This is a genomic window from Pseudomarimonas salicorniae (assembly GCF_023156535.1).
In the GTDB taxonomy this organism is placed as follows: domain Bacteria; phylum Pseudomonadota; class Gammaproteobacteria; order Xanthomonadales; family Xanthomonadaceae; genus Pseudomarimonas; species Pseudomarimonas salicorniae.
This window is the reverse complement of sequence record NZ_JALNMH010000008.1, coordinates 55482-113152: the sequence shown is the minus strand read 5'-3', so window position 1 is coordinate 113152 and position 57671 is coordinate 55482. Positions and strand designations below refer to the sequence as shown.

Genomic DNA, 57671 nt, shown 5'->3' with positions numbered 1-57671 from the left:
TTGCTCGGCAGACCCTGGACCGCGCTGTTGATGGCGTTGAACGGGCGCAGGTTGCCGCTGGCATCGCGCAGGGCGATGGTCGGGCAGCCGGCGCCGGAGAGGTCGCCGATCAGCAGGGTCTCGCCGCCATCGGCGGTATAGACGCCCGAGCGCGAGGTCGGATTGCGGTAGTAGAAGCCGCCGTCAACGTCGCGCGAGGCGGCATTGCCGAACAGGTAGTACTCGACGTTCTCGCCGAGCAGGCCGAGGTTGGCGACGAACTTGAAGTCGCGGTTGACCTCGGGCGAACCCCAGATCTGCGCCGGGTTGTTGACGAAGGGGTTGCCGCTGGCGGCCACCGCGGCGGCGTCGCCGCGCTGCACGCTGCGCGAGGTCGGGTCGGCTTCCTTCCACTCGGCGGTGAAGGTCGCGTAGCCGTTCTCGGTGAGGTGCGAGCCGATCTGGGCGGCGTACTGCAGGGTGTCGCCATCGCCCTCATAGTGCTCACCCCAGAAGGCCTCGAAGGTGCCGCCTTCGGTGCGCTTCTTCAGGGTGAAATTGATCACGCCGGCAATCGCATCGGAGCCGTACTGGGCCGCGGCGCCATCACGCAGCACTTCGACCTGCTCCAGCGCCAGGGACGGGATGACCGATACATCGGGGCCCTGCGAGCCGTCGGACAGACCGTGGCCGAGGAAGGTGATGACCGCCGAGCGATGGCGGCGCTTGCCATTGACAAGCACCAGGGTGCTGTCCGGCGGCAGGCCGCGCAGGTTGGCCGGGCGGACCAGGGTGGCCGCATCGTCGATCGGGACAATGCTGACCTGGTAGGAGGGCACCAGCACGCGCAGCTGGTCAAGCACATCGGTGGCGCCCTGGTTGCGGAACTCACCGACCGAGATGATGTCGATCGGGACCGCGGAATACTGTTCTGAACGTGGTTGGCCGCGTGAGCCCAGCGCCGACACCACCTCGAGCGTGGTCGCCTCGTCGCGATCCGGCTCCTCGCTGTTCTCGTCCTGGGCCAGCAGTGGCGTGGCAAGCGCCATCGAGGCCATGCCGTAAAGCGCCCAGCGGACGCAGCGGGTCAGCGCCTTCGGCACGCCGGGCGTGCCAGGGTGGATCTTCATTCGTTGTGCTCCCCATTGCATGAGCGCGACAACCGCGGCGTCCCACTGCCGCTCCTTCGTCCCACCTGCCCGTCGCGCGAGGACAGGCGGTCCCGATATTCACAAACGTTTAACTGAAACGCAATCGGTCCGGTGCCTCACCGGCATGCCGCGGAGCCACCGGCCGCGCCCGGGGTCTCGACCCATTGAAGGGCCCGCGCGCCGGAGCGCCTAACGCCGCCGCCCACCGCCACTCAGTCCGCCGAGGATTCCGCGCAGCAGCTGCTTGCCGAGCTGGTTGCCCATGGTCCTCATGGTCGATTTCGCCATCGCCTCCACCGCGCCCTGGCGCCGCGAGGTCCCGAACAGCCACTCATTGACCTTCTTGCCGAATCCGGAGGACTCGCCCGCCGGCTGTGCCGGAGGCGCCTGGCCGGGCGCTGGGTTCGGGGCGGGCGCAGCGGGCACGGCGGCAGCCTCGGCCCGGCGGGCCAGGATCTCGTGCGCCGACTCCCGATTGACCGCCTGGTCGTAGCGCGCGCCCACCGGACTGCGCGAGCGCACGGTGGAACGCTCGGCTTCGGTGATCCCGCCCATCCGGCAGCGCGGTGGGGCCATCAGCACCCGCTGAACCGGCATGGGGATGCCCTTGTCCTGCAGCGTGGAGACCAGCGCCTCACCGACTCCGAGCTGGGTAATCGCCGCGGCGACGTCGAGGGGTGGGTTGGGAACAAAGGTCTCGGCCGCCGTGCGCACGGCTTTCTGGTCGCGAGGCGTGAAGGCGCGCAGCGCATGCTGGATGCGGTTGCCAAGCTGGCCCAGTACCTCGTTCGGCACGTCATCGGGGTTCTGCGAGCAGAAGTACACGCCGACGCCCTTGGAGCGGATCAGCCTCACCACCTGTTCCACACGCTGCTGCAGGGCCGGCGGGCAGTCGTCGAACAGCAGGTGCGCCTCGTCGAAGAAGAACACCAGTTTCGGCTGTTCCAGATCGCCGACCTCGGGCAGGTTCTCGAACAGTTCGGAGAGGAGCCAGAGCAGGAAGCTCGAGTACAGGCGCGGGCTGAGGATCAGCTTGTCCGCGGCGAGCACGTTGATGACGCCCCGTCCGGACATGTCCTGGCGCATCAGGTCGGCCAGCTCGAGCGCCGGTTCGCCGAAGAACTGCTTGCCGCCATCGCCATCAAGGCGCAGCAGGGCGCGCTGGATGGCGCCGATCGAAGGAGTGCTGACCAGTCCGTAGCGCTCCGAGACCATTTTGCGCTCCTCGGCGATGAAACCGAGCAGGGAGCGCAGGTCGTCCAGATCGAGCAGCAGCCAGCCGTTGTCGTCGGCCAGCCGGAAGGCGATCTCAAGTACGCCGCTCTGGGTATCGTTGAGCTCCAGCACCCGGGCCAGCAGGGTCGGACCCATCTCGGTCACGGTGGTGCGCAGCGGGTGGCCCAGCCGGCCGTAGAGATCCCAGAACACCACCGGGCTGGGCTCCGGGCGCCAGTCGGGGATGCCGATCGTATCGAGCCGGGCCTGCAGCTTCTCCGAGTGTTGCCCGGCTGCGGCGAGCCCGGACAGGTCGCCCTTCACATCGGCCAGGAACACCGGCACGCCCAATCGCGAGAACTGCTCGGCCATCACCATCAGGGAGACCGATTTGCCGGTGCCGGTGGCACCTGCAATCAGGCCATGCCGGTTGCCGAAGCGGGTCAGCAGGTGGACCGGAGTGTCGCCTTTGCCGAGCAGCAGGGAATTCATGGTCAGTCCCGTCGGAGCCAGCGCGCAGTCTAGCCCGGCCGAGGCCTCAGGCGGCTCCGCTCAGCCACCACTGCAGCAGGGCGACCCCTGCTGCCGCGCCCAGGCAGAACACCACGCCCCGGTGCAGGGCGAACAGCAGCAGCGCGCCGGTCAGGGTCGGCAACACGGTGGACAGGCGGAAGCTAGCCGGGTCAGGTACAGCCAGCTGCAGCGACGCCCAGTCGATCGTGTCCACCTCGCCGAAGAACAGGTGCAGGGCGAACCACAGCGCCACCTGGGCGATCACGCCGAGCACCGCGGCGGTGATGCCCTGCAGCGCCGCCCGCGCACGGGGCTGGGCGGCCAGCCATTCGACCCGCGGCGCCCCGGCGAGGATCCAGACGAAGCTCGGCAGGAACAGCACCCAAAGGGCGATGCCGCTGGCGGCCAATGCCATCCACAGCGAGGGCGACTCGCCGGCCTGGGCCCCGGCCATGAAGGCCACGAACTGCAGGACGAGGATCAGCGGGCCGGGCGTGGTTTCGGCCAGCCCAAGCCCGTCCATCATCTGCGCCGTGCTCAGCCAGCCGTTGACCTGCACCGCCTGCTCGGTGACGTAGGCGAGTACGGCATAGGCGCCACCGAAGGTGACCACCGCCAGTTCGGAGAAGAGCAGGGCAATGCGGGTCAGCAGATGATCGTCGCCCAGCGTCAGCCACAGCGTCGCCAGGGGAAGCAGCCACAGCAGCAGGGCGATCAGGGCGGGGCGCAGCGAGGCGCGCCCGATGCGGTCGGGATCCGCCTGCGCCTTGCCGGGGCCGCTGGTGTCCACGCCGCGGTGCAGGGCAAGACCGGCCAGCGCCGCAGCGAGCAGCACCAGCGGGAAGGGCAGGGCCCGGGTAGCCACGGCCAGGAAGGCCAGGATCGCTATCAGCGCGCTGCCCGATCCGTTGAGCGCGCGCCGGGCCACCCGCATCAGCGCCTCGATGACGATGGAGATGACCGCGCACTGCACGCCGAACAGGGCGGCCTGGGCCGGGGCCAGGTCCTGCGCCGCGACGTAGGCGAGGCAGATCGCGGCGATCAGCATGGCGCCGGGCAGGAAGAACAGGCTGCCGGCGATGACCGCCTGCCATGGACCGCCGCGCCGCCACCCGATATAGGTCGCCAGCTGCTGCGCCTCGGGGCCGGGCAGCAGCATGCAGAAACTCAGGCCCGAGGCGAAGCCGCGCTCGTCGATCCAGCCCCGCTGTTCGACCAGTTCGCGATGCATCAGCGCGATCTGGCCGGCCGGGCCGCCGAAGGAGAGCAGGCCGATGCGCAGCCAGGTCTTCCAGTCGTCTCGGGTATCGGCGGCCATGCAAGGCTCTCGTCTCGGGCAGCGAATCCTACTCCTCGCCGCGGCGCCTGTTGCATCGCAGCAGGCCAGCGTGCACACTCGCGCCCCATGAACGCCCCCGCGCCCGCCGTCATCAGCTCCGCCCGCCTTGCGGCCGGGATGACCTCGCGTGCCCGCCGACGCTGCCTGCCCGATCTCGCTGGGTAACGGCCGCGCTGCTTCGCGTCCTGACAAAGCCCAGCCGATGCTGGGCTTTTTTCGTTTCAAGCCCGGCAAAGAACCGAGAACGCCCATGAAAACCGCGACCAAGCACTTCCTCAATACCCAGGACTGGAGCCGCAGCGAGCTCGACGCGATGTTGCGTGACGCAGCGGCCTTCAAGCGCCTGCGCACGGGCCAGCAGCTCGCCGGTCGTTCAATCGCCCTGCTCTTCTTCAATCCGTCCATGCGCACCCGCACCAGCTTCGAACTGGGCGCGCACCAGCTGGGTGGCAAGGCCATCGTCCTGCAGCCGGGCAAGGATGCCTGGCCGATCGAGTTCGATTTCGGCACGGTGATGGACGGCGAGGCGGAGGAGCACATCGCCGAGGTCGCCCGAGTGCTCAGCCGCTACGTCGACATGATCGGAGTGCGCGCCTTCCCGAAGTTCGTCGACTGGTCGCTTGACCGCCAGGACCGCGTGCTCGAGGGCTTCGCGAAGTACAGCGAGGTGCCGGTGATCAACATGGAGACGATCACCCATCCCTGCCAGGAGATGGCCCATGTCCTGGCCATGCAGGAGCGCCTCGGCACCCAGGACCTGACCGGCAGGAAGTACGTCCTGACCTGGACCTACCACCCCAAGGCGCTGAATACCGCGGTGGCCAACTCGGCCCTGACCATCGCCACCCGCATGGGTATGGACGTGACCCTGCTCTGTCCCACCGAGGACTACCTGCTCGACGAGCGCTACCTGGATTGGGCCAAGCAGAACGTCAAGGAGAACGGCGGCTCGTTCAGCGTCAGCCACGACATCAAGGCGGCCTACAAGGATGCCGACGTCGTCTACGCCAAGAGCTGGGGCGCGCTGCCTTACTTCGGCAACTGGGAGCAAGAGAAACCGATCCGCGAGCAGTACAAGCACTTCATCGTCGACGAGGAGAAGATGGCGCTGACCCGCAGCGGCCTCTTCAGTCATTGCCTGCCCCTTCGCCGAAACGTCAAGGCCACCGACGCGGTGATGGACTCCGATGGCTGCTTTGCCATCGACGAGGCCGAGAACCGCCTCCATGTCCAGAAGGCGATCATGGCCCGACTCGCCCGCGAACTCGACTCCGCCGGCCGCGATGCGGTGACGGGGAACAGGTTCTAGGGGTCGTGATTGGTGATTCGTGATTGGTGATTCGCAAGAGTCAAGATCGCGAATCCGCACGACGAATCGTCCCGGCCTTGATCCAACCAACAGTTTCAACTCGCTAGATACGGAATCCTCATGTCGCCGCAGTCTGCTTCCACGAATCACGAATCACGAATCACCAATCACCAGGACGTAGTCCTGGCCTTCTCCGGCGGCCTCGACACCAGCTTCTGCGTGCCCTACCTGCAGGAGCAGGGCTATCGTGTGCACACCGTGTTCGCCGACACCGGCGGCGTGGATGCCGAGGAGCGCGCCTACATCGAGCAGCGCGCGGCGGAGCTGGGCGTGGCGAGCCACGTCACCGTGGACGGCGGTCCGGCGATCTGGGATGGCTTCGTCAAGCCCTTCATTTGGGCCGGCGAGGGCTACCAGGGGCAGTACCCGCTGCTGGTCTCGGACCGCTACCTGATCGTCGATGCGGCGCTGTCCCGGGCGGCCGACCTCGGCACCCGGGTGATCGCGCACGGCTGCACCGGCATGGGCAATGACCAGGTGCGCTTCGACCTTGCGATCAAGGCGCGCGGCGACTACACCATCCTGGCGCCGATCCGCGAGATCCAGAAGGAGCACACCCAGACCCGCGCCTACGAACAGGCCTATCTGGAGCAGCGCGGCTTTGGCGTGCGCAGCAAGCAGAAGGCTTACACCATCAATGAGAATCTGCTCGGCGTCACCCTGTCCGGTGGCGAAATCGATCGATGGGAGGCGCCGGGCGAGGGCGCCCGCGGCTGGTGCGCGCCGCGTGCCGAGTGGCCGGCCGAACCGCTGAAGCTGAACATCACGTTCCGCGAGGGCGAGGCGGTGGCAGTGAACGGTGAAGAGATGGCCGGCGCCCAGCTGCTGGCCCGCCTCAACCGGGAACTGGCCCGCTACGGCATCGGCCGCGGCATGTATACCGGCGACACCACGATCGGCCTCAAGGGCCGCATCGTCTACGAGGCGCCCGGCCTGATCACCCTGCTCACCGCGCACCGCGCGCTGGAGGAGGCCGTGCTCAGCAAGCAGCAGAACCGCTTCAAGCCGGATGTCGCCCGCAAGTGGGTCGAGCTGGTCTACGAGGGCTTCTTCAATGATCCGCTGAAGGCCGACCTCGAGGCCTTCCTGGCGAGCTCGCAGCGCTGCGTCAACGGCGAGGTCGACCTGCTCACCGCTGGTGGCCACATCGATGCCGTCGCGGTGCGCTCGCCGCACCTGTTGCACGCCAAGGGCGCGACCTATGCGCAGTCCGCCGACTGGGGCGTCGCCGAGGCCGAGGGCTTCATCCGACTGTTCGGCATGAGCTCGACGCTGTGGGCCGAGATCAACCGCAAGGACGCCTGAGCGCAGGCGCGCGAACGCGTCCAAACGGCAACGGATCGACCTCGCGCATCAAGGGCCGGTTCGCCCCGGCCCGTTGGCCGTAGCTCGAAGCCCCAGCACGAACATATCGTTTCCGCCGCATGAGTCCGCCATGATCGAAAGCACCCTCAAGCACCTCGAAGCCCTGGTCGGATTCGACACCCGCAATCCGCCGCGCAGGATCGGCACCGACGGCATGTTCGACTACCTGCGTGCCCAGCTGCCGGGCTTTCGCTGCGAGGTCACCGACTACGGCGCCGGCGCGGTGACCCTGCTGGCGGTGCGTGGCAACCCGAAGCGGCTGTTCAACGTGCATATGGACACCGTGCCGGACTCGCCGCATTGGAGTGCCGACCCGCACGTGCTGCGCGTCGAGGGCGACCGGGCGATCGGCCTTGGCGCCTGCGACATCAAGGGCGCCGCGGCCTGCCTGCTGGCTGCGGCGGCTGAAACCCGGGGCGACGCCGCCTTCCTGTTCAGTACGGATGAGGAGGCCAATGATGCGCGCTGCATCCAGGGCTTCCTCGCCACCGATCACGGCTTCGAGGCGGCCCTGGTCGCCGAGCCGACCCGCTGCGAGGCGGTGCTGGCCCATCGCGGCATCAGCTCGGTGCTGATGCGCCTGGTCGGGCGGGCAGGGCATGCCTCGGGCGAGGACGCGCTGACCGCCAGCGCGCTGCATGCCGCCGTGCGCTGGGGCGATGCCGCGCTCGACCGGGTGGCCTCCCTGCATAACCAGCGGTTCGGTGGGCTGCGCGGCCTGCGATTCAACATCGGCCGCATCGAGGGCGGCATCAAGGCCAACGTCATCGCGCCCAGCGCCGAACTGCGCTTCGGCTTCCGCCCGCTGCCCTCGATGGACATCGACCAGCTGCACGCCGACTTCCGCGGCCTCGCCGAGCCCGCGCGGCTTGCCAGCTACGAGGAAACCTTCCGCGGTCCCTCGCTGCCCGCCGGCGACGTCAACGCTGCGGAGCAGCGCCGTCTGCAGGCCCGCGACCTCGCCGACGAGCTGGGCCTGCCGATCGGCAACGCCGTGGACTTCTGGACCGAGGCCTCGCTGTTCTCCGCCGCCGGCCTCACCGCCCTGGTCTTCGGACCCGGCGACATCGCCCAGGCGCACACTGCCGACGAGTGGGTGGCGATCGCCGATCTCGCGCGGTATGGCGAAGCGGTGAAGAAGGCAATCGGCGGATGAGCGGCGCGCCGCCAGCCGGCCGCCGGGCAAGGCGCTCAAACGTCCCGCCCCGATCGCGGCAGGGCAGCCCGCGCGCTGCCGCCGTCCTCTTGGACACACCCCGCCAATAGCGCCGGCAGACAACGCCGCGCAGCCGTTCCCCGCATCCAGCTCCCAGCTCCCAGCTCCCAATGAACGAACTCCGCTCCACCATCGTCCGTCTGCTCTCCAACATGGCCAGCGCCAAGGAGATCCAGCAGTACCTGAAGCGCTTCTCCCAGGTCGATGCCGCGCGCTTCGCCGTGGTCAAGGTCGGCGGGGCGATCCTGCGTGACGACATCGAGGCTCTGGTCAGCTCGCTGGCCTTTCTCCAGCAGGTCGGCCTGACTCCGATCGTGGTGCACGGCGCCGGGCCGCAGCTCGATGAGGAGATGGCCGCCGCGGGGATCACCAAGCAAACCCGCGATGGCCTGCGGATCACCACGCCCGAGGTGCTGGCGGTGGTCCGCCGCGTCTCCCAGCAGGAGAACCTCAAGCTGGTCGAGGCCCTGCATTCGGCAGGCGTGCGGGCCGTGTCGATGACCTCGAACGTGTTCGAGGCCGACTTCCTCGGGCGGAAGAAGTACGGGCTTGTGGGGAAGGTGACCCGGGTCGAGACCTCGGGCATCGAGGCGGCAATACGCGGTCAGTCGATTCCGGTCATCGCCTCGCTCGGCGAGACCATCGGCGGGCAGATTCTCAACGTCAACGCCGACTGGGCCGCCAACGAGCTGGTCAAGACCCTGCAGCCGTACAAGATCATCTTCCTCACCGGCACCGGCGGACTGCTCGATGGCGAGGGCCGGATCATCGACTCGATCAACCTCAGCACCGAGTACCAGCAGCTGCTCGAGCAGCCCTGGCTGCATTCGGGCATGCGGGTGAAGATCGAGCAGATCCATGACCTGCTGATGCAGCTGCCGCCGTCCTCCTCGGTGTCGATCACCCGGCCCGATGATCTCGCCAAGGAACTGTTCACCCATCGCGGTTCCGGCACCCTGGTGCGCCGCGGCGAGCGCATCCGCTGCGTCAAGGGCTGGGGCAGGCTGGATCGCGAGCGGCTTACCCACCTTATCGAGTCGGGCTTCGGCCGCAAGCTGACCCCGGACTACTTCGAGAAGACACGGCCCTGGCGGGTCTATGTTTCCGAGCACTACCGCGCCGCGCTGATCCTCACCCGCGAGAACGGCATCGCCCACCTCGACAAGTTCGCGGTGATGGACGATGCCCAGGGCGAGGGCCTCGGACGCGCTGCGTGGCAGGTCATGCGCAGCGAGAATCCGCAGCTGTTCTGGCGCTCGCGCCGCGGCAACGGCATCAACGATTTCTATTTCGCCGAGAGCGACGGCTGCATCAAGGGCGAGCGCTGGCACGTGTTCTGGTATGGGCTCGAGAAGTTCGAGGACGTGCGCTACGCGGTCGAGCACTGCCGGGCGCGGCCGGCCACGCTGAAGGGATGAGGCGCACGATGCCTTCGCGCCCCCCCTCCTGTAGGAGCCAGCTGGCTGGCGATTCGTCGTTCGACGAAGCGTGGATCGCCAGCAAGCTGGCTCCTACAGCATCGCCTTGCTCATCACTCATCGTTTCGTTGATGCCATCGCCATGAACGCTCCCCTTCGAATCGGCCTGCTCGGCGCCCGCGGCTTCGTCGGTGCCGAACTGCTCAAGCTCGTTGCCCGGCATCCGTGCCTTGAACTCGGCTTCGTGTCGTCGCGTGAATGGGCCGGCCAACCGCTGTCGGCCCAGCTGCCCGAGGTCGACCTGCGCGGGCGCTTCGAGAATCTCGACCCCAAGGCCGCGGCCGGAGCGGGCGTCGATATCGTGGTCCTCGCCATGCCCAATGGCGCCGCGGCGCCCTTCGTAGCCGAGATCGATGCGAAGGCGCCCGGCACGCTCGTGGTCGACCTGTCGGCCGACTACCGCTTCGACGACGGCTGGTACTACGGCCTGCCCGAGCTGACCCGCGGCCGCTACGCCGGGCAGCGACGGATCAGCAACCCCGGCTGCTATGCGACCGCGATGCAGCTGCTGGTCGGGCCCTGGGTGGGCGAGCTGGACGGGCCGGTGCAGTGTTTCGGGGTCAGCGGCTATTCCGGGGCCGGCACCACGCCGTCCGACAAGAACAATCCGGACACCCTGCGCGACAACCTGATTCCCTACACCCTGGTGAACCACATCCACGAGCGGGAAGTCAGCCGCCAGCTGGGTCATCCGGTCGAGTTCATGCCGCACGTGGCGCCGCACTTCCGCGGGCTGACCATCACCGCCAACCTGCGTCTGCGGGAGGTGGTGGATCTCGATACAGTGCGGGCCCGCTACGCATCGCGCTACGTGGACGAGCCGCTGATCGCCCTCCAGGACGGCGCGCCCTGGGTCAGCCGCATCGCCGGGCGCCACGGGGTGCAGATCGGAGGCTGGACGTTGTCTGCCGATGGCCGCCGGCTCGTCGTCGTGGCCACCCTGGACAACCTGCTCAAGGGCGCGGCGACCCAGGCCGTGCAGAACATCAATCTCGCCGCTGGCTGGGCGGAAACGGAGGGCATCCTCAATGGCTGAGTCGAAACCTGCCGGCGGCCTGCTGTGGCAGAAGGAAGGCGTTGCGGTCGATGCGCGCATCCAGGCTTTCCTGGCCGGCGAGGACGTGGTCCTCGACCGCCAGCTGCTGGCCTACGACATCCGCGCCAGCCGGGCGCACGCCGAGGGGCTCTGCCGTGTCGGGATTCTCACGGCAGACGAGCTCCAGGCGCTGTGCGCCGAGCTCGACCGTCTGTCCGAGGAGGTGGCTGACGGCCGCTTCGTACTGGACGAGCGCTTCGAGGACGGCCATTCGGCGATTGAAGCCCGGCTGATCGAGGTGCTGGGCGACACCGGCCGCAAGATCCACACCGGGCGCTCGCGCAACGATCAGGTGCTGGTGGCCTCGCGGCTCTGGCTGCGCGACCAGCTGGCCACGCTGGGTGCCCAATGCGCCGCGGTGGCCAGCGTGGCCCTGCGCCGGGCCGGGGAAGAGATGCAGCTGCCCCTGCCGGGCTACACCCACCTGCAGCGGGCGATGGTCAGTTCGGCCGGGATGTGGTGGGCGGGCTGGGCCGAGTCGTTCATCGACGATGCCGAGCTGGCTGCGGCCAGCGCCCGCTGGCTGGATGCCAACCCGTTGGGCTCGGCCTCGGGTTTCGGCGTCAATCTGCCGCTGGATCGCGACTTCACCACCGAGCGGCTGGGCTTCTCGCGGCTGCAGGTGAGCGCGACCTATGCCCAGCTGTCGCGCGGCAAGTTCGAGCTACAGGCGCTCTCGGCGCTGTCCCAGGCCCTGCTCGACCTGCGCCGCCTGGCCTGGGACCTCAGCCTGTTCCTCAGTGCCGAGTACGGCTTCTGCCGCCTGCCCAACCAGTACACGACGGGCAGCTCGCTGATGCCGAACAAGCGCAATCCGGATCTGGTCGAGCTGCTCCGGGCCAGCTATGGCGTGGTCGCCGGCGCGCGCGGCGAGATCGAGTCGCTGCTCTCTCTGCCTTCCGGCTATCACCGCGACCTGCAGTTCAGCAAGGCGCCGCTGCTGCGCGCCTTTGGCCATGGGCTGTCCGCGCTGGACCTCCTGCCGGCCCTGCTGGATGCGCTGCAGTGGCAGCCCGAGGCGATGCGCGCGGCGATCGACGAGGGCATGTACGCCACCGACCGCGCCATGCAGCTGGCCCGCGATGGCGTGCCCTTCCGCGAGGCCTACCAGCGCGCCGCAAAACCCGTCGAGGGCGAGTCGCGCAGCCCCGAGGGCAGTCTCGCCGAGCGCAGCTCGCCGGGCGGCGCTGCGTGTCCACTGCTCGACCGCCTGCAGGCCAGGCTGGCAGCGCTCGGCTAAGCGTCGCGGCGAGTCGGGCGGCGGAAACGAAAACGCCCCGCCGGTATCCGGCGGGGCGTCACGCATTTCGATGGTCGGGGAGACAGGATTTGAACCTGCGACTTCTACGTCCCGAACGTAGCGCTCTACCAGGCTGAGCTACACCCCGACGGGAGCCGCGCATGGTAATCCGCTGCCAGGCCCGGTGCAAGAGGGTTGAGGCTATCGGTTCGCCTCGAGCGTTGCCTCGAGGGGCGCGCGCAGCAGCGACTCGCGCCAGTCGCTGACGCCCTCCGGCCAGGCGTTGTTGTCGATCAGCGCCTCGATCAGCCGGCGCGGGAAGAGCAGCGGCGGCGGGAGATCCACTTCTGCGGCGACGTCGGCCACCCGCTTCTGCAGCGCGCCGAACAGGGCGCGGTAGCGACCGTCGGCCTGTGGCGGACGGACGGGCAGGGCAGGCAGATCCGGCTCCGGCGGAGACTGCAGCAGCTCCCACAGTTCGGTGCCCGCGAAGCCCGCCGCCCGACGCGCTTCGGCGAACAGCGCATCGTGCGCGGCGCGATCACCTTCGGCCAGCATGGCCAGTCGTTGGCAGGTCTCGTTGTCCAGCAGCCAGCTCTTTGGCCGATCGCGGCGCCGGGCGGCCTGATCGCGCCACAGCAGGATGCGCTGCAGGCGGCGCGCCGCGCGGTCGGACAGCCGGGCAATCTGTCGACCGTCGAGGCTGCCGTCCGGCTGGGCGTGCTGGGCACGGGCCTTCTCGAGCGCCTGCTCGCAGTCGGCGCGGAACCACTCGGTCTTGCCCTGCGCCTCAAGCTCCGCGGCAAGGGTGTCGGCGAGCTGCTGCAGATGCTCGACGTCGGCCGCGGCATAGTGCAGCTGCGATTCGCTGAGAGGCCGACGCAGCCAGTCGGAGCGGGTCTCACCCTTGTCCACCTCGACGCCGACGACCTGCTGCACCAGGGCGCGGTAGCCAAGCCCCACGCCGCGGCCGACGAAGGCCGCCGCCAGCTGGGTGTCGAACAGCGGTTGCGGCAGCCAGCCGTAGCGGTGCAGGAAGCATTCGAAGTCCTCCCCCGGTGCGTGCATGAGGACCCGCCCGGCGCGCTCGAACAGGGCCTTGAGTGCAGCAGGGTCGTCGAGCGCCAGCGGATCGAGCAGGGCAATCCGGCCGCCAGCCGCCAGCTGGACCAGGCCCAGCTGGGGCCAAAAGGTGCGCTCGCGCACGAATTCACAGTCGACACCCAGGTCTCCGGAAGCTGGCAGGTGGGCGGAGAACTCCGCCAAGTCGTTGGAACTGCTCAGCAATCGGTGCATTCGGTTGGGCCGGGATTCAGGTTGCGCGGGGGTCAACGATAGCCTAACGTGAAGGTCGGAGGAGCCCGATGTCCGCTGCCAGCGGGTCGGGTTCCAGTTCCACGGGTTCCCAGTCACACCGGCGCGAATGCGCAGGAGGAAGTGTGCGCAGCAAGATTTCCAACAGTGTTCTTTCCGCGGCCATCCTGGTCGCGCTGCTCAGCGGATGCGGCGGCGATGCGCCGCCCGAGGAGCAGGCGGCCCAGCCGGCCGGCGAAGCGCCGGCGGAACAGGCAGCGCCGCCCGCTGCGGCAGAGGAGGGCGAGAACCGATCCCGTGAGCTTCGCCGCAGGCTGATGGATTCCACCGCCCAGCAGGAAGAGTGGGTGCCCGAACTGGTGGCAAACCCCGGTGAGAGTGTGGCCGACCTGCTGCGCCGCGCCGGCGAGGCCCGCGCCGCGGGTCGCCTTGAGCAGGGCGAGAACAATGCCCTGTCGCTCTACATGACCGTGCTTGAGCAGGAGCCCAACAATGCCGAGGCCACGGCGGCCATTGACGGCATCGTGGCCGACCTGGTGGCGCGCGGCGAACAGACCTTCACCCAGGGGCGTTTCAACGAGGCCTCGCGGATCGCCCAGGCGGTCTCCAGGGTGCGTCCGGACAACGACGCGGTGAAGGCCTTCAAGGCCAAGGTCGATGCCGGCCGGGAGATCGCCCTGCTGCTGGCCGAGGCGCAGCGCCTGGCTGCCGCGGGTCGCACCGTGGCCCCGCAGGGTGACAACGCCCTGGCCATCTATCGCGACATCCTGCAGAACGATCCCAACAACACCGCCGCCCAGCAGGGCATCGCCAAGCTCGAGAGCGACCTCATTGCCCAGGCCATGACGGCGGCCGAACGCGGCGACTACGAGGCCTCCGACCGTCTGCTCGCCGAGGCTGGCCAGATCCGTCCTGGTTCCCAGGCGGTGCAGAACGCCTCGGCGCGCATCGTCGAAATGCGCGGCAACCGCACCGCGCCCCTGATCGCCCAGGCCAATGAGGCGATCGACGCCAAGGAGTTCGACCGCGCCGCCGAGGTGATCGCCCAGATCGAACAGGTGTCCGCGCAGGCCCAGGGCATCGACGAGCTGCGGCAGAAGCTTGAGAACGCGCGGAGCTACTCGGCGATGCGTCCGGGACAGGTGGTGGTCGACAGTCTCAGCGGTGGCGGTCGGGGGCCTGAGATGGTGGTCCTGCCGATCGGCAGTTTCACCATGGGCTCGCCCAGCGGCGAGGCCGATCGCAAGAGCAACGAAGGCCCGACCCGTACGGTCAACATCGCCAAGGCGATCGCCATGGCGCGGACCGAGATCACGGTCAACCAGTTCCGTGCATTCGTGCGTTCGGCCGGGTACACGCCGACCTCCACCCGCAACAACCGCTCGACGATCTACGACGAGCGCGCCGGTCAGATGGGCGAGCGGGGAGGGGTCACCTGGGAGTCCGATCACGCCGGCAATCCGGCCGACGGCAACATGCCGGTGGTCCACGTTTCCTGGACCGACGCCAAGTCTTACGCCAACTGGCTGGCCTCCCAGAGCGGCCAGACCTATCGACTGCCCTCGGAGGCTGAGTTCGAGTACGCCATGCGTGCAGGTGGCCAGACCCGTTACTGGTGGGGCGAGGAGGAGCCCGACCGCGTGGTCGCCAACCTGACCGGCGAGCGCGATCGCTCGGCCAGCGGCCGCAACTGGGTGAACTCGTTCGACAACTACGGCGACGGCTACTGGGGTGCTGCCCCGGTCGGCAGTTTCGAGACCAACCGCTTCGGCCTGCACGACATGGGAGGAAATGTCTCGGAGTGGGTGGAGGACTGCTGGCATGAGAACTACCAGCGCGCTCCCAGCGACGGCAGCGCCTGGGTCAACGAGGGCTGCAACCGCCGGGTCATCCGCGGCGCCTCCTGGGCCAGCGCTCCGGACCAGGCGCGATCGGCCTTCCGCCTGACGGCGGGCGAGGGCACCACCAACGCGCGCCTTGGCTTCCGGGTCGTCCGCGAGCTCTGATCAGCCACCAAGCTGCAGGTTAAGGGCCCGGCGGGCAACCGCCGGGCCCTTGTCTTTCCGGCGGCGCCGCGCCGCTCCGGCTGAATGCCGACCGGCAGGCGGTGCAGATTCCGTGGACAGGGGGCGGGGGGGCCGCGTATCATTCCGGCTCGCCTGACCCCCTGATCGTCGCGCTCGGTGTCCCCCCGGGAATTTGCCGAGGCGTAGCTGCGAGCGCGCCACGCCGGGGTCGTCCACCTACTGCAGGCGACACTCGTGAATCAACCCGCATTCCTTGCCCTGGCCGACGGCACCGTGTTCGAAGGCCTCTCCTTTGGCGCGCCCGTCCTGCGTGCCGGCGAAGTGGTCTTCAACACCGCGATGACCGGCTACCAGGAGATCCTCAGCGATCCGTCCTATGCCCGTCAGATCGTCACCCTGACCTATCCGCATATCGGCAATACCGGGTGCACGGATGAGGACGACGAACGCGGCCAGGTTTTCGCTGCCGGGCTCGTGGTCCGCGAGCTGCCGACGCCGCCGTCCAACTGGCGCACCCAGGTCGACCTGCCGCGCTGGCTCAGCGAGCGCGGCCTGCCGGCGATCGCGGAGATCGACACCCGCAAGCTGACCCGCATCCTGCGCGACCGCGGCGCCCAGAACGGCGCCCTGATGGCGGGCCCGGACGCGACGGCCGAGAAGGCCATCGAGGCCGCGCGTGGCTTCTCCGGCCTGCTCGGCATGGATCTCGCCCGGGAGGTCACCTGCGGCAAGCCCTTCGAGTGGCGACGCGGCAGCCTCGACCTCGATACCGGCAAGGAGGCCGAATCCAGCGGCGAGTTCCACGTCGTCGCCTACGACTTCGGCTGCAAGCACAACATCCTGCGCATGCTCGCCGACCGCGGCTGCCGGATCACCGTCGTGCCGGCGCAGACCCCCGCCGCCGACGTGTTCGCCATGAACCCGGACGGCGTGTTCATGTCCAATGGACCCGGCGACCCCGAGCCCTGCGGCTACGCGATCGAGGCCATCCGCAGCTTCCTCGCGCAGAAGACCCCGCTGTTCGGCATCTGCCTTGGCCACCAGCTGCTCGGCCTCGCCGCAGGAGCCCGCACCGTCAAGATGAAGTTCGGCCACCACGGGGCCAACCATCCGGTGCAGAACCTGGACAGCGGTCAGGTGATGATCTCCTCGCAGAACCACGGCTTCGCCGTCGACGAGGCCACCCTGCCGGCCAACGTGCGGCCGACCTATCGCTCGCTGTTCGACGGCTCGCTGCAGGGCATCGGCCTGACCGACGCCCCCGCCTACAGCTTCCAGGGCCACCCCGAGGCCTCGCCCGGCCCGCACGACGTGGCCCCGGTTTTCGATCCCTTCATCAATGCGATGCGCGAAGCGCGCAGCGCGACTGCCAAGGCGTCCTGAGCATGCCGCGTCGTAGCGATATCCAATCCATCCTCATCATTGGCGCCGGCCCGATCGTGATCGGCCAGGCCTGCGAGTTCGACTACTCCGGGGCGCAGGCCTGCAAGGCGCTGAAGCAGGAGGGTTACCGGGTCATCCTGGTGAACTCCAACCCGGCGACGATCATGACCGACCCGGACACGGCCGACGCGGTCTACATCGAGCCGATCAACCCGGAGATGGTCGAGAAGATCATCGCCAAGGAGAAGCCCGACGCGCTGCTGCCGACCATGGGCGGGCAGACCGCGCTGAACTGCGCGCTGGATCTCGCCGACCAGGGCATCCTCGAGAAGTACGGTGTCGAGCTGATCGGCGCCTCGCGCGAGGCCATCCGCATGGCCGAGGATCGCGAGCTGTTCCGCGTGGCCATGGCCGAGATCGGCCTCGAGTGCCCCAAAGCAGCGGTGGCGAAAAGCTTCGAGCAGGCCGTCGAGATCCAGGCCCAGGTCGGCTTCCCGACCATCATCCGGCCAAGCTTCACCCTCGGTGGCTCGGGGGGCGGCATCGCCTACAACCGCGAGGAGTTCGAGGAGATCGTCAAGCGCGGCCTTGATTTGTCCCCGGTGCACGAGGTGCTGGTCGAGGAATCCGTGCTCGGCTGGAAGGAGTTCGAGATGGAAGTGGTCCGCGATCGCGCGGACAACTGCATCATCGTCTGCTCGATCGAGAATCTCGATCCGATGGGCGTGCACACTGGCGACAGCATCACGGTGGCCCCGGCGCAGACCCTGACCGACAAGGAATACCAGCGCCTGCGCGATGCCTCGATCGCCGTGCTGCGCAAGATCGGCGTCGATACCGGCGGCTCGAACGTGCAGTTCGGCGTCAATGCCGAGACCGGCCGCGTGGTGGTGATCGAGATGAATCCGCGCGTCTCGCGCAGCTCGGCGCTGGCCTCCAAGGCCACCGGCTTCCCGATCGCCAAGGTGGCCGCCAAACTGGCCGTGGGCTACACGCTGGATGAGCTGCGCAACGAGATCACCGGCGGCGCCACGCCTGCGAGCTTCGAGCCGACCATCGACTACGTGGTCACCAAGATTCCCCGCTTCGCCTTCGAGAAGTTCCCGGCTGCGGACTCGCGCCTGACCACGCAGATGAAGTCGGTGGGCGAGGTGATGGCCATGGGCCGCTCGTTCTCCGAGTCGGTACAGAAGGCGCTGCGCGGCCTCGAGACCGGCAAGGTCGGCTTCGATCCCACCGGGATCGACCTGTCCAGCGAGGAAGGCCTGACCGAGCTGCGCCGCCAGCTGCGCGAGCCGGGACCGGAGCGACTGTTCTATGTCGCCGACGCCTTCCGCGCCGGCCTCTCGGTCGAGGACGTGTTCGGGCTGTCCTTCATCGATCCGTGGTTCCTGCGCCAGATCGCCGACCTGATCGCGATGGAGCGTGATGTTCAGGAGGCCGGCCTCGCCGGGCTGGACGCGGCGCGTTTGCGCCGCCTCAAGCGCCGCGGGTTCTCCGATGCCCGCCTGGCCCAGCTGGTCGGCACCGACGAGGCCGCGGTACGCGCCCTGCGTCGCGCCTTCAACGTGCGCCCGGTGTACAAGCGCGTCGACTCCTGCGCCGCCGAGTTCGCGACCAGCACGGCCTACATGTACTCGACCTACGAGGACGAGTGCGAGTCGCAGCCGACCGACCGGCGCAAGATCATGGTGCTCGGCGGCGGTCCGAACCGCATCGGCCAGGGCATCGAGTTCGACTACTGCTGCGTCCACGCGGCGCTCGCCCTGCGCGAGGACGGCTACGAGACCATCATGGTCAACTGCAACCCGGAGACCGTCTCCACCGACTACGACACGTCGGACCGGCTCTACTTCGAGCCGCTGACGCTGGAGGACGTGCTGGAGATCGTCGACCTGGAGAAGCCCGAGGGCGTGATCGTGCAGTACGGCGGGCAGACTCCGCTGAAGCTGGCTCGCGCGCTCGAGGCGGCCGGTGCGCCGATCATCGGTACCTCGCCCGACTCGATCGACCTCGCCGAGGACCGCGAGCGCTTCCAGAAGATGATCGACAAGCTCGGCTTGCGCCAGCCGCCGAACCGCACGGCGCGCAGCGCTGACGAGGCTCTGGCCCTGGCCCGCGAGATCGGCTATCCGCTGGTGGTGCGACCGAGCTACGTGCTCGGCGGGCGGGCCATGGAGGTGGTCTATTCCGACGCCGACCTGTCGCGCTACATCCGCGACGCGGTGAAGGTCTCCAACGACTCTCCGGTGCTGCTCGACCGCTTCCTCGATCATGCGGTGGAAGTCGATGTGGACATCGTCGCCGACGCCGAGGGCAACGTGCTGATCGGCGGCATCATGCAGCACATCGAGGAGGCCGGCGTGCACTCGGGTGACTCGTCCTGTGCGCTGCCGCCTTATTCGCTCGGTGCCGCGACCCAGGACCGCCTGCGTGAGCAGGTGCGGCAGATGGCCCGCGAACTCAAGGTCATCGGTCTCATGAACACCCAGTTCGCGCTGCAGGGCGAGGAGATCTTCGTTCTCGAGGTCAATCCGCGCGCGTCGCGCACCGTGCCCTTCGTATCCAAGGCGACCGGCGTCGCGCTGGCCAAGGTCGCCGCCCGCTGCATGGTCGGCCAGACGCTGCCCGTGCAGGGCGTGACCCGCGAGGTGATCCCCGACTACCACTCGGTGAAGGAGGCGATCTTTCCCTTCGCCAAGTTCCAGGGTGTCGATCCGATCCTCGGCCCGGAGATGCGCTCCACGGGCGAGGTGATGGGCGTCGGCCGCAGCTTCGGCGCGGCGTTCGCTCGCGCCCAGGAGGCGGCCAGCATTCGGATTCCGCCCAAGGGCAAGGCTTTCGTCTCGGTCCGCGACCCTGACAAGCAGCGCCTGCTGGACGTCGCCCGTGACCTTGTCGATGCCGGCTATACCCTGGTCGCGACTTCGGGTACCGCGGCCTTCCTGCGCGAGCACGGCTTCGACTGCGAGCAGGTCAACAAGGTGATCGAGGGCCGGCCGCACGTGGTCGACCTGATCAAGAACGGCGAGATCAGCTATATCGTCAACACGACCGAGGGCAAGCAGGCCATCGCCGACTCCTACTCGATCCGTCGCGAGGCCCTGCAGCACCGGGTCACCTACTCGACGACGATCTCGGGTGCCCGCGCCCTGCTGCATTCGCTGACCTGGCGCGGCGCTGGCGAGGTCTATTCGCTGCAGGAACTGCACAGTCAGCTGGCGACAGGCGGCAAGGCGGGCTGAGCGCCCGGTCTGACGTGTCCAACCGGCGGGTGCTGCGACCTGCCGGCGCATTCGGGCTAGGATATGGCCCGTCCCGGTGGTCCTGGCCTGACGCTTGCTGCGTCGGGCGGGCCGCCTTGTTTCATTCGTGAGGTAATTGCATGCGAGCACCCATGACCCTGAAGGGTTCCCAGCGCCTTCGCGAGGAGCTGGAACATCTCAAGTCGGTGAAGCGTCCGGAGGTGATCCAGGCGATCGCCGAGGCGCGTGCGCACGGCGACCTGAAGGAGAACGCCGAGTACCACGCGGCGCGCGAACAGCAGGGCTTCATCGAAGGCCGCATCAAGGAGCTGGAGGGCACCCTGTCCCACGCCCAGATCATCGACGTGTCCAAGCTCAATGCGGGCTCGCGGATCGTGTTCGGCGCCGTGGTCGAGCTGGCCGAGGTCGACTCCGGAGACGAGGTGACCTACCAGATCGTGGGTGACCTCGAGGCCGACATCAAGCAGGGCCTGATCTCGGTGTCGGCGCCGATCGCACGCGCCCTGATCGGCAAGCATGAAGGCGACTCGGTGACCATCGAGGCGCCCAGCGGGCCGCGCAGCTACGAGATCGTCGCCGTCCGCTACGACGGCTGAGCCGGTGGCCCAGGGGGAACGCTCGGTCACCGTCCTGCTGCCGGCGCTCGACGCGCTGCGCGGTGGGCTGTCCGGTGCGCCGCGGCTGGCCCGCACGCTGGGCCGCGCCGACGCACTGGATGGCGCGGCCAGCGGGCGCGATGCCCAGCTGCTGCGGCACCTAAGGGTGCTGCCGACCCGCCTGCCGACCGCGCCCCTGACCCGGATGCTCGACGGCCAGGATGCCGGCCTCGGCAGCTGGGTGCGCGCCGATCCCGCCCATGTCCGCGCCGACATGAGCACGGCGCGGATGCTGGCACATGGCCCGGCTCTGGAACTCACCGCCGCCGAAGCCGAGGCCCTGGTCCTCCCGCTGCGCCCGCTGTTCGGCGACTTCGGCATGCCGATCTCGACGCCGCGCCCGGAGCGCTGGTATGTCCATCTGTCCGGCACGGTGTCCCTGCCGGCCATGGTGCCGCCGGAGATCGCCGTCGGTCGCGACCTGCTCGAATGCCTGCCCCCCGGGCCGCAGGGCGCGCGCTGGCGGCAGCTCTGGAACGAGGCCCAGGTTGTCCTGCATAACCATGAAATCAACCGGAAGCGGGCCGAGTCGGGCAAGCCGCCGGTGAACAGCCTGTGGTTCTGGGGCGGCGGCAGCCTGCCGGATTCGGTGCAGGCCGATGCCAGCGGCATCGTCACCCTGGATCCGGTGCTGAAGGGACTGGCGCGGCTTGGGGAGATCCCCGAGGTGGCCGCTTCCGAAGCCTGGGTGCCGGGCACCCTGGTCGACCTCTCGCACCTGCGCGATGCTGGAGACCTGGAGGGCGGCATCCTCGACGAGGTGCAGTCGGCCCTGCGCGGCGGCGGGCTGGACGAGGTGCTGCTCGACTTTGCCAACGGTCGCCGCTGGCTGCTGCGCAGCGGACAGCGCTGGCGCTTCTGGCGCGCGCCGCTCAAGGCCTGAACCGGTGACGGGGGCAGGAGCGAGGCTCAAGCGCCGGCCGTCGGTGTCGACGGAAGCCTGGGGCAGCGACCAGCATCCGGTCATTGCCCGGGTGCTGGCCGCGCGCGGGGTGGTCGACCCGGAATCGGCCCGACTGAGTCTGCGTTCGCTGCTGGCGCCGGCCTCGCTCGGCGGGCTGGGTCAGGCCGTGGAACTGCTGGTGCGGGCGTTGGACGAGAACTGGCGGATCCGCATCGTAGGCGACTTCGACTGCGATGGCGCCACCGGCACCGCCGTCGCCGTGCGCGGCCTGCGACTGTTGGGCGCGCGGCAGGTCGAGTTCGATGTGCCGCATCGCATGCGTCACGGCTACGGTCTCTCGGCGGAACTGGTGGCCGAGTGGCCCGCGCCGCATCCCGAGCTCATCGTGACCGTCGACAACGGCATCTCGAGCCACGCCGGCGTCGACGCGGCCCGCGCGCGCGGCATGCGCGTGCTGGTGACCGACCATCATCTGCCCGGCGAAACGCTGCCGGCGGCCGATGCCATCGTCAATCCCAATCTGCCCGGCGACGGCTTCCCGAGCAAGAGTCTGGCCGGCGTGGGGGTCATGTTCTACCTGCTGCTCGCTCTGCGCGCGCGGCTTCGCGACCTGGGCCGCTATGCCTCGGGTGAGGAGCCCGACCTCAGCTGCCTGCTCGACCTGGTCGCACTGGGCACCGTGGCCGACCTCGTCTCGCTCGACCGCAACAACCGCATCCTGGTTGCGGCTGGCCTTGCCCGCATGCGCCGAGGCCAGCTTTGTCCGGGGCTGGCCGCGCTGGTCGAGGTCTCCGGCCGCCAGTGCGCCAGGCTCACTGCGTCCGACCTCGGCTTCGCCCTCGGCCCGCGGATCAACGCGGCCGGTCGGCTGGAGGACATGCGCCTTGGCATCCGCTGCCTGCTCAGCGATGAGCCCGATGAGGCGCGCGAGGCGGCGTTGCAGCTGAACGCCATCAACGCCGAGCGCCGCGAACGACAGCAGGCGATGCTGGACGAGGCCGAGGCCGCGCTGGAGGGCTGCGACGAGCGCCTGCTGCGCGGCGAAGTCGGGGTGACCCTGTTCTCGCAGGGCTGGCACGCCGGGGTCATCGGCCTCGTCGCCTCGAAGATGAAGGACCGCCTGCATCGACCGGTGATTGCCTTCGCACCGGCCGACGAGGACGGCGAGGGCAGCCTGCTGCGCGGCTCGGCGCGGTCGATCGAAGGCTTCCACATCCGTGATGCGCTGGCCGCGGTGCAGGCCCGGCATCCCGGGCTCATCGGGCGTTTTGGCGGTCACGCCATGGCAGCCGGCCTTTCGCTGGAGCGCGATGCGCTGCAGGCCTTCTCTGCTGCCTTCGACGAGATCGCCTGCGCTGCGCTGAGCGAGGAGGCGCTGCGCGCGGAAATCCTCAGTGATGGCGAGCTGGCCGCCAGCGAGATCAGTCGCGACCTGGCCGAGGCCCTGATCGCCGCCGGCCCGTTCGGCCAGGGCTTCCCCGAGCCCTGCTTCGATGGCGAGTTCGAGGTCAGCGAGTGGCGCGTCGTCGCCGAGCGCCATCTCAAACTCAGCCTCCGCCACCCCGGCGGATCCATGCCGGTTTCCGCCATCCACTTCGGCGGTTGGCAGGGCAATCCGCCTCCCGGCCGCGTGCACCTGGTCTACCAGCTTGCCCTCGACGACTACCGCGACCGCCACGGCGTGCAGCTGATGGTGCGCGAGTGCTGGCCGGCCTGAGGGGCGGGGAAGGGCGGAAACGGGTGCGAAGAAGACATTCATAGGGTGCGGCTGGCCGCACCGGGCGTACCGTCCGAACGCCCTTATCGGTGCGCCCAAGGCGCACCCAATGGGGCTTCGCCGACGCCCAACAAAGCCCGACTGTAGGAGCGCACATGGGCGCGACCGCGGCGTGACGTGTTCTCCACAGACCGCGCTCAGAGCGAACCTCCGCGGTCGCGGCCATGTCCGCTCCTACGAAGAGCCCGCCCGATCGGGGTCGGTGGCGAATGTCCGATTTGCGCCCTTAGCGGCCGACCACCACCAGCGCCTGGACGGCAGATTCGTCGGTGTTGGGGTCGCCGAGCTTGTTGCGGAAGTACTGGTACTCGATGCCGACCTGCAGGCGACCGGGCGGCCAGCCCAGGGCGTGGCCGAGATCCCAGCGCAGCTGCGGCTGGGCGAGAATCCAGTGCGAGACCTTGGCGCCGAACTGGTTTCGCCGGCTGCCGATGTACTCGATGTGGCCCTGCACCGCGAAGCGCTGGTCGCCGAGGGTGATCGGCCGCGCCCAACTCACGTCGACCATGTAGCTGTCGGTCTGGGCCGGTGCACCACCGGCGGCGACGCCGCGGCTGTCGTCGATGTAGGCGGTCAGGTCGGTATTGAGGAAGGCAAAGCCCGGCACGTTCCAGTACAGGCGCAGGCCCGGCAGGTACTTCCACACCTTGGCGTCGTGGCCGTGGTTCAAGCCGGCCACCCAGCCGATGTCCTTCAGCGGCCCGAAGGCGAACGATCGCCCGGTCAGCCTGCCGAATCCGCCACCGAGGTAGAGCTCGGTGTAGAAGTCGCCGTCGTTGAAGCCGTCGCGGCGGTCATCATTGACCAGGTCAAGGAACCCGAAGGACTCGAACTTCTCCCAGCGCGTCGCGTTCTGCAGGGTAAGGATGCGGGTCTGCGCCGTGCCGCCCCCGGCAAAGCTCGGCGCATCGAGGCGGCCGAGCTGCAGGTGGGCTTCGCTGCGCGTTGCGACCGGCTGGGCCGCGACGCCGGTCGCCAACCCCAGGCACAGCAGCGCCGCGGCGCGGCCCACAGGTGCAGCCCGTCCCGGCTCAGTCCTCGATCTGGGCCTTGGCGAACTCCGCATCGAGCTTCTCCATCGCGTCGCGCGGCTTGAGCTTGCCGGCTTTCTCATAGGCTGCTGCGGCATCGTCCTCACGCTTGTCGCCATACAGCAGGATCAGCCCGTTGGCGTATTCGACATGGGCGATGGGAGCCGAAGGCGTCAGCTTGATCGCCTTCTGCAGCAGCTCCTCGCCGGTGCTTGCCTTGGCACCATAGGTGAGGCCGCCAATCATGCTGCCGACCTTGCCGACGATCTCCGCGTGGTAAAGGCCGAGGGCCGAGTGGGCTTCGGCGTGCTTGGGCGCAAGCTTGAGGGTCTTGTCCAATGCGGCCTTCACCTTTCCGGCGAGGCCCTGCGACAGCGCCTTGGTCACCGAGATGCCCTGCGAGTAGCGGCCCAGAGCGAAGGCATAGCGATAGTGGGTGTTGGGATCGTCCGGCAGCACCGCGCTGGCCTCCTCCGCCATCGCAGCGAGTTCCTCGAAGCGCTTGAGCTGGGCCTTCTCGTCGTCGAGCAGGTAGACGGCGTGGATCCCTGCCGCCTTGACCGCCACCGATGCGCCCAGCGCACCGAGTTCCTTGCCTGCCTCGTAGGCCTGCTGGAAGTCGCCGCGGTGGTAGGCGCGCCAGGCCTCCTGCAGGGACGCCGCGATGGCGGCGGCATCGGCGGCCTTGCCGGCCTTGGGATGCTTCTTCAGCACCGCTGTCAGTCGCTGCTCGTCGGGGAAGGGCTCGCAGTCGCCCGCGTGCAGGGCGTCCCAGTGCTTGGCCAGCTTGTCGCCGGAATAGTCGAACGACTTGTTGTCGTGGGGAAACTTCGCCCAGCCCTTCTTCGCCATCGTCGCCTCGCCTCGGTGTGTGCCCGGAACGACATACGCAGGTTCGCGCGCGTCGCCCGGCTAGTGTGTTTGTTCTAGACGCGAAGCCTAGGATACGTCACGACGCCACATGGCGTACCCCGGTTTCCGGGGAGTCATCCAACACCCCTTAGATCGAGGATTACCATGGTCAAGCAAGTCAAGACGCGCAAGGCCGCGGCCAAGCGCAACCCGGATTTCAACGCCCGCCAGCTCTGGCTCGCCAGCCTCGGCGCCGCTTCGCTGACCCGCAAGCAGGGCATCAAGCTGTATGACGCCATGGTTGAGGAAGGCACCTCGCTGCAGGGCAAGGTCAACAAGGCCGTCGACGACGCCAAGGCCCAGGTGGGCGGCGCCATCGAGAACGTTCGCGGCCGCATCGACGGCGTCGTTGCTCCGGTGCGCGAGCGTGCCGAGGCCACCTTCGTCGTGATCAAGGACGAGGTCGAGACCCGTCTGCAGCCGGTGCTGGCCCGTTTCGGCAAGGCCAAGCCGACCACCAAGCGCGCCCCGGCCAAGCGCCGCGCCGCGCCGAAGGCTCGCAAGGCTCCGGCCAAGCGCACCCGCAAGGCTGCCTGATCAGGCGGGCCCCAGGGCCCGTGACTGAAGCCTTCGACGCCGCCGCCGGGCAACCGGTGGCGGCGTTTTCGTTTGCCTTGCCCATGACACGTGTCGTCGATCGCTGCGTCGTGCTCTCCCGGCTCCATCTGCCGTGTTCGCCGAGCGATACCCACGATCCTGCCGATCATTCGGCTAGGCTTTGAACTGCCCCCGGCGAACCTCGGGCCGGTCACCAGGAGATTTCCGCATGCGCCTTCATGCGTTGCGCCCGCACCATCGCCGCCGCCACCGCAAGAAGCTGCGTCTGGCCGAGTTCGCGGAGCTTGGGTTCTCCATCCGTGGGACTGAGCCCGCAGCCTGGCGCGAGGCCCAGCCGGATCCGCTCGGCGAACTGATCGATACTCAGGGCTGGCTGTTCGACGGTGAGCGATCGCCGCTGGACGGATTCATCGCCCGATTCGGCGGTGGCTCGCTGACCGAGGTCGATCGCGAGCTGGTGCGGCAGTGGCTGCTGGAGCAGGGCGCGGACGACATCGCGCTGGGCGCCCTGCAGGATCGGTGGGAGTGGGTTACCCAGAGCCGTTGATCGGCGTGGGGGGCGCTGAGCCGTCTCGCAGCGCGCCTCACGCAGTGACCTCGTTCGCCGGGCTCGCTGCCGGCATTCAGTCCTGCTTCGGAACCGACTCACCCGGTCGCCACAGGTCGATGGCGAAGTCGGCCTCATACGGCGGGACGTTGCATTCGATGACGTCGCCCGGCGCGATCTTCAGCGTCGCCCCGACGATATCCGCATGCACGGGCAGGCGCAGGCGCTGGCGGTCGACCAGGACTGCCGCATGCACCGACGCCACCGACTGCGTCTGCAGCCACTCGAAGACCCGGAACAGCGAAAACCCCTGGTAGAGCACGTCATCGACCACGATCACCCGGCAGTTCGCAAGCGCGGCACCCTCGGGTGCTTCCAGCGCCGTCTCCGGATGCAGAAGCTCCAGCGTGTCGGCGTAGCGTTTGACCTTGACGTCGACCCGTCGCAGGGACAGCCCCGGGCGTCGGGCGAGCATCGCCTGCTGCAGGCGATCGGCCAGCGGCGCGCCGCGGCGGAGCACTCCCAGCAGCACGGTCGGCGTGTCGTCGAGCAGGGCGAGCGCCTGCCGCGCCATGCCGTCCACCAGCCCCAGCAGGTCCTCGTTTTCGTATAAGCGGAAGCGCATGCCTGACATCGCTCCAGTCCGTGCCGGATCACCCTTGCCAGCGTGCCATACTCGGGCGCCCCTGCCGAGAGAGGAGCCGCGCATGCCGGCGATGTCGGAACAGAGTGTGGTGCGGGCAGAGTTCAACCCGCTGATCCGGTCCTACCTGCTGCTCAGCGCGGCGCTGGTCATGGTGATGACGATCGTCGGCATCCCGCTGGCGCTGGTCTGGCTGCTGGGCATTGGCCAGTGGTGGGCGGGGCGCTATTACCGCGAATTGGAGTGTGAACTCGACAACGAGTCGCTACGCTTTCGCAAGGGCATCCTGTTCCAGGTGGAAAAGACCATTCCACTGGAGAACATCCAGGACGTCACCTTCATCGAGGGGCCGCTGTTGCGTCGCTTCGAGCTGAGCACCTTGAAGTTCGAGACCGCCGGCAGCAGTGGCGCCCAGGCCGGCGCCAGCGACATGCAGCTGACCGGGATCGTCGGTGCCGCCGAGCTGCGTCGCGAGATTCTCCGGCGGCGCAACCTGCTGCGCCGTGGAGGACATGAGCCGGCCTCGGACGCCACGGAGCCGACCCTTGAGATGTTGACCCGGATCAGCGGCCAGCTGGACCAGGTGATCGCCCTGCTGCGCGAGCGGCCCTGACCTGAAAAGGGAGGGGCAGCGGCGCGCGCCACGGAAAGGCCGGAGGCGCCGATCCGCGGGCTTCAATAGCTGAAGGCTATATGAAGCATACCGACAATCGATTGGACAAATTGGACTGTCCGCATTACGCTTTTTTAACATTCTCGGCCGTATGGCCGTGCGCTGCCTCCTGCCGAGCACCCGATGACCGTTTCCGCCTTGCCCCTAGATCCGCCGCTGCAGTGCACGGTGGCCACCCCGGTATCGATCCGCGGCATCGGCGTGCATGCGGGCGAGTCGGTGTTCCTGGAGCTGCTGCCGGCCGAGGTCGACAGCGGGGTGGTGTTCGAGCGCAGCGACCTGCCTGCCGGGCGCGGCCGGATCGCCGCCTCCTGGCGCAACGTCACCGATACCCGTCTGTGCACGGTGATCGCGAACGATTCCGGTGCCACGGTATCGACCCTTGAGCATCTGATGGCGGCGCTGGCTGCCTGTGGCATCGACAACGTGCTGGTGCGCCTGGACGGTCCGGAAGTGCCGATCCTCGACGGCAGCGCCGCGCAGTGGATGGAGCTGATCCGCGGGGCCGGGGTCGTCCCGCAGCCGGTCCGTCGTCGCCAGCTTCGCATCCTGCGTCCGGTGCGCATCGAGGACGGTGAGAAGTGGGCCATGCTGCTGCCCGACCGGGCCAGCCGCTACAGCATCGGCATCGAGTTCAGCGATCCGCTGATCGGCCGCCAGGGCTTTGACTTCACCCTCAGCACCGAAGGGTTCCGTCGCGAGATCGCGCCGGCCCGGACCTTTGGCTTCGCCCGGGAGGTCTCTGCCATGCAGGCTGCCGGCCGCGCCCTGGGTGGATCCCTCGACAACGCCGTGGTGGTCGAGGATGGAAAAGTTCTGAACCCCGGCGGCCTGCGCTTCCGCGACGAGTTCGTCCGCCACAAGCTGCTCGACTGCATCGGCGACCTCTACCTCGCCGGCGGCCCGATCCAGGGTCACCTGGTGGCCAGTCGCCCGGGCCACGCCCTGAACGTCGACCTGCTGCGTGCCCTGTTCGCCACCGAAGGCGCCTGGTGCTGGGGCGGTCGCACCGAGGCCGGCTGTCCCGAGCTCGCCGCCGCGGCCTGATCGACGCGCGGCGCCGCCTCCACGAGAGGCCGCCTCGGTCAAACGTTCCCTGCGAACCGCTCGCTGATCCTGAATCGCGGCTCCGGACCCGGGTCACGCCCGTCGTGCATGGCCGTCCGGTGATTGCATAGTGTCCAAGAGCCGACCTTCGTCGGCGACACGCAGCCAGGAGCGCCCGATGAGCCACCGACCCCTTGCCCGATCACGCAACGCCTGGATCGCCGGCGTCTGCGGCGGCATCGCCGAATGGCTGGGCTGGTCGCCCAACGCCGTCCGCCTGCTCTACGTGCTGGTGTCGATCCTCTCCGCCGCCTTCCCCGGCATCATCGTCTACATCGTCCTCTGGCTGGTGATGCCCAGGGCCCGCTGAGCCGCTTCCAACCCGGCCCCATAGGGTGCGGCTCGCCGCACCGGACGCACCGCGCGAACGCCAATACCGCCTCCGTCAGTCGTCGGCACGGGGGCTTCGGTACGCCGGTTCGTTGCCTTGTGTGCTTCGCGAACGAAATCACCCTTGGCGCTACCGCGCTTGAAAGGACGATCCCGCCGGTATTCAGCGGAGGACACTAGCTACGCAGCCGCCATCCGCTGCGGAAGATCCAGGTCACGGCGCCGAGGCAGGCGAGCAGGAACAGGCTGATCATCGCCGCGGAGATCATCGGCTCGACATCGGCCTGGCCGTAGAACGACCAGCGCATGCCCGAGATCAGGTAGACGATCGGATTGAACAGCGACACGGTCTGCCAGAACGGCGGCAGCATGTTGATCGAGTAGAAGGCGCCGCCAAGGAAGGTCAGCGGGGTCATCACCATCAGCGGGATCACCTGCAGCTTCTGCCAGTCGTTCGCCCACAGCCCGATCAGGAAGCCGAACAGCGAGAAGCTGGCCGCGGTCATCACCAGGAAGAACACCATCCACAGCGGGTGCTCGATGGAGTAGGGCACGAAGAAGCGCGCGGTGGCGAGGATCAGCAGGCCGATGATCAGCGACTTGGTGGTCGCCGCGCCGACATAGCCGAGCAGCACCTCGGTCACCGACACCGGCGCCGAGAGCAGTTCGTAGATCGTTCCCGACCACTTCGGCATGTAGATGCCGAAGCTGGCGTTGGAGATGCTCTCGTTGAGCAGGGACAGCATGATCAGGCCGGGGATGATGAAGGCCGCATAGCCGACGCCGTCGACCTCGCCCATCCGTGAGCCGATCGCTGCGCCGAAGACGATGAAGTAGAGCGAGGTGGTCAGCACCGGCGACAGCAGGCTCTCGCCGATGGTGCGGAAGGTCCGCGACATCTCGAAGCGGTAGATCGCACAGACGGCGTAGAGGTTCATCGCGGCGCCTTGAGCAGGTTGACGAAGATCTCCTCCAGCGAGGACTCCTCGGTGTGCAGGTCGCGGAAGCCGATCCCGGCCTCCTGCAGGCGGCGCAGCAGGGATGCAATGCCGGTGCGCTCGCCCTGCGAGTCGAAGGTGTAGACCAGGGCCTCGCCGTCGCGGGCGAGCTCCAGCGGCAGGTCGGCGAGGGCCTCCGGGATCGCGTCCATGCGCTCGGCGAGGCTCAGGGTCAGCTGCTTGCGGCCCAGCTTGCGCATCAGGGTGTCCTTGTCCTCGACCAGCAGCAGCTTGCCGTGGTTGATCACCCCGATCCGGTCGGCCATCTGCTCGGCCTCTTCGATGTAGTGGGTGGTGAGGATGATGGTCACCCCGCGTTCGCGCAGTCCGGCCACCAGCCGCCACATGTCGCGGCGCAGTTCGACGTCGACTCCGGCGGTGGGTTCATCGAGGAACAGGATCCGCGGCTCGTGGGCCAGGGCCTTGGCAATCAGAACGCGCCGTTTCATGCCGCCGGACAGGGTCATGATCTTGGCGTCACGCTTGTCCCATAGCGACAGGTCGCGCAGAAGCTTCTCGAGGAAGGCCGGGTCGTGCGGCTTGCCGAACAGGCCCCGTGAAAAGCGCAGCGCCGCCCAGACCGTCTCGAAGGTTTCGGTGGCCAGCTCCTGCGGGACGAGCCCGATCGTCGCCCGCGCCCGGCGGTAGTCGCGCCGGATATCGAAGCCATCTGCGATCACCCGGCCCTCGCTGGGGCGGACGATGCCGCAGACGATGCCGATCAGCGTCGTCTTGCCCGCGCCATTGGGCCCGAGCAGGGCAAAGATCTCGCCACGGCGAATCGACAGCGACACGTTGCTGAGCGCGACATGCCCGGTGTCGTAGGTCTTGCCCAGACCGGTAATCTCGATGGCGGCATCCGTGGACATGACAACAGCGATCCCTGCCGGAAGTGGGGCGGGAAGCTTAGCCGAGTCGCATTGGGGGCGGGGCGGGCGTCCCAAGGTCGAACGCCGCCCGGCACGGCTTGTCGGATGTCCTGCTCGTTTCGACGGATCGACGCGCGAGGAGGCCGTCCGGCAGGGGGACGGCCGCGGGTGGGGGGCTAGGATGGCCAGCGCCAGCCCCCGGGAGGACGCCCAATGACGCGCTTTCACTTGAACGGCCAGCCACGCGAGTTCGATGGCGATCCTCAGATGCCGCTGCTGTGGTTCCTGCGTGACCATGCCGGGCTCACCGGCAGCAAGTACGGCTGCGGCATCGGAGCCTGCGGCGCCTGCACCGTGCACCTGGACGGTCGTGCGGCTCGCGCCTGCGTGGTTCCGATGTCGACGGTCGAAGGTCGGCGGATCACGACCATCGAGGCGCTCGGGCAGGATAGCCTGCATGCCCTGCAGCGCGCCTGGGTGGAACTCGATGTGGCGCAGTGCGGCTACTGCCAGGCCGGCCAGATCATGGCCGCGGCCGACCTGCTCGCGCGCGATCCGGACCCCGACGATGCGGCGATCCGCGCGCTGCCGAACCTGTGCCGTTGCGGCACCTATCCGCGGATCCGGGCCGCGGTGAAACGGGCTGCCGGGCTGCTGAAGGCGGCCCCCAAGGACGCAGCGGAGCAGGACCCGACCCCGACGCGCGCCGCAGCGCCTGCCGCCATCGCCCGGGATGCCGGACAGGAGGGGGACGCATGAGCACGCCCGATCGCGACGATTTCGGCCCGAGCCTGATCAGGGCCGGGACTGCCATTGCCGAGGATGCGCGGAGCGCGACCTCGGCCACTGCGGACAGCCTGGCGGCGATCGACCGCCGCGGCTTCCTGCGCGTCTCGCTGCTCGCGGGCGGTGCCCTGCTGTGCGCCTGGCAGATGCCTGGGCGGCTGGGCGCGCGCGAGGCGGAGGCCGGGACCGACGGCGTGGGGCTCTTCGTGCGGATCGAGGCCGACGGCACGACCTGGATCGGGGCACGCTGTCCCGAGATCGGCCAGGGCGTGAGTACCTCGCTGCCGATGCTGATTGCCGAAGAGCTGGACGCCGACTGGTCACGGGTCCGGGTGGAACAGCTGCCGCTCGGACTTGTGCCGCTGCCTGACGGCTCGGGCGTGACCTGGAAGTACGGGCCGCAGGGAGCGGGTGGCAGTACCAGCATCCCGGGCGCCTGGGCCGACCTGCGTCAGGTGGGCGCCAAGGCCCGCTGGATGCTGGTAGAGGCCGCGGCACGGCGCTGGAAGGTGCCAGCCGCGACGCTGCGCACCGAGAAGGGCCGGGTGCTGCGCGGCGACGGCGTCAGCCTGGGTTACGGGGAGCTGGCTGCCGAAGCTGCCAGCGTGGTCCCGCCCGAGACGGAGCTCGCCCTCAAAGCGCCGACGGATTGGCGCATCGTCGGTACCCCGCAGCGGATGGTGGATGCCGACGCCATCGTCACCGGCCGGGCGACCTATGGCATCGATGCGAACCTGCCCGGCGCACTGGTCGCCGTGATCGAGCGCTGCCCCTGGCTGCAGGGCGAGCTGGAAGGCTTCGATGCCGAGGCGGCGCTCAAAGTGCCCGGCGTGCGGCAGGTCCTGGCCGTGCCCGGTCCTGCGCCCGGCGCCCCGGTGACCGCCAATCTGGCCCCGGGCGTGGCGGTGCTGGCCGATGACACCTGGTCGGCGCTCAAGGGGCGGCGTGCCCTGGTCGTGCGCTGGAAGCCGGGTCCCTACGCGGAGGAATCCTCGGCGAAGCTCGATGCCCAGGCCGAGGCGCTGCTGCGCGGCGAGGGCATCCGCTGCCGCGACGATGGCGACTTCGATGCCGCGCGCAAGGCGGCGGCCCGGGTGGTCGAAGCCACCTACCGCGTGCCCTATGTCGCCCACGCGCCGCTTGAGCCGCAGAACGCCTGCGTCCATGTCGAGCGCGACCGGGTGACCGTGCTCGCCCCGATGCAGCAGCCGGCCGGCGCCAGCCGGCTTGTGCATGAGCTGACCGGCATCGACCGGATGAACATCGAGGTGCGCATGACGCGGGTCGGCGGTGGCTTCGGTCGGCGCCTGAGCAACGATTTCATCGCCGAGGCGGTCCTGCTCTCCAAGGCCTCGGGCAAGCCCATCAAGCTGTTGTGGACGCGTGAGGACGAGCAGCGCCACGATTTCTTCCGGCCATTCGGGCACCACCAGCTGATCGCGACCCTCGACGCGGAGGGCGCGGTGACGGGCTACGCACACCGGCTGGCCAGTGCCTCAAAGTACTCACGGCGCCCAGGCGTGCCCGCTGAAGATATGTGGAAGCCGGAAATCTATCCCGACGACTTCCCCGCGCGCCTGCTTCCCCACGTGCGCATGGAGTGGTTCGCCGTGGAGTCCGGGGTGACCCGGGGATCGTGGCGCGCGCCCGGTCACACTGCCAATGCCTTCGCGGTGCAGAGTTTCCTCGACGAGGTCGCGCATGCTGCGGGGCGGGACCCGCTCGCCCTGCGCCTTGCCCTCCTGGGCGAGGCCCGCGCACTGCCCTACGCCCAGCATGGGGGGCCCAATTTCGAGACCGGGCGCCTTGCCGGCGTGCTCCGTCGGGTGGCCGAAAGGATCGGCTGGGGGCGGGATCCCGGCAGGCGTCGCGGGTTGGGTCTGGCCGCTCATTTCACCTTCGGCGGCTATGCCGCGCACGCGATGGAAGTCGAGGTGGATGCGTCCGGTAGCTGGCGCATCCATCGCTGCGTCTGTGCGGTCGACGTGGGTCGGGCGATCAACCCGCTCGGTCTCGAAGCGCAGATGATGGGTGGGACCCTCGACGGCATCAGCACGGCGCGCGCGCTGGAATCCTCGGTGGCCGAGGGACGCATCGTGGAAACCAATTTCGACCGCTACCCGCTGCTGGCTTCGCGTGATGCGCCGGATGTGGAGGTCGAGATCATCCGCAGCAATGCGGATCCGGCCGGTGCCGGCGAGATGGGCATCCCCACCGCGGCCCCGGCCCTGGCCAACGCGATCTTCGCGGCCAGTGGCGTGCGCGTGCGGCGCCTGCCGATCCGCGACCAGGTGGCCGAAGGCCTGCGCGCCTGATGATGGGCAACAGCGACAACACGGCTACCGACCTGCTGCATGAGCGGTTGGGCCGCGCGGGGATCGCCGAGGTGGTTCAGGCGACCGCCGCGGAGGCCGCCGAACTGCTGCTGCCGTTCCTCAAAATCAGCGAGCAGTTCCACGTTTTCCTGTCTTTCGACCTGTCTACTGCGCTGTCTTACGTGGACGGAAGCGAAGCCTTCCAGGAGCAGTTCTGGCCAACCAGATCGAGCCGCTCGGTCCGCAGAGTGGCGGCGCCTTTTTCCATACCCAGCTGCTCACGCGCACCTGGCAGGCGACGCCGAATGACATCTGCCGGCTGTTCGCCTACATGCGCCAGCTTCCTCGCGGCAGCGAGGCGCTGGAACGCGTCGACGCCGCCTTCGGAGCCGGTGTCGCCCAGCCCTACGTGCGCGGCCGCTGGGACCGGGTCTGGTACAAGGGCGGCAGCCTGGCCTCGGGCAGTGCCACGAACTTCCACGTGCTCACCCACGTGTGGATGCTCGAGCGCGCCGGCGAGGAGCCCTGGGTGCTGATCGCCCTGTCCAACCAGGACTCGGGCGGCATCGACCAGTTCCAGGTGCAGTCGGTCACGGCGCGAATCCTCGAGCTGCTCGCGGCTGCGCCCTGAGCCCCGACGCTCAGGCGGTCGATTCGATCAATCACCAGGGCTCAACCCCGTTCCGTCCACCGCCGCGTTCCACCAGCTGAATCCACAGGTGGAGCGGGACATGAAAGCGATGGCATGGGGCGCGGTGCTGCTGGCGGTTGGGGCGATGACCGGCTGCGGATCGGAAGTGCGTGAGGAGCCGGCGCGGGAGGAAGCGGGCAGGGCGGACCTTGGACGGCAGCAGGCGGCGAAATCGATGCCCGCGCCGCCGCCGCCCGCCGCACCCGCGCTGCAGGAGATGGCGGCGCCGCCGATGCCGGCATCGATCACGGTGACCGGGTCGCGGGTCATGGCGGATGAGGCCGGGAGTTCGGTACACCACGCCGAGTTCAGATCGAACGCCTGGCAGGCGTCGCGGGAGCAGCCGGTCTCGACCTTCTCCATCGACGTCGACACCGGCAGCTACACGCTGGCGCGGCGCATGCTGCGCGAAGGTCGCATCCCGCCGCGTGAAGCGGTGCGCACCGAAGAGTTCCTCAACTACTTCGAGCACGGCTACACGCCGCCGTCGCGACTGGATCCGCCGTTCTCGATCACCACCGAGCTGGCGCCGGCGCCCTGGAATGCGGGGCGAACCTTGCTGCAGGTCGGCCTCAAGGGCTACGAAGTGGACCAGCGCGACCTGCCGCCGGCCAATCTGGTGTTCCTGATCGACACCTCGGGCTCGATGCAGGCCCCCGACAAGCTGCCCCTGCTCAAGCAGGGCTTCCGCACCCTGGTCCAGCAGCTGCGTCCGCAGGATCGGGTGGCCATCGTGACCTATGCCGGCAGCGCTGGCCTGGTGCTGCCCAGCACCCCGGGGGACGACCGCCACACCATCCTGGCCGCCCTCGACCAGCTGGAGGCCGGCGGCTCGACCCATGGCAGCGCCGGCATCGAGCTCGCCTACCGGGTGGCAGCACAGTCGCTGGCCCAGGGCGGCATCAACCGCGTCATCCTCGCCACCGACGGTGACTTCAACGTCGGCACGACCTCGGTCGAGGCGCTGAAGGCGATGGTCGCCGAGCGCCGCGAGGGCGGCATCGCCCTCACCACGCTCGGTTTTGGCGGCCATGGCTACAACGACGAGATCGCCGAGCAGCTGGCCGACGTCGGCGACGGCCACCACGCCTACATCGATGACGCGCTGGAAGCGCGGCGGGTGCTGGTGTCCGAGATGGGTGGCACCCTGCTGACCATCGCCAAGGACGTCAAGGTGCAGGTCGAGTTCAACGGCCAGGCAGTCGAGCGCTATCGGCTGGTCGGCTACGAGAACCGCCTGCTCGCGCGCGAGGAGTTCCACGATGACCGCGTCGACGCCGGCGAGATCGGTGCCGGCCACGACGTCACCGCGCTGTACGAGCTGGAGCTGCGCGAAGGGGTGGCGCCGGGCGCGACGCTGGCCAGCCTGCGCCTGCGCTACAAGAAGCCCGACGAGAAGCACAGCCGGCTGATCGAGCGCGGCATCGAACGCCGCGAGCTCAAGGCAGCGCCTGGGCCGCGCCTGGCCTTTGCCGCGGCAGTGGCCGGCTTTGCCGAGAAGCTGCGCGGCAATGCCGATCTCGCGGACTACGGGCATGCAGACCTGCTTCGACTGCTCGACCAGTCGGATCTGGCCAAACACGGCGAGGACGGCCGCGAGCTGCGTGACCTGATCGAGCTTTCCGGCGGCGCCAGCGTCTCGATCGACTGAGCCGGTCCGACGGCGGCCCCGGCCCGGCGGCCGGGGCCTTGGTCTGCGGACAAAGTCTGACTATAGTCAGAGAATGGACCGCGAGATGATCGAACAGGTACGCGCCTTCAACCGACTGTTCACCCGGCGGATCGGCGTGCTAAGCGACAACTACCTCGGCCGGGGCCGGCCGCTGGCCGAGTCCCGGCTGCTGTTCGAGATCGGTGAGTCGGGCATCGAGCTGCGCCAGCTGCGCGAGCGGCTGTCATTGGACTCGGGATACCTCAGCCGCCTGCTTCAGAAGCTGGCTGGCGAGGGCTTGCTCCAGGTCGGCGCCTGCGCGCGCGATGCCCGCGTTCGCGAGGTCCGGCTCACTGCCCGCGGCCTGCGCGAGCGGCGGCAACTGGACGAGCGCTCGCAGTCGTTTGCCGCCTCCCTGCTGGCGCCGCTGGGCCCGGCGCAGCGCGAAAGACTGGTCGCGGCCATGGCCGAGGTCGAGCGGCTGCTTCGGGCGGCGGCGGTCGAGATCGACGCGGTCGATCCGCAGTCGGCCGACGCCCGCACCTGCATCGCAGCCTATCTGGCCGAGCTGGATGCGCGCTTTCCGGACGGCTTCGACGCCTCGCGGAGCCCTTCGGCCGACCCCGGCGAACTGCTGCCGCCAAATGGCTACCTTCTGTTGGCCAGGCTCGACGGTCAGGCGCTGGGCTGCGGCGCGGTCAAACGGCTGGACCGTGACGTCGCCGAGATCAAGCGCATGTGGGTTGCGCCCAGCTCCCGCAGCCTGGGCATTGCCCAGCGCCTGCTCGAGGCCTTGGAGGCCCGCGCGCTGGAGCTCGGCTGCCGCCGGGTGCGTTTGGATACGAACGGGAGCCTCACCGAAGCCCGCGCCCTCTACGCCCGCAACGGCTACGTCGAAATTGCCGACTACAACGACAACCCCTACGCCGACCACTGGTTCGAGAAACGCATCGGCCCGACCACCCGCGGCCCGGCAGCGGGCACATCGTTGCGCCGCTCCACGGGCCGCGGGGGGCGGCGGTGAGATTGGACGTTCGGTAGCTCGAATCGGCTTGCCGCGACCTTCAACCCGATCAGGCAGAGGTATCGAAGCCCCTACGCACGAGACCCGTTCAACGTCCGCGCGGTGCGCCAAGGCAGCACCCTATGCCTTGCTCCTCCCCTTGCGCCGCGCAGCGGCGGAGGGGGAGGTTGGGAGGGGGTAGCCGCCCCCGTTCGAGACCTTGCAGGAAGGGCCTGTGCCCGTTCGGGCTGAGGTATCGAAGCTCGAATGGACGGGGCACGCTCAGGCCCGTGCAGTGCACCATCCCCGCCTCCCGTGGGCGCTGGATCCGGTACCGACCCCCGCCGACTTCAAGCCCCACCCCTCGCCATATCCACATGCCGCGGGCCTACCGTGGCCGATACGCGAGCTTCAGACGCCGGCGCGCATACTCCCGTGGAGAGTGGTTATGCGTTAAACGGGGTGTTGTGATGGAATTCAGACAGCTGGGCCGTTCGGGCCTGACAGTGCCGGTCCTCAGCCTCGGCACGGGGACCTTTGGTGGCAAGGGCGAGTTCTTCTCCAAGTGGGGCGATACCGACATCGCCGGCGCCAAGCGCATGGTCGACCGCAGCATCGAGGCGGGGATCAACTTCTTCGACACCGCCGACATCTACTCCTCGGGCGCCAGCGAGGAGATTCTCGGTGCGGCGATCAAGGGACGGCGGCAGGACCTTTTGATCAGCACCAAGGGCACCTTCCCGATGGGGGAGGGGGCTAATGACAAGGGCTCATCGCGACACCACCTGATCCGCGCGGTGGAGGGCAGCCTGCGCCGGCTCGGCACCGACTACATCGATGTCTATTTCATGCACGGCTTCGATGCCCTGACCCCGGTCGAGGAGACCCTGCGCGCGCTGGATGACATGGTTCGCGACGGCAAGCTGCGCTATCTCGGCTGCTCGAACTTCTCCGGCTGGCAGGTCATGAAGTCGCTGGCCGCTTCGGACCGGCACGGCTGGTCGCGCTACGTCAGCTACCAGGGCTACTACTCGCTGGTCGGCCGCGACTACGAGTGGGAACTGATGCCGCTGAGCCTGGACCAGGGCCTGGGCACCATGGTCTGGTCGCCGCTGGGCTGGGGGCGGCTGACCGGCAAGATCCGCCGCGGGCAGGATCCGAAACAGGGCCGGTTGGCGCAGGGCGGCGACAAGGGTGGCCCGGAGATCGCCGACGAGTACCTCTATCGCGTCGTCGACGCCATCGACGAGATCGCCGCCGAGACCGGCAAGACGGTGCCGCAGATCGCACTGAACTGGCTGCTGCAGCGGCCCGGCGTTGCCAACGTGGTGGTCGGCGCACGCAACGAGGAGCAGCTCGAGCAGAATCTGGGTGCGATCGGCTGGAATCTCAGCGAGGACCAGGTGCGCCGCCTCGATGAGGCCAGCCAGCGCACGCCCAGCTACCCCTACTGGCATCAGCGCGGCTTCGACGAGCGCAATCCCAAGCCGACGGCCTGGTAGACGCCCGCCCCGGGGGCCATCGCTCACCCGAGCAGGGCGATGGCCTTGACCTGGGCCCAGGCCTCGACGCCCGGCGCGAGGCCCAGCGCGTCGATGGAACGCGAAGTGATGCGGGCCCAGAGCTGCTGGTCTGCCCAGCCCAGCCGTACCAGCTGCTGGCCCGGTTGGGCGGCCGGCTCGACGGCCAGCACCCGGCAGTGGATCAGGTTCTGCATGCTGCTCCGCTGGGGACGCTCAAGGCTGATGCTGACATCGCGCGCCTCGACCCGCAGCCGCACCGGCGTGCCCGTGACAAAGCGACCGGCGCAGATCCACAGTGGCACGCCGGCGCAGTCGACCTCGACCAGTCCCCAGGCGGCGTCGACGCCGGCAACCACGCCGCGCAGCAGGGCGCAGGGCTCTGCCGCGTCGGGGCCGGTGCCGTGCAGACGATCAAGCAGGCGGTCTAGCGGGCCGCTTGCTTCGACCTGGCCCTCTTCGAGCACGGTCAGGTGATCGGCGAGCTGCAACACCTCGCTTGACTGGTGGGTGACATAGAGCATCGGCATGCGCGCCTCGCGCTTGAGTCGCGCCAGCCAGGGCAGCACCTCCTGACGCCGCGGCGCGTCCAGCGCCGACAGCGGTTCGTCGAGCAGCAGCAGGCGCGGTTCGGAGGCCAGGGCGCGGGCGATGGCCACGCGTTGCTGCTGCCCGCCGGACAGCGACCCGGGCGTACGCTGCAGCAGGCCCTCGAGACCGAGCAGCTCGATGACCTCGCGGATCGGCGCGCTGCCGGCGCGGCTGCCACCCGGCGCGCCGAACAGGATGTTATGCAGTACGTCCAGATGGGGCAGCAGGCTGGGTTCCTGGAAGACGAAACCCAGCGGCCGGCGCCAGGTCGGCAGATCGAAGCCTTCCGCGCTGTCCAGCCAGGTCTCGCCGGCTACCTCGATGCGGCCACGCGCCGAGGGCTCAAGCCCGGCCACCGCGCGGAGCAGGGTGGTCTTGCCGCTGCCCGAGCGCCCATAGACCGCGCTGACGCCATCGCCCGGAAGTTCGAGGTCGCAGGCCAGGTGAAAGGTCTCGCGCCGCACGTCGAGCGCGACGCGGGTGGGCGGTGGCCGGCTCATCGCAGCCAGCCTCCGCCGCGCCGCTGCAGCAGCCCCAGGGCCAGCAGGGTGAGGAAGGAGAACACCAGCATGCCGCCGGCCAGCCAGTGCGCCCGGGCGTAGTCGAGCGCCTCGACGTGGCCGAAGATCTGCGTCGAGATCACCTGGGTGCGACCGGGGATGTTGCCGCCGATCATCAGCACCACGCCGAACTCGCCGACGGTGTGCGCAAAGCTCAGCACGGCGGCGCTGACCAGTCCGGGCCGGGCGAGCGGCAGGGCGACCCGCAGAAAGGCGCGCCAGGGCGGCTGGCGAAGCGTGGCCGCGACCTCCATCGGCCGCGGCCCGATCGCCTCGAAGGCGCGCTGCAGCGGCATCACCGCAAAGGGCAGGGAGTAGACCACCGAACCCAGCAGCAGGCCGCCGAAGCTGAAGGAGAGCAGGCCCCAGCCCATCGCGCTGGTGAACTGGCCGAGCCAGCCCTGCGGACCCATCGCGACCAGCAGGTAGAAGCCGAGCACGGTCGGCGGCAGCACCAGGGGCAGGGTGACCAGGGTGCCGATCAAGCGGCGCTTCGCGTCGTCGCGCCGCGACAGCCACCAGGCCAGCGGTGTCGCGATCAGCAGCAACACCAGGGTAGTCGACAGCGCCAGGCGCAGGGTCAGCCAGATCGCCTGAAGGTCATCGGGGCCCGGCATCAGGGCGCGCGTCCGTAGCCGTAGCGGGCGATGATGGCCTGCGCCTCGTCGCCGGCGAGAAAGGCGAGGAGATCTCGCGCCGCCGGCTGCCCGGCGCCGGCGTTCAGTAGCACCACCTGCTGTTCGATCGGCGCATGCAGGGTCTCGGGTACGATCCATGCCGAGCCCGAGCGCAGGCTGCCATCCAGCCAGACCTGCGACAGCGCGACAAAGCCGAGCTCGGCATTGCCGCTGGCCACGAACTGGTAGGCCTGGGCGATGCTCTCGCCCTGAACCAGGGTCTGTTCCCGGCCCAGTTCGATGTCCAGCGCGTCCAGTACCTCGCGGGCTGCCATGCCATAGGGAGCATGACGCGGATTGGCGATGGCCAGTCGCAGGAAATCGCCGCTGCGCAGGGCCTCGCCGTCGGCGATGAGGCGGCGCGGATCAGCGCTCCACAGCGCCAGCCGACCGCGGGCATAGGTGAAGCGCGTGCCGGGCACCGCCAGGCCCTCGACCTCAAGCCGTTCCGGTATCTCGGCATCCGCCGAAAGCAGCACCGCGAACGGTGCTCCATGTCGAACCTGCGCGTACAGCGCCCCGCTGGATCCCAGCGCGACCGACACCCGGTGCCCGCTGCGCGCCTCGAACGCACGAGCCAGCGCCTGCATCGGCGCTGCAAAGTTCGACGCCACGCCGGCCAGCACCTCCCCGGCCGTGACCGAACCAGGCAGGCAGCAGGCAAGCAGAATGAGAGCAAGGACGCGCACAGAACCCCACCGGAATAGCACTGCGCCGTTTTAGCAGGCGACGTCGTCCGGTGCGAGCCCGGTCGGAAAGGGACGGATCGATACCGCGCCCTGCATTCGCCGCGCCGGCACGGAAGACCGATACCGGCACGGCTATTGATCGTCCTGCCGACCGGACGTTCGAGCCGGCGCGAATCGAAAGCAGGCAACGCCGGCTGGACGGTTGCTACTATCCGGGCATGGGCTCAAGCATGGGAGCGAGGCCGGATGAGGCGGGGCGGATGAAGGCGCTGTTCCTGCGCAGGTACGGCGACCCCGACTTCCTGGAGATCCGTGAAATCGAGAGGCCGACGCCCAGTGCCGACCGGGTGCTGGTCAAGGTTCGGGCCGTGTCGATCAACGACTGGGACTGGGGGCTGATCCAGGCCACGCCGATGATTCCGAACCGCTTCATGGCCGGACTGCTGCGACCGCGCATCGTGGTCGGCTCGGATATCGCCGGGGTGGTCGAGGCGGTGGGCGACACGGTGACGGAGTTCCGACCCGGCGACGCGGTGTACGGGGACCTCAGCGGTTGTGGGTTCGGCGGCTTCGCCGAATACGTCAGCCCACCCCAGGGCGCTCTCAGGCCGATGGGGTCCGGGATGAGCTTCGCGCAGGCGGCCGCGATCCCGCAGGCCGGCATGCTGGCGCTGCAGGCAGTCATCGCCAATGGTCAGCTCCGCCCCGGTCAGTCCGTGCTGGTCAATGGCGGAGGAGGAGGTGTGGGCAGCATCGCCATCCAGCTGCTCAAGATGCAGGACGTCACGGTGACCGGCGTCGACAGCGCAGCCAAGCTCGACGCCATGCGTGCCTGGGGCTTCGATCACGTCATCGACTACCACGCTGAGGACTTCACCCGGCGCGGCGAGCGCTATGACCTGATCATCGATGTCAGAACCGACCGCGCCCCCGCGGACTACGAGCGCGCGCTCAAGCCCGACGGCTGCTACGCCACCGTCGGCGGACAGCTGGTCAATCTGCTCAGGATCGCTCTGTCCCGGTTCCGCCCGGGTCGTGATTGCCACCGGCAGCTACGGGTGATCGCCCTGCAACCCAATCGCGACCTTGATCGCTTCAACGGGTGGTACGAGGCCGGCAGCTTCCAGCCGGTGATCGACTCGGAGTTCGATTTCAACGAGCAGGACGTGCGACGCGCCTTCCGGCATTTCGGTGCCTCAGCCCACAAGGGCAAGATCGTCGTCGCAATGTAGCCGGTGTTGTTCGCTCCGAGCCTGGGGCGCCGCGCGTTGGGTACTGCAATCATGGCGAAGGGATCGCATCGCCGCGGTCCAGCAATCGGGCGCTCCAAAGGGATCGAGGCAGACGCGAACTCTGCACCCGATCGTCGCATCGGGCGTTCAGACAGCCCCGCCACAACCTGACGGGGCTGCGTCGATCCGCCCTCGGCCGGTTCGCGCGGGGGCGGCCATGATCGCCCCGCGCGCTTGACCGAGGCCAGGCTGCTGCCCTAGGGGCCATCGGCTCCGGTGGGCAGGAACGCGGTGTCGGCCACCTGTTGTCCGACCGCGGCGTGACGAATCACCCGCCGAACCCGGCCAATCTGGCGATGGACGAAATTGAGCGTGGTGCGAAACGCGATCTGCATGCCACCGACGTCCTGGAAGTCCTCGAACAGTGACTGCACGCCGACCATGCCGACGCCGGGAACCAGGGCCAGCTCGTCCTTGCGAATCACCCGACCACTCGTCTCTTCCACGAAGAAGGTGCTGCTGCTTCCCAGTCGGGAGATGGCCAGCACCAGCAGGTGCGGCTGTCCCCGCAGGGTCAGGCGTTTGAGCACTTCGACATGGGCGTAGTGCTGGGTCCAGTCACCCCACAGCACGTTGGGCTGGCCCAGTCGCTCCTGTTCGGCCATGCGGGCATCCAGCGGCTGCTCTCCGGTCTCGCTGGAGCGCATCCAGCCGCTCGATCCGCTGACCGCAATGCTCTGCCTCGCCCGACCGATGCGCACATCGGTGCGGCTGCGTTCGCCATCAAACCGGGTGTTGAACTTGCCGCGCATCGATCGGTCCAGATAGTCCAGAGATCCGCTGAGCTCCACGACACCCCGTTGCGCCAGCAGGTCCATTCGATGCGCGCGCTGCACGCGGGAAATCACTTCGCTCAGCAACGGCAGGCCCACGGGGCGCTGGTGGCGCGGATCAAGCTCGACGCGTTCTCCGAAGAAGGTGCGCATGGCGCTTATCCGGCCCGCGGCGTCGCGAATGAACTCAATCCAGACCTTCGGATTGGCTTCAGCGACGAACCGGCCGGCTTGCTCGCCACGTCGGAACAGCAAGTGCATGCCGCCGGGGCGGTCCAGCGATAGGCGCTCGCCGCGCGGGGCGATCACGTAGTAGGCGTGTTCAACGTCCTGATCCCAGTAGAGACCGGCGAGTTCGGAAAGTGCGTCGGCGGGCGTTGCGACAAGCCGCCCGGCGGGCGGTGGTTCTGCGTCGACCAGCAGTCGTTTGACCGCAGTTTCCATCGTCAGCCCGGCTAGCGTTCCGCGCGACTGGGTGAAGAACAACACCATCAGGTCCTGCTCAGGGTAGGCCCAGGCAAAGGTGCCGTCGGAGCCGTCGTGGCCGAACATCTGCACTCGTTGTGAGCCGGCTCTCGTGCCGGACGCAGCGTCTTCCTGGCGGACCTGTACCACCCACTGCTGCGCGTAGGACTTGAGCGAACCCTCTTCGCGGCGACGGTTGGAAGGCAGCGGGAAGCCCGGGGTCAGCCCGCGTTCGATCGCCGCCTGCGACAGAATTCTCTGCCCGCCGACTTGGCCTTGATCCATCCACATCGCCAGGAAGCGTGCGTAGTCCAAAGGCGTGGAGTACAGGCCCTGCGAGCCGAGGAACAGCGGGAACAGCGGCTGCACCGGCTTCCAGTGTTTGCTCCAGCTGCCGCTGCCGCCAGAGTACGCGCTGGGAATGCTGGCCATCAGGTCGGGGCGATCGGCGAGCAGCGTAATGCTGTCGTGCATGGCCAGCGGATCGAGCAAGCGCTGCTGGATAAAGCGTTCGGCCGGCATTCCGCTCACCGCCTCAATGACCGCGGCCAGAGTGTCGCTTCCCGCGTCGCTGTAGTGAAATCGACTGCCGGGCTCGAACAGCAGCTTCACCTGCGCGGCCTCATTGGCCACCGCCCGCAGATTGGTATATCGCGACAGCGGTGGCTTCAGGATGTTCATCGGCAGCCCGCTGCTGTGATTGAGCAGGTGCTCGATGGTGATGTCGGCCTTCTGCCCACTTCCAAAGGCAGCGATAACCGTGTGCACCCGCGTGTTGAGCGAGAGTTTTCCCTCATCGATCAGAAGCTGTATTGCGCTTCCGGTCAGCGGCTTGGTCATGGAGCGAACGCAGTAGAGCGCGTTGATCGGCATCGTCGCGCCGTCCTCGCGGTCCTTGAAGCCAAAGCTCTGTTGCAGCACGGTTCGGCGATTCTTGATCACCAGCAGTTCGCCGCCGACGATGTCCTGTTGATCGACCAGGTCCTGTGCCTGATCGACAAGCTGTTCGATTGCCATCGGGTCCAGGCCAACCTCGGCGGGGGAGGCGGGTGCAAACGATTGTCCAGCCGGCGTCTTCATCGGCGCCGGATTGCCCCGCGCTGTGCCGGCCCATGCGCCGAGCGAGCAGAGCGCGAGGATCGCGCCCAGCAGAAAGTGAGATGTGGAGTTTCGTGCGGACATGCGGGCTCCTCCCGTGGCTGTCGGGTTGATGACAGGGACATTGAGTGGGATGGACGGCGGCAGCGGCCGCCGTCATCGGATCAGGCTGGCCAGCGCCGAGTCAGGCGCTGGGGTCGCTCAGCGCGGGAGCGCGTCGCCCTGGCTGCCGACGGCGTCGCTCCGGTACACCTCGAGGTCGAGGTTTTCGGGCTTGAGTCGATTCAGCGAGTAGCCCAGAGAAAGCAGCGCAATGGCGAGGAAGTACAGGCTCATCAGGGGTGCATCCAGGTAGGCGATATCGGTCACGTCGCCAGCGGCCCGGGTGAAGAAGAAGACGCTCATGGCCATGCTGACGAAGGCCATCGATTTCAACTGGACCTTGGACTGGCGCCAGCGATCGGCGGCGGACTGATGCGGGTCAAGCTTTCTGCCGTAGAACAGCCAGGCGCTCAGCGCCAGCATGAAGCCATTGGTCAGCACCAGCATGATGGCGCGCTGGGTGCTGTCGCGGTCGAGGCTGAAGTCGAGGTCGTGGACATAGAAGTCGAAGGCGATGGCGCCGAGCCCCATGAGCGCGGTTGCGAGCAGCAGCCAGGGCGAAATGGCGTCGAGCAGCCGGCGCGGGCGCAGTTCGGCTCTGCGCGGGCTGGAGGCGTTGGCTTCCCGCATCAGCTTGAACTGGCGGTAGCCGGTGATCTCGAGCAGCATCCAGGGCAGGAATTGAATCATTCCGAATGCAGCGGGCCAGGCCTCTGAAATATGGCCATCGCTGGCGAAGCTGGCGTGATCGACCCAGAACAACACCGCAGCCAGAGTCAGCAGACCGAGCATGAGCACGACGCGGTGGGCCCAGGCAAACACGCTCAGACCGATCCCATAGCGTTCGATCGACTGTGGATACAGCTTGGGGTAGCTGGCCGGCGGGTAGTTTTCCATTACCCGGCGTACGCGGCTCAGCATGAGCTTGGGCAGGTAGTAGGACACCACCAGGATCTGGCAGGCAAAAACCAGGCTGAACAAGATCATTTCTCTTAGCATGATGTATCTCCTTGCCGAGGCGTCGGGATGGTGGCCGGGATCCGGCGCCTACCCGCGGGCGCCTTCAGTTGGTGCGCTCGTTGAGGATCTGAGCGATGGCGATGCGGATTTCCGAATCGGTGACGCCGGCTTCGCGGCACCGGGCAATTGCCTCGCCCAGCACTTGCAGTGCCCAGGCCTTGAGATCGACTGAGCTGTTGGCTTTGGCGTCAGGGTGAACGAAGGTGCCGCGGTAGCCGCGGGTCTGGATGATCGAATCACGCTCCAGCAGCCGATAGGCCTTCGCCACCGTCTTGCTGTTCATTTCCAGGTCGGTGGCCAACTGGCGGATGGATGGCAGTGGGTCGCCGGCGCGCAGATCGCCGCGCTGCACCGCCTGCTTGATCTGAGTGATCAGTTGGGCGAACAGTGGGTCGGGATGGTTGAGGTCAACAGAGATTTCCATGTCATGCATGATCCATATGTACCCTGTGCAGGCATGGTACATGGGGTGCAAGGTGTTAGCAAACGCGCCTGCGGGATCGATCCGATACGCATCGCTTGCTCGCCTGGGTCGAAGCGGGCCCTGGTGCATGGCAGCGACTGGGCTGGGGTCTGTGGGACCTGGATCGCCGCGGGTTTCATTCACGGCCGGAAGCGGCAACGCTCGGTGACGCGCGGTCCGGGCCGGTTTCGAACGCTCAAGCCTGGCCAGAGCAGGGACTTCCCGGCATGTCGCCGCAGGGCAGCCGTTCCTGTTGCTGGCAGGACGCCCCGTCCGGGTCTTGTTGTGCGGATCGAAGCAGGGGCGGGGCGGACCCGCGACGGGCTCCGGCATCCACCTCACGGCGCGACGCGGTGGCCAAAGAAAAAGGCCCGGATCGCTCCGGGCCTTTCCTGGATGGTGGAGGTGGGGGGAGTTGAACCCCCGTCCGAGGACGCGCCATCTCCGGCACTACATGCTTAGCACGATGTTTGTTCTCGTCTGGGCGGCAACACAACGTGCGAAGCACACCGCCAGACATACCCGCTTTGATTCGCTACCGGCTGGCGGGTCGCCACCGGCTACTATCCCGTGATAATGACCCTACACCGACGAGCACAGGCACAAGTCGGTTCGGGGCTTACGCCTTAAGCGGCGAGAGCGTAGACGTCGTCGTTGGCGTCTGAGTTTTTGCAGCTGGATTAACGAGGAAAGCTACCCCCTCGGCATGCGCCAGTCGACTTTGCAGCCCCCGTCGAAGCCAGGACACCCCCGGGGAAGTCGGTGACATGGGTGAGTATGGGGACAGCGGGGCAGCGCTTCAAGGGCGGAACGCGATGGCGCTTGAATGCGCTCGCTCCGCCACCGCAGATGGAGTAGAAAGAGCTGGAGGGCTACGGGGGGCAGGGTTCTGGTCGCAGCGCCGCCAATCGAGCGCAGAAGCGGGGATGACCGGGCAGCGGGCCGGCGCCTGGGCGCGGGGCAGGGACTGGGCTTGGCGACGGTGTGCGCCGCGCTCGCGCTGCTCGCGGTGCCGGGGTCGATCGGTCCGGCTCGGGCGGCAGATGCCGCGGGAATGGAGACCGTGCGCTTTCGCCACTTCGGGGTGGATCGAGGGCTCTCCCAGGCCACCGTTCGGGCGATCACCCAGGACCGCCAGGGCTTCATCTGGCTGGGCACGCAGGAAGGCCTGAACCGCTTCGACGGGTACGAATTCCGCGTCTACCTGCGGCACCAGAAAGAGCGCGGCGGATTGCCGGACAACCACATCAGCGCCTTGGCCATGGGCCCGGGCGACACCATCTGGGTGGGCACGCAGAACGGCGGGCTGGCGCTTTTCGATCCCTATTCCAGCCGCACCCAGCACTGGCCGCCGGGCGACCCCTCACGTGGCGAGCTGGCCTCCAATCCGGTGCAGGCCCTGCTGGCCCACCGCTGGGGCGGGTTGTGGGTCGCATCGGGGGGCGGACACCTGCAATACCTTCAGGAGCCCGACGCGCCGCTGCAGACTGTGATCGACCCCGGGCGCCTGGCGCTCGGGCAGATTCGCTCGCTGCGGGAGACGGGTGATGGGTCGGTGCTGGTCGCTTCTGCGCAGGGCGTGTTCCGTATCGCCGATCCGCTGGCCACGCCGCAGCCGCTGGTGGACGGGCTCGCATTGGACGCGCATGACGCGGTCGAGGCGTTTGACGGGAGCGTCTGGGTGGGTACCGACAGCGACGGAGTCTGGCGGGTCGATCCGGAGGGCAGGGCCGTCCGGGTGCTGCATCCGGCTGACGGCTTGCCGGACGCCGCGATCCGCTCGCTGCTGTTCGACCGCAGCGGGCGACTGTGGATAGGCAGCCAGTCGGGTCTGAGCCGTTGGCAGCCGGAAGGGGAGTTGCTGCAGTCCTGGCTCGGGGATACCAGCAGCAGTGGTGATGCCCTGTCCTCGCCGCGCGTCGAGGCATTGTTCGAGGATCGCGACGGTCTGCTCTGGGCAGGCACCTGGTTCAACGGGGTGAACCTGCACGATCCGCGTACCGAGGCCTTTGCAGCCGCAAGGCCGGTCGCTGACAACCCGCGCTCCCTCCCTGCGCGCGCCGCCATCGACGTGCTGCCGGGACCGCCTGGCAGTGCCTGGGTGTCGCTCAGCGAGCTGAATCAGGTGGTGCGTCTGGATTTCACCGCCGGCGTGGCCGACCGTCTGGTGCTGCCGGGCGCGGACGGTGCCGAGGGCACCGCCGGTTCGGTCCGGGCGCTGGCCGAAACCGACGATGGCACCCTGTGGATCACCTTCGGGCGTCGCGGACTGGCTCGCTGGCGCGGGCGCGGCGAGGTGGAGGTATTGCCTCCGGGCGGAGCATTCAACGTTCCCGAAGGCGAGACCTATGATCTGGCGGTCGATGCCGAGGGCACGCTCTGGGTCGGCAGTACCGATGGCGGCCTGTCCTGGCTCTGCGCGGGCTGCCAGCGCTTCGAGAACCGCATCGAGGTGCCCGGAGACGAGCGATCATTGCCGGGCCGCGACGTGACCGCTGTGGTGCCGGTGGCGGACGGCAGCGTCTGGGTCGGCACCCGCCATCGCGGGGCCGCCCGGCTGTTGCCCGACCGGTCCGGCTTCGAGCGCTATCCGGCCCAGCCCGATGCGGCGGGCGCCCTGGGGCACCCCTTCGTCACCTCTTTATACGAAGACGCCACCGGCGCTCTGTGGATGGGCACCCAGGGCGGCGGCGTCCACCGGGTGACGCGGGACGCGAGTGGGCGGGCGACAGCGTTCGAGCGCTTCGACCGCTCCCGCGGATTGGCCGCCGAGGCGATCGGCGGTATGCGCGAAGATCATCTGGGGAGGATCTGGGTCAGCACCACGGTGGGCCTCTCGCGCATCGATCCCGGGCCCGGCACGATCGAGAATTTCGGGGTGTCCGACGGCGCGCTGAGCGGCGGCTACTTCATCGGCAGCGTCGCGCGGCTTGACGACGGGCGGCTGCTGTTCGGCGGGCCTCGCGGGCTGAGTGTGTTCGACCCCCGCGACGTGCAGCCGGCGCCTGCGCCGACCGGCATCGCGATCAGCGCGGTGCACGAGCTGGGAGGGGCGGCCTCGCTCCTGGAGGGCGGGCGCGTCGGGCAGTGGATTCGCGACCCTGGCAGCGGCGACCGCCTGCTGCTGGAGCCGGGCGTGGATGACTTCAGCCTGGAGCTGACCGCGCTGACCTTCTCCTCGCCGGAGCAGATTCACTTCGAATACCGGCTCGAGCCCTTCGAGCCATGGCGGAACACCGACGCGCGGCGCCGCTTCGCCAGCTACAACAATCTGCCGGCCGGTGAGTACCTGTTCCTGGCCCGTGCCCGGCGGCCCCAGGGCGAGGCGGGGGAACTGCTTGGCGTGCGTGTCGTGGTGCCCAAGGTGGAGAAGCCGTCCGAGCGTATCGCCTACCTGGCGGTGCCGGCGACCATTCTGCTTGGCGGCCTGCTGCTCTGGCTTGCCACCCAGCGGCAGCGCGAACAGCGCGAGGCGCGGCGCCGGGTGGCGGAGAGCGAGGCGCGGCTTAAGCTGGCCCTGTGGGGCACGGGCGACGAGATGTGGGAATTCGAGCTGCAGACCAATCGACTGCATCGCGAGAACCCGCTGCTCCACGTGCGCGCATCATCCGACGAAGTCGTCGAGGACGCCCGCGCCCTGAGCCGCTTCCTGCACCCGGACGACGTGGCAAGCTTCCGCGGAGCCCTGGCCCGGGTGGTGGAAGGCGACAATGACGTTCTCGACGTCTCGGTACGCGTCGAACGGGTCGGCGGAGGCTATGTCTGGCTGCGCAGCCGCGGTCGCGTGGCCGAGCGCGATAAGGCCGGGCGTGCCCTGCGCCTGACCGGCACCACCAGCGACATCACCGAGCTGAAGGAGTCGGCGGCGGCGCTGGAGGAGGCCAACCGCGAGCTCGAACGCCGCGTCGAGGAGCGCACCTCGGCGCTGACCGCTGCCAACCGCGAGCTGGCCGACGCCCTGGCCGACCTGCGACGCGCCCAGCGCCAGCTGGTCGAGCAGGAAAAGATGGCGGCACTGGGCGGGCTGGTGGCCGGTGTCGCCCACGAGATCAATACCCCGATCGGTATCGGGGTGACCGCGGCCTCGCATCTCGAGTCCTGCACCCGGGACTTCGTGCACCGCTTCCGCGAAGGGCGGCTGACCCGCGGCGAGCTGCAGGCCTTCGCCGACGTGGCCGGAGAGAGCGCCGATCTCATCCTGCGCAACCTCTACCGTGCGGACCGCCTGATCAAGAGCTTCAAGCAGGTGGCGGTGGACCAGAGCAGCGAGGACCGGCGGCGTATCGACGTGGCCGACTACATCGATGAGATCCTGATCGCCTGGCATCCGCGGCTGCGTCGTTCGAAACATTCCGTGGTCTGCGATATCCCGTCGGGCATCGAGATCGAGACCTTGCCCGGTGCGGTCTACCAGGTGATGTCGAACCTGATCCAGAACGCGCTTCTGCACGCCTTCGCCGACCGAGACGGCGGAGGAACGATCCGCATCTCCGGGGCGCGCACCCGGGACGGGCTGCGCATCGAGTTCAGCGATGACGGCGTCGGCATGGATGAAGCAGTGCGCAGCCGCGTCTTCGAGCCGTTCTTCACCACGCGCCGCGGCAGCGGCGGCAGTGGGCTCGGCCTGCACATCGTCTACAACCTGGTCAGCCAGGCACTGGGCGGCAGGATCGACTGTGAGTCGGTGCCTGGCGAGGGTGTGCGCTTCATCATCGAATTGCCGCTGACGGCGCCCGTTCAGGGCGCGTCGGGGTAGTCCTGACGCAGCGCCTGCAGGCGCTCCCAGTTGTCGAAGAGGGCGTCGACCACGGCCGGGTCGAACTTGCTGCCGCGATGCGCCTCGAAGTAGCGGCGGATCTCGGCTGTCTCCCAGGGTGATTTGTAGCAGCGTCGGCTGCCGAGGGCGTCCCAGACATCGGCCACGGCCACGATGCGGCCGCTGAGCGGGATGGCCTCGCCGGCCAGCTGGTTCGGATACCCCGTGCCGTCCCAGTTCTCGTGGTGGCTGGCGGCGATCTCGGCGGCCAGCTGCAGTACCGGACGCCTTGAACTGCGCAGCATGGCCGCGCCGAGTTCGGCGTGGCCGCGCATGACCCGCTGTTCGTCCGCGTCATGCGGTCCGGGCTTGTTGAGGACGGCGTCGGGGATGCCGATCTTGCCGATGTCATGCAGGGGCGCCGCGTGGCGCAGCATCTCGGCGTCATGCGCGGACTCGCCGAGCGCCAGGGCCAGTATTTCCGCGGCGAGTCCGACGCGCTGCACGTGGGCCGCGGTCTCCTTCGAGCGTGTCTCGGCGGCGCCGGCCAGCAGACAGATCATCTCAAGCTGCGACTCGAACAGCTCCTGGTTGAGATGCAGGTTCTCGAAGGCGATCGAGACATTGGTGCAGAACAGCTCGACCAGCTTGAAGTCCATCTCGGACAGGTTCCATGCATCCCCTACGTAGAGCAGGCTCTCGCCGTGCTGGCTGTCGGTGAAGTGCAGGACGTAGTGATCCTCGCGGAACTGGTGCTGTTTGCTCTCGAAGGCCGCGTGCAGCGAGTTGCGCAGGGTCTCGGGCAGGGCCTCCTCGTCGCGCCGAAGCGAAAGGTAGCGTTCGAACTCGCCGGTGGCCGCGGTGATCTCGAATCGTTCAGTGTCGGTGGGGCGTCGGTTGCCGGGCGGAGGCACGCGCACGTAAAGGGCGCCGCGCTCCATGCCGGCCAGGGCGACCAGTTGCGAGAGCACCGCCGAGGCAAACTCCGAGGAGCGCTGGTGGGAGAAGATCTGGGTCGAGGCACCGATCACCCGCTCAAGGCCTTGGCGCGCCCGCTCGACGGCCATGATGTCGCGGTAGCCGCGCAGGGCGACGCGCACGGTAGCGTTGAGCTTCTGCGTGGTGAGCTCGGTCTTCTCCTTGTAGTCGTTGATGTCGTACTCGTTGGTGACCTTGTGCTCGGGCGCCTGCCCCGGCTGGCCGGTGCGCAGAACGATCCGGACGAAATGATTGTTCAGTTCGTCGCGGGTCCAGCGCGCGACGTCGAGCCCCGAATGTTCGGTCTCCATCACCACGTCGAGCAACATCAGGGCGACGTCCGGATGCTCCTTCAGAAGGGCCTTGCCTTCGGCGCCGGAGTAGGCGGACAGGAACTGCAGGCGGCGGGACTCGAACTGGAAGTCGCCGAGCACGAGACGCGTCACCGCATGGATCTCCGGTTCGTCATCGACGACGAGGATCTTCCACGGTGGTGGCGAAGGGGCGGTGGCGGGCAGGTCCAGCCCGTCCTCCAGCATGACCAGATCGTCCATGGGTCCCTGGTGGTGCGAGACGAACCTGCAAACTGCGTGAAGACACCGCGAAGGTCAAGCCGGAATTCCCGGATCGGGAAGTTTCGGATCGGGTCGGGCCGGGGCAACGCCGGCCCGTCGGTGCTCAGGACTTGCCGGCGAACAGCTCGCGGCCGATCAGCATGCGGCGGATCTCGTTGGTGCCGGCGCCGATGGCATAGAGCTTCGCGTCCCGCAGGATGCGCCCGGTCGGGTACTCGTTGATGTAGCCGTTGCCGCCCAGGGTCTGGATGGCTTCCAGCGCGACCTGCACCGCCGCTTCACTGGCCTGCAGCAGACAGCTGGCCGGATCGATCCGCGAGCGGTCGCCCCGGTCGTAGTCCATGGCCACCATGTAGGCATAGGCACGCGAGGACTGCAGGGCGGTGTACATGTCGGCGATCTTCGCCTGCATGATCCCGAAGGTGCCGATTGCCTCACCGAACTGCTTGCGCTCGCGGGCGTAGGGCAGGGCGATGTCGAGGGCGGCCTGCATCAGGCCGATCGGGCCGCCGGTGAGTACCAGACGCTCGGTGTTGAGGCCGGACATCAGCACCTTGACCCCCTGGTCGACCTCGCCGAGCACGTTCTCGGCGGGGATCTCGCAGTCCTCGAACACCAGCTCGCAGGTGTTTGAACCACGCATGCCGAGCTTGTCGAGCTTCTGCGCGGTGGAGAATCCCTTCATGCCGCGCTCGACGATGAAGGCGGTCATGCAGCGGCTGCCGGCTTCCTTGGGCGCGGTGCGCATGTAGACGATCAGCACGTCGGCCTCGGGGCCGTTGGTGATCCACATCTTGTTGCCGTTGGCCACCCAGACCCCGTCCTTGAGCTCGGCGCGGCAGCTCATCGAGCCGACCACGTCCGAACCCGCGCCGGGCTCGCTCATCGCAAGCGCGCCCTTCCACTCGCCCGAGCACAGCCTGGGCAGGTACTTCTGCCGCTGCGCTTCGCTGGCGTTGTAGAACAGGTTCTGCACGCACAGGTTGCTGTGCGCGCCATAGCTCAGCCCCACCGAGCCGGAGGCCCGGGAGATCTCCTCCATGGCCACGAGATGGGCGAGGTAGCCCATCTCCGAACCGCCGTACTCGCCGGGCAGGGTGATGCCGAGCAGCCCCATCTCGCCAAGCTTGGGCCACAGGTCCTGCGGAAACAGGTTGTCGTGGTCGATCTGCGCTGCGCGCGGCGCGATCTCCGCCTCGGCAAAACGGCGAACCGCCTCGCGCAGGGCATCGATGTCTTCACCGAGGGGAAATGCCTTCATGACAGTCCGTGATTCGTGATGGGTGATGGGTGATTCGCAAAAGCAGGGGCACGATGTCGTGAAGGCCCGGCGCATGGAGCGCCGGGCAGTTCACGAATCACGAATCCCGAAGCACGAATCACGGGCTTCTCACTGTCCGCGGCTGCGGCCGAGGAAACGCGGGCCCGAGTTGCCCATGTGCGGCAGCTTGATCTTGCCGATCGCGGCGATGCGCTCTTCGGCCATGCGGTCGGCGGCCTTGAAGGTCGGGATGCCATCGCGCTTGGCGATCTGGAAGATCTGCCCGAGGTTGTAGTAGATGCCGCGCATCATGCGCATGGCGCGCTCGCGGTTGTAGCCGTCGAACTCGATCGAGACGTTCATCAGGCCGCCGGCGTTCACCGCGTAGTCCGGGGCGTAAATGATGCCGCGCTTCTCCACCTCGACGCCGATCTCGTCCGTCGCCAGCTGGTTGTTGGCGGCGCCGCAGATCACCTTGGCCTTGAGCCGCGGCAGGGTCTTCTCGTTGACCGTGCCACCCAGGGCGCAGGGGCTGTAGACATCGACGTCGCAGTCGTAGATCTCGTCCAGCGCCACCGCCTCGCAGCCGAGTTCATCAACGCAGCGCTGCACCGCGTCCTTGTTGATGTCGGTGACGAACACCTTGGCGCCGCGCTCGCGCAGCAGCTTGACGTACTCCATGCCGACGTGGCCGACGCCCTGCACGGCGTAGCTGTACTTGCCCACGTCCTCGTTGCCGTAGGCGACATTCAGCGTCGCCAGCAGGCCCTGCACGGTGCCGTAGGCGGTGAACGGCGAGGGGTCGCCCGAGCCACCATGGACCTGGTGCACGCCGGTCACGTACTCGGTCTCCTTGAGCACGTACTCCATGTCATTGACGTCGATGCCGACGTCCTCGGCGGTGATGTAGCGGCCGTTGAGCGAATTGACGAAGCGGCCGAAGGCGCGGAACAGGGCCTCGCTCTTGTCGGTGTTCGGGTCGCCGATGATCACCGCCTTGCCGCCGCCGAGGTTGAGCCCGGACACCGCCGCCTTGAAGGTCATGCCGCGCGACAGACGGAGCACATCGTTCAGGGCTTCCTGCTCGGTCGCATAGGACCACATGCGCGTGCCGCCCAGAGCGGGCCCGAGCACGGTGTTGTGGATGGCGATGATGGCCTTGAGGCCGGCATCGCGGTTGTGGCAGAAAACAACCTGCTCGTGGCCGGTGTGGCCGATGGTTTCGAAAAGCATGTGCGGCTCCGTGGGGCGTCGGGGCAGAAGGGCCGGAGGCGGCGTGGCGCTGCGGACGCGTCCTGGTGGGGGAGAAAGCGTATTGGACGTCCGGGCCGGGCCCGGGCGGCGCGCATTTTAGACCAATTGCTCTATGAAGGTGACCCTACGCACCCGCATGGGGCGCTGCGCCGAGGCGAAGCCGGGCTGGATCCAGCCCCTGGACGGTGTGCGTATATGATCGGGTCACCCACACCTGCGAGGCAGCCATGCACAAGCACGCACGACGACTGGGACTGGGCATCGCCCTGCTGGGCGCCAGCGCCCTGGTTGCGGCCAGTGACCGCGACGAACTGGTCGACGCTTTCGAGAAGGCCATGGACAAGGGGCGCTACAGCGCGCGCATCGACACCCAGGTGAATGGCCGGCCCTACGGTACCGAGATGCAGGTCATCTTCCCCGATCGCTACCACCTGCGCACGCCGGATACCGAGATGGTCATCCTCCCGCAGGGCACCTGGATGAATGCCGGCGGCCAGTGGATGAAGATGCCGATCAACATGAGCCAGCAGATCGCCAGCTACAGCCGCGAGGCGATGAAGCGCGGCATGGCTTCGGTCAGCGACGTCGTCCAGCAGGGCAGCGAGACCATCAACGGCTGCGAGTCGGACCTGTACCGCTACCGTGCCAGCGGCGAGTTCATGGGAGTGAAGGACTCGACCCAGGCCGTCGCCGCCATCTGCCGCGACAGTGGTCTGCCGGTTCGCGTGGTCTCGACCGGATCGCAGAGCGTCACCATCCACTACGACTTCGAGAGCGAGGTCAGCATCGAAGCACCGAACTGAGCGCGGCACGCCGCCCGGCGTCGGTTTGCGGGGAGAATGGCAGGTCGGGGCGCGAAGCAGACGTACCGCATAGTCCGAATGTAGGAGCCAGCTTGCTGGCGATAGGCACCCCGGACCGGACGATCGCCAGCAAGCTGGCTCCTACACACGCAACGGCGTTGCCAGATCCGGTTGGCGCCGCAAAGCAGGCCCTGCCGTAGTCAAACTGTGGGAGTGCCCTTGGGCGCGACCGCGGAGGCGCGCTCTGGCCGCGGTCTGAGGTGAATCCGTGGCGCCGCGGTCGCGCCCAAGGGCGCTCCCACAGTTGGGCTCCGTTGGGCGTCGTCGGCGAAGCCCCATAGGGTGTGCCTTGGCGCACCGATACGGGCGTTCGGACGGTACGCCCGGTGCGGCAAGCCGCACCCTATGAACGTCTTCTTTGCGCCCAAACCAGCCTATCCCGAGCCCTTGGCCGCCTGATCGGACGGGGCCGGGCAGGCGGCACCGCGCGACTCGAGGTCGCGCAGCTCCGGCGGCGCGAGGCCGGCGGCGCGGACGCGGGCGAGGGCATGGCAGGCGCGGGGCTGGCGGCCTTCAGCCAGCGCAACCTCGGCAGCCAGCAGCCAGCTGCCGGCGTCCTGCCTGAGGGCCAGATTCTCCTCCGCCAGGCGCCGCGCGGTGGCGATGTCGCCTTCGCCGAGGAAAAACTCGGCGGCGTGCTGGGCAAAGGCCTGTCCATGCCGGTCCAGCAGGGCGTTGAAACCTTCCCGCGCGCGGCGCTTCCAGTTGGCCGCGGCCTCGGCGTTGCCGCGGGCCGCTTCGACCTCGGCCAGCGCGGCCATGAATTCAGGCAGGCCGGTGCTCTCGATCACGCGCAAGTAACGTTCCCGGGCCTGGTCGAGCCGGCCGAGCAGGAACTCGCACTCGGCCAGGTGTTCTTCGGCAAGGTAGTAGCCGGGCAGGCGTTCGACGGCGGCAGCGAAGAAGGTGGCGGCACGCTCGACCTCGCCAAAGCGCAGCAGGGCGATGCCCATCTGGGTATGCAGCCAGGCGATCGGCACCGGATTGATGTCCCGGTAAAGACCCTGGGCCGCCCAGTACTGACGCTCGGCCCCGCCGAGGTCGCCCAGCATCACGCGCAGGTCGGCACGGTGGGCGAGCTGGTCGAAGTTGGCGATCGGCTCGGCCGACCGGCGCAGATCCTCCGCGAGTGCCTCGTAGCGCCCCAACGCGACCAGCAGATCAGCACGCTGGCGGGCGATGAGGTCGGTGTCGACGCCGACCTTCTCGGCCTCCGCGAGAGCCGCTTCCGCCTCCGTGAAGCGATGGAATCCTGCCAGTACCACGGCGCGCAGGTAATGGCCGGTGGCCGAGGACGCTGCGCTGTCTGTCACCCATGCCAGTGCTCGCTCG

General features: G+C 68.3%; 45 protein-coding genes, 1 tRNA gene and 1 other RNA gene (2 of these 47 cut by a window edge). 26 read left to right on the top strand and 21 right to left on the bottom strand.

What is annotated here, in order from left to right; all coding sequences use genetic code 11:
- From M0G41_RS10625 to chrA, 3 genes are all read right to left on the bottom strand, one after another.
- Nucleotides 1-1109, bottom strand: the start of a protein-coding gene (locus M0G41_RS10625) for a TonB-dependent receptor plug domain-containing protein (RefSeq protein WP_248209153.1). It extends 1495 nt beyond the left edge of the window; the window shows 1109 of its 2604 coding nt (coding positions 1-1109); the start codon lies at nucleotides 1107-1109; its stop codon lies beyond the left edge, outside the window.
- A gap of 210 nt (nucleotides 1110-1319) precedes the next feature.
- On the bottom strand, nucleotides 1320-2837 hold the full coding sequence (locus M0G41_RS10620; RefSeq protein WP_248209147.1) for a helicase HerA-like domain-containing protein: 1518 nt from the start codon (nucleotides 2835-2837) through the stop codon (nucleotides 1320-1322).
- Between the two features lie 46 nt (nucleotides 2838-2883).
- Entirely contained in the window at nucleotides 2884-4176 is a 1293-nt protein-coding gene (gene chrA / locus M0G41_RS10615; RefSeq protein ID WP_248209146.1) for a chromate efflux transporter, read from the bottom strand.
- A 271-nt stretch (nucleotides 4177-4447) separates the two neighbouring features.
- On the opposite strand from chrA, the gene M0G41_RS10610 reads away from it, so the two are divergent.
- From M0G41_RS10610 to argH, 6 genes are all read left to right on the top strand, one after another.
- Nucleotides 4448-5506, top strand: a complete 1059-nt coding sequence (locus tag M0G41_RS10610; RefSeq protein WP_248209145.1) for an N-acetylornithine carbamoyltransferase — start codon at nucleotides 4448-4450, stop codon at nucleotides 5504-5506.
- 120 nt (nucleotides 5507-5626) lie between these two features.
- Nucleotides 5627-6871, top strand: a complete 1245-nt coding sequence (locus tag M0G41_RS10605) for an argininosuccinate synthase (protein ID WP_248209142.1) — start codon at nucleotides 5627-5629, stop codon at nucleotides 6869-6871.
- Nucleotides 6872-7001: 130 nt separating this feature from the next.
- Nucleotides 7002-8087, top strand: coding sequence for an acetylornithine deacetylase (locus M0G41_RS10600; RefSeq protein ID WP_248209140.1), 1086 nt, complete (start codon nucleotides 7002-7004; stop codon nucleotides 8085-8087).
- Between the two features lie 170 nt (nucleotides 8088-8257).
- A complete protein-coding gene (locus M0G41_RS10595; RefSeq protein ID WP_248209138.1) occupies nucleotides 8258-9565 on the top strand; it encodes an acetylglutamate kinase in 1308 nt (435 codons plus the stop codon).
- A gap of 142 nt (nucleotides 9566-9707) precedes the next feature.
- Nucleotides 9708-10661, top strand: coding sequence for an N-acetyl-gamma-glutamyl-phosphate reductase (gene argC / locus M0G41_RS10590; protein WP_248209135.1), 954 nt, complete (start codon nucleotides 9708-9710; stop codon nucleotides 10659-10661).
- On the top strand, nucleotides 10654-11961 hold the full coding sequence (gene argH / locus M0G41_RS10585; RefSeq protein WP_248209134.1) for an argininosuccinate lyase: 1308 nt from the start codon (nucleotides 10654-10656) through the stop codon (nucleotides 11959-11961). Before argC ends, argH begins: the two co-directional genes overlap by 8 nt.
- Nucleotides 11962-12032: 71 nt before the next feature.
- On the opposite strand, the gene M0G41_RS10580 is transcribed toward argH, so the two are convergent.
- Both M0G41_RS10580 and M0G41_RS10575 read right to left on the bottom strand, forming a co-directional pair.
- Nucleotides 12033-12109, bottom strand: a tRNA-Pro gene (locus M0G41_RS10580).
- A 53-nt stretch (nucleotides 12110-12162) separates the two neighbouring features.
- Nucleotides 12163-13257, bottom strand: coding sequence for a ribonuclease D (locus M0G41_RS10575; RefSeq protein WP_248209131.1), 1095 nt, complete (start codon nucleotides 13255-13257; stop codon nucleotides 12163-12165).
- Between the two features lie 143 nt (nucleotides 13258-13400).
- Between M0G41_RS10575 and M0G41_RS18830 the strand changes: the two genes are divergently transcribed.
- The 6 genes from M0G41_RS18830 (at nucleotide 13401) to recJ (ending at nucleotide 23228) form a co-directional block, all read left to right on the top strand.
- Nucleotides 13401-15281 carry an SUMF1/EgtB/PvdO family nonheme iron enzyme gene (locus tag M0G41_RS18830; RefSeq protein WP_248209129.1) on the top strand — a complete coding sequence of 627 codons (1881 nt, stop codon included), beginning with the start codon at nucleotides 13401-13403 and terminating at the stop codon, nucleotides 15279-15281.
- A 255-nt stretch (nucleotides 15282-15536) separates the two neighbouring features.
- Nucleotides 15537-16685 carry a glutamine-hydrolyzing carbamoyl-phosphate synthase small subunit gene (carA, locus tag M0G41_RS10565; protein ID WP_248209120.1) on the top strand — a complete coding sequence of 383 codons (1149 nt, stop codon included), beginning with the start codon at nucleotides 15537-15539 and terminating at the stop codon, nucleotides 16683-16685.
- A gap of 2 nt (nucleotides 16686-16687) precedes the next feature.
- Nucleotides 16688-19930: a carbamoyl-phosphate synthase large subunit gene (carB, locus tag M0G41_RS10560; RefSeq protein ID WP_248209118.1), complete on the top strand. Its 3243-nt coding sequence runs from the start codon at nucleotides 16688-16690 to the stop codon at nucleotides 19928-19930.
- A 140-nt stretch (nucleotides 19931-20070) separates the two neighbouring features.
- Complete coding sequence (greA, locus tag M0G41_RS10555; RefSeq protein ID WP_248209111.1) at nucleotides 20071-20547, top strand: transcription elongation factor GreA; 477 nt, start codon at nucleotides 20071-20073, stop codon at nucleotides 20545-20547.
- Between the two features lie 4 nt (nucleotides 20548-20551).
- Complete coding sequence (locus tag M0G41_RS10550) at nucleotides 20552-21490, top strand: phosphoglycerate mutase (RefSeq protein WP_248209109.1); 939 nt, start codon at nucleotides 20552-20554, stop codon at nucleotides 21488-21490.
- A 4-nt stretch (nucleotides 21491-21494) separates the two neighbouring features.
- On the top strand, nucleotides 21495-23228 hold the full coding sequence (gene recJ, locus M0G41_RS10545) for a single-stranded-DNA-specific exonuclease RecJ (protein WP_425511247.1): 1734 nt from the start codon (nucleotides 21495-21497) through the stop codon (nucleotides 23226-23228).
- A gap of 286 nt (nucleotides 23229-23514) precedes the next feature.
- Here recJ and M0G41_RS10540 read toward each other — a convergent pair whose 3' ends face one another.
- Together M0G41_RS10540 and M0G41_RS10535 are read right to left on the bottom strand one after the other, a co-directional pair.
- Nucleotides 23515-24300 (bottom strand): hypothetical protein, encoded by a 786-nt coding sequence (locus M0G41_RS10540; protein WP_248209106.1) that lies wholly within the window; start codon nucleotides 24298-24300, stop codon nucleotides 23515-23517.
- 19 nt (nucleotides 24301-24319) lie between these two features.
- Nucleotides 24320-25171 carry a tetratricopeptide repeat protein gene (locus tag M0G41_RS10535; RefSeq protein ID WP_248209104.1) on the bottom strand — a complete coding sequence of 284 codons (852 nt, stop codon included), beginning with the start codon at nucleotides 25169-25171 and terminating at the stop codon, nucleotides 24320-24322.
- A 165-nt stretch (nucleotides 25172-25336) separates the two neighbouring features.
- Here M0G41_RS10535 and M0G41_RS10530 point away from each other — a divergent pair, with 165 nt between their 5' ends.
- A complete protein-coding gene (locus M0G41_RS10530) occupies nucleotides 25337-25768 on the top strand; it encodes a phasin family protein (RefSeq protein WP_248209099.1) in 432 nt (143 codons plus the stop codon).
- A gap of 229 nt (nucleotides 25769-25997) precedes the next feature.
- Nucleotides 25998-26336 (top strand): 50S ribosome-binding protein YggL, encoded by a 339-nt coding sequence (locus tag M0G41_RS10525; protein WP_248209096.1) that lies wholly within the window; start codon nucleotides 25998-26000, stop codon nucleotides 26334-26336.
- Nucleotides 26337-26412: 76 nt separating this feature from the next.
- Here M0G41_RS10525 and M0G41_RS10520 read toward each other — a convergent pair whose 3' ends face one another.
- On the bottom strand, nucleotides 26413-26961 hold the full coding sequence (locus M0G41_RS10520; RefSeq protein WP_248209094.1) for a phosphoribosyltransferase family protein: 549 nt from the start codon (nucleotides 26959-26961) through the stop codon (nucleotides 26413-26415).
- 82 nt (nucleotides 26962-27043) lie between these two features.
- Between M0G41_RS10520 and M0G41_RS10515 the strand changes: the two genes are divergently transcribed.
- The 3 genes from M0G41_RS10515 (at nucleotide 27044) to M0G41_RS10505 (ending at nucleotide 29069) form a co-directional block, all read left to right on the top strand.
- Complete coding sequence (locus tag M0G41_RS10515; RefSeq protein ID WP_248209093.1) at nucleotides 27044-27592, top strand: PH domain-containing protein; 549 nt, start codon at nucleotides 27044-27046, stop codon at nucleotides 27590-27592.
- 183 nt (nucleotides 27593-27775) lie between these two features.
- Nucleotides 27776-28699, top strand: coding sequence for a UDP-3-O-acyl-N-acetylglucosamine deacetylase (lpxC, locus tag M0G41_RS10510; RefSeq protein WP_248209091.1), 924 nt, complete (start codon nucleotides 27776-27778; stop codon nucleotides 28697-28699).
- 178 nt (nucleotides 28700-28877) lie between these two features.
- The gene (locus M0G41_RS10505) at nucleotides 28878-29069 is read left to right on the top strand and encodes a PspC domain-containing protein (protein WP_248209083.1); all 192 of its coding nucleotides are present in this window, start codon (nucleotides 28878-28880) and stop codon (nucleotides 29067-29069) included.
- Between the two features lie 196 nt (nucleotides 29070-29265).
- On the opposite strand, the gene M0G41_RS10500 is transcribed toward M0G41_RS10505, so the two are convergent.
- Nucleotides 29266-30027, bottom strand: coding sequence for an ABC transporter permease (locus M0G41_RS10500; RefSeq protein WP_248209082.1), 762 nt, complete (start codon nucleotides 30025-30027; stop codon nucleotides 29266-29268).
- A complete protein-coding gene (locus M0G41_RS10495) occupies nucleotides 30024-30956 on the bottom strand; it encodes an ABC transporter ATP-binding protein (RefSeq protein ID WP_248209081.1) in 933 nt (310 codons plus the stop codon). Before M0G41_RS10495 ends, M0G41_RS10500 begins: the two co-directional genes overlap by 4 nt.
- Before the next feature lie 213 nt (nucleotides 30957-31169).
- On the opposite strand from M0G41_RS10495, the gene M0G41_RS10490 reads away from it, so the two are divergent.
- The 6 genes from M0G41_RS10490 to M0G41_RS10465 all read left to right on the top strand — a co-directional run bounded on the left by M0G41_RS10490 (nucleotide 31170) and on the right by M0G41_RS10465 (nucleotide 38904).
- On the top strand, nucleotides 31170-31715 hold the full coding sequence (locus M0G41_RS10490) for a (2Fe-2S)-binding protein (protein ID WP_282452865.1): 546 nt from the start codon (nucleotides 31170-31172) through the stop codon (nucleotides 31713-31715).
- The gene (locus M0G41_RS10485; protein ID WP_248209078.1) at nucleotides 31712-34057 is read left to right on the top strand and encodes a xanthine dehydrogenase family protein molybdopterin-binding subunit; all 2346 of its coding nucleotides are present in this window, start codon (nucleotides 31712-31714) and stop codon (nucleotides 34055-34057) included. The genes M0G41_RS10490 and M0G41_RS10485 overlap by 4 nt, the downstream gene beginning before the upstream one ends.
- A gap of 331 nt (nucleotides 34058-34388) precedes the next feature.
- Nucleotides 34389-34688, top strand: a complete 300-nt coding sequence (locus M0G41_RS10480; protein ID WP_248209075.1) for a hypothetical protein — start codon at nucleotides 34389-34391, stop codon at nucleotides 34686-34688.
- A gap of 100 nt (nucleotides 34689-34788) precedes the next feature.
- On the top strand, nucleotides 34789-36399 hold the full coding sequence (locus M0G41_RS10475; RefSeq protein WP_248209073.1) for a vWA domain-containing protein: 1611 nt from the start codon (nucleotides 34789-34791) through the stop codon (nucleotides 36397-36399).
- Between the two features lie 85 nt (nucleotides 36400-36484).
- A complete protein-coding gene (locus tag M0G41_RS10470; protein WP_248209072.1) occupies nucleotides 36485-37423 on the top strand; it encodes a bifunctional helix-turn-helix transcriptional regulator/GNAT family N-acetyltransferase in 939 nt (312 codons plus the stop codon).
- A 449-nt stretch (nucleotides 37424-37872) separates the two neighbouring features.
- Nucleotides 37873-38904: an aldo/keto reductase gene (locus tag M0G41_RS10465; protein ID WP_248209070.1), complete on the top strand. Its 1032-nt coding sequence runs from the start codon at nucleotides 37873-37875 to the stop codon at nucleotides 38902-38904.
- A 23-nt stretch (nucleotides 38905-38927) separates the two neighbouring features.
- Here the strand turns inward: M0G41_RS10465 and modC are convergent, their stop codons facing one another.
- Genes modC through modA form a run of 3 tightly spaced genes read right to left on the bottom strand, consistent with a single transcriptional unit; the run spans nucleotide 38928 to nucleotide 41439 of the window.
- Nucleotides 38928-40013, bottom strand: coding sequence for a molybdenum ABC transporter ATP-binding protein (gene modC / locus M0G41_RS10460; protein ID WP_248209068.1), 1086 nt, complete (start codon nucleotides 40011-40013; stop codon nucleotides 38928-38930).
- Nucleotides 40010-40690 carry a molybdate ABC transporter permease subunit gene (modB, locus tag M0G41_RS10455; protein ID WP_248209066.1) on the bottom strand — a complete coding sequence of 227 codons (681 nt, stop codon included), beginning with the start codon at nucleotides 40688-40690 and terminating at the stop codon, nucleotides 40010-40012. The genes modC and modB overlap by 4 nt, the downstream gene beginning before the upstream one ends.
- The gene (gene modA, locus M0G41_RS10450; RefSeq protein ID WP_248209060.1) at nucleotides 40690-41439 is read right to left on the bottom strand and encodes a molybdate ABC transporter substrate-binding protein; all 750 of its coding nucleotides are present in this window, start codon (nucleotides 41437-41439) and stop codon (nucleotides 40690-40692) included. The genes modB and modA overlap by 1 nt, the downstream gene beginning before the upstream one ends.
- Nucleotides 41440-41699: 260 nt before the next feature.
- Between modA and M0G41_RS10445 the strand changes: the two genes are divergently transcribed.
- On the top strand, nucleotides 41700-42671 hold the full coding sequence (locus M0G41_RS10445) for an NAD(P)-dependent alcohol dehydrogenase (protein WP_248209058.1): 972 nt from the start codon (nucleotides 41700-41702) through the stop codon (nucleotides 42669-42671).
- Nucleotides 42672-42928: 257 nt separating this feature from the next.
- On the opposite strand, the gene M0G41_RS10440 is transcribed toward M0G41_RS10445, so the two are convergent.
- From M0G41_RS10440 to ssrA, 4 genes are all read right to left on the bottom strand, one after another.
- On the bottom strand, nucleotides 42929-45151 hold the full coding sequence (locus M0G41_RS10440; protein WP_248209057.1) for a serine hydrolase domain-containing protein: 2223 nt from the start codon (nucleotides 45149-45151) through the stop codon (nucleotides 42929-42931).
- A 117-nt stretch (nucleotides 45152-45268) separates the two neighbouring features.
- Nucleotides 45269-46168, bottom strand: coding sequence for a hypothetical protein (locus M0G41_RS10435; protein WP_248209055.1), 900 nt, complete (start codon nucleotides 46166-46168; stop codon nucleotides 45269-45271).
- A 64-nt stretch (nucleotides 46169-46232) separates the two neighbouring features.
- Complete coding sequence (locus tag M0G41_RS10430) at nucleotides 46233-46613, bottom strand: GntR family transcriptional regulator (protein WP_248209053.1); 381 nt, start codon at nucleotides 46611-46613, stop codon at nucleotides 46233-46235.
- Nucleotides 46614-47049: 436 nt separating this feature from the next.
- Nucleotides 47050-47404, bottom strand: a transfer-messenger RNA (tmRNA) gene (gene ssrA, locus M0G41_RS10425).
- Nucleotides 47405-47634: 230 nt separating this feature from the next.
- Between ssrA and M0G41_RS10420 the strand changes: the two genes are divergently transcribed.
- Nucleotides 47635-51408 (top strand): two-component regulator propeller domain-containing protein, encoded by a 3774-nt coding sequence (locus M0G41_RS10420; protein ID WP_248209276.1) that lies wholly within the window; start codon nucleotides 47635-47637, stop codon nucleotides 51406-51408.
- Here M0G41_RS10420 and M0G41_RS10415 read toward each other — a convergent pair.
- The 3 genes from M0G41_RS10415 to M0G41_RS10405 all read right to left on the bottom strand — a co-directional run bounded on the left by M0G41_RS10415 (nucleotide 51390) and on the right by M0G41_RS10405 (nucleotide 55455).
- The gene (locus M0G41_RS10415) at nucleotides 51390-52940 is read right to left on the bottom strand and encodes a response regulator (protein WP_248209047.1); all 1551 of its coding nucleotides are present in this window, start codon (nucleotides 52938-52940) and stop codon (nucleotides 51390-51392) included. The two genes, M0G41_RS10420 and M0G41_RS10415, sit on opposite strands and share 19 nt — an antisense overlap.
- 124 nt (nucleotides 52941-53064) lie before the next feature.
- Nucleotides 53065-54222, bottom strand: a complete 1158-nt coding sequence (locus M0G41_RS10410; RefSeq protein ID WP_248209045.1) for an isovaleryl-CoA dehydrogenase — start codon at nucleotides 54220-54222, stop codon at nucleotides 53065-53067.
- Nucleotides 54223-54351: 129 nt separating this feature from the next.
- Nucleotides 54352-55455 (bottom strand): Glu/Leu/Phe/Val dehydrogenase dimerization domain-containing protein, encoded by a 1104-nt coding sequence (locus tag M0G41_RS10405; RefSeq protein ID WP_248209043.1) that lies wholly within the window; start codon nucleotides 55453-55455, stop codon nucleotides 54352-54354.
- 248 nt (nucleotides 55456-55703) lie between these two features.
- Here M0G41_RS10405 and M0G41_RS10400 point away from each other — a divergent pair, with 248 nt between their 5' ends.
- Complete coding sequence (locus tag M0G41_RS10400; protein ID WP_248209041.1) at nucleotides 55704-56279, top strand: hypothetical protein; 576 nt, start codon at nucleotides 55704-55706, stop codon at nucleotides 56277-56279.
- Between the two features lie 434 nt (nucleotides 56280-56713).
- Here the strand turns inward: M0G41_RS10400 and M0G41_RS10395 are convergent, their stop codons facing one another.
- On the bottom strand, nucleotides 56714-57671 hold the 3' portion of the coding sequence (locus tag M0G41_RS10395) for a hypothetical protein (RefSeq protein ID WP_248209039.1). The gene runs 299 nt beyond the window's last position; the window shows 958 of its 1257 coding nt (coding positions 300-1257); its start codon lies off the right edge, out of view; its stop codon occupies nucleotides 56714-56716.

Coding starts and splice junctions, on each gene's coding strand:
- M0G41_RS10620 (WP_248209147.1), bottom strand. CDS start 2,837: ATGAATTCCCTGCTGCTCGGCAAAGGCGACACTCCGGTCCACCTGCTG.
- chrA (WP_248209146.1), bottom strand. CDS start 4,176: ATGGCCGCCGATACCCGAGACGACTGGAAGACCTGGCTGCGCATCGGC.
- M0G41_RS10610 (WP_248209145.1), top strand. CDS start 4,448: ATGAAAACCGCGACCAAGCACTTCCTCAATACCCAGGACTGGAGCCGC.
- M0G41_RS10605 (WP_248209142.1), top strand. CDS start 5,627: ATGTCGCCGCAGTCTGCTTCCACGAATCACGAATCACGAATCACCAAT.
- M0G41_RS10600 (WP_248209140.1), top strand. CDS start 7,002: ATGATCGAAAGCACCCTCAAGCACCTCGAAGCCCTGGTCGGATTCGAC.
- M0G41_RS10595 (WP_248209138.1), top strand. CDS start 8,258: ATGAACGAACTCCGCTCCACCATCGTCCGTCTGCTCTCCAACATGGCC.
- argC (WP_248209135.1), top strand. CDS start 9,708: ATGAACGCTCCCCTTCGAATCGGCCTGCTCGGCGCCCGCGGCTTCGTC.
- argH (WP_248209134.1), top strand. CDS start 10,654: ATGGCTGAGTCGAAACCTGCCGGCGGCCTGCTGTGGCAGAAGGAAGGC.
- M0G41_RS10575 (WP_248209131.1), bottom strand. CDS start 13,257: ATGCACCGATTGCTGAGCAGTTCCAACGACTTGGCGGAGTTCTCCGCC.
- carB (WP_248209118.1), top strand. CDS start 16,688: ATGCCGCGTCGTAGCGATATCCAATCCATCCTCATCATTGGCGCCGGC.
- greA (WP_248209111.1), top strand. CDS start 20,071: ATGCGAGCACCCATGACCCTGAAGGGTTCCCAGCGCCTTCGCGAGGAG.
- M0G41_RS10535 (WP_248209104.1), bottom strand. CDS start 25,171: ATGGCGAAGAAGGGCTGGGCGAAGTTTCCCCACGACAACAAGTCGTTC.
- M0G41_RS10530 (WP_248209099.1), top strand. CDS start 25,337: ATGGTCAAGCAAGTCAAGACGCGCAAGGCCGCGGCCAAGCGCAACCCG.
- M0G41_RS10525 (WP_248209096.1), top strand. CDS start 25,998: ATGCGCCTTCATGCGTTGCGCCCGCACCATCGCCGCCGCCACCGCAAG.
- M0G41_RS10520 (WP_248209094.1), bottom strand. CDS start 26,961: ATGCGCTTCCGCTTATACGAAAACGAGGACCTGCTGGGGCTGGTGGAC.
- M0G41_RS10515 (WP_248209093.1), top strand. CDS start 27,044: ATGCCGGCGATGTCGGAACAGAGTGTGGTGCGGGCAGAGTTCAACCCG.
- lpxC (WP_248209091.1), top strand. CDS start 27,776: ATGACCGTTTCCGCCTTGCCCCTAGATCCGCCGCTGCAGTGCACGGTG.
- M0G41_RS10505 (WP_248209083.1), top strand. CDS start 28,878: ATGAGCCACCGACCCCTTGCCCGATCACGCAACGCCTGGATCGCCGGC.
- M0G41_RS10500 (WP_248209082.1), bottom strand. CDS start 30,027: ATGAACCTCTACGCCGTCTGTGCGATCTACCGCTTCGAGATGTCGCGG.
- M0G41_RS10495 (WP_248209081.1), bottom strand. CDS start 30,956: ATGTCCACGGATGCCGCCATCGAGATTACCGGTCTGGGCAAGACCTAC.
- M0G41_RS10490 (WP_282452865.1), top strand. CDS start 31,170: ATGACGCGCTTTCACTTGAACGGCCAGCCACGCGAGTTCGATGGCGAT.
- M0G41_RS10485 (WP_248209078.1), top strand. CDS start 31,712: ATGAGCACGCCCGATCGCGACGATTTCGGCCCGAGCCTGATCAGGGCC.
- M0G41_RS10480 (WP_248209075.1), top strand. CDS start 34,389: ATGCGCCAGCTTCCTCGCGGCAGCGAGGCGCTGGAACGCGTCGACGCC.
- M0G41_RS10475 (WP_248209073.1), top strand. CDS start 34,789: ATGAAAGCGATGGCATGGGGCGCGGTGCTGCTGGCGGTTGGGGCGATG.
- M0G41_RS10470 (WP_248209072.1), top strand. CDS start 36,485: ATGATCGAACAGGTACGCGCCTTCAACCGACTGTTCACCCGGCGGATC.
- M0G41_RS10465 (WP_248209070.1), top strand. CDS start 37,873: ATGGAATTCAGACAGCTGGGCCGTTCGGGCCTGACAGTGCCGGTCCTC.
- modC (WP_248209068.1), bottom strand. CDS start 40,013: ATGAGCCGGCCACCGCCCACCCGCGTCGCGCTCGACGTGCGGCGCGAG.
- modB (WP_248209066.1), bottom strand. CDS start 40,690: ATGCCGGGCCCCGATGACCTTCAGGCGATCTGGCTGACCCTGCGCCTG.
- M0G41_RS10445 (WP_248209058.1), top strand. CDS start 41,700: ATGAAGGCGCTGTTCCTGCGCAGGTACGGCGACCCCGACTTCCTGGAG.
- M0G41_RS10440 (WP_248209057.1), bottom strand. CDS start 45,151: ATGTCCGCACGAAACTCCACATCTCACTTTCTGCTGGGCGCGATCCTC.
- M0G41_RS10435 (WP_248209055.1), bottom strand. CDS start 46,168: ATGCTAAGAGAAATGATCTTGTTCAGCCTGGTTTTTGCCTGCCAGATC.
- M0G41_RS10430 (WP_248209053.1), bottom strand. CDS start 46,613: ATGGAAATCTCTGTTGACCTCAACCATCCCGACCCACTGTTCGCCCAA.
- M0G41_RS10415 (WP_248209047.1), bottom strand. CDS start 52,940: ATGGACGATCTGGTCATGCTGGAGGACGGGCTGGACCTGCCCGCCACC.
- M0G41_RS10410 (WP_248209045.1), bottom strand. CDS start 54,222: ATGAAGGCATTTCCCCTCGGTGAAGACATCGATGCCCTGCGCGAGGCG.
- M0G41_RS10405 (WP_248209043.1), bottom strand. CDS start 55,455: ATGCTTTTCGAAACCATCGGCCACACCGGCCACGAGCAGGTTGTTTTC.
- M0G41_RS10400 (WP_248209041.1), top strand. CDS start 55,704: ATGCACAAGCACGCACGACGACTGGGACTGGGCATCGCCCTGCTGGGC.